Origin of the sequence: Kitasatospora sp. NPDC089797 (genome assembly GCF_040684795.1) — a bacterium.
Lineage (GTDB): Bacteria > Actinomycetota > Actinomycetes > Streptomycetales > Streptomycetaceae > Kitasatospora.
The window spans coordinates 1-55225 of the sequence record NZ_JBFBGS010000030.1 but is presented as its reverse complement, the minus strand read 5'-3'; the positions used below and the strand labels follow the sequence as shown (position 1 = coordinate 55225).

Here is a 55225-nt window from a genome sequence, read left to right as displayed (position 1 = left end):
CGGCTCGTAGGGCCGGCGGTACACCCCGGCCGGCAGCAGCGGCTCGGCCGCGACGGCGACGCCCTCCTCGCCCGCCGCCGCCATGCCGCGGACGTGCGACAGGTAGGCCTCGTCGGCGGCCTCCCGGCCCTCGGCCGCCGCCCGGCGGAACGGCTCCATGGCCGCCACCAACTGCGCCTCCACGGCGTCCGCCCGGCGGTCGTCGAGGCCCGCCAGGCGCAGCCGCAGATGAGGGCCGGCCTGCCAGTAGCGGATGAAGAACCAGCCGTCGGCGGCGGCCCGCCGGGCGACCGGCGCGACGACCCGGACCACCAGGTCGTCCTGGAGGTCGCTGCGGTCGCTGGGCAGGTGGAGGTGCCAGGAGGTCCACGCCTTCTGCTGCACGCTGGTCATCACTCGTTCACACCCTCAGGTCGAGCGCCGGTTCGGTGTACCGCTCGGTGCCGCAGACCACGCTCAGCAGAGTGGTCTCCCCCGGGGCGGTGGAGAGCACCGGTTGGGTCAGGATGTCCTCGAAGGCCCGCGAGGGGCGCGCGTACAGCCCGTGCCGGGCGGCGGCGAGCGAGACGCCGTGGGCGGCCCAGCCCGCGCAGTGCTGGGCGGTGGTCCAGGCCCCCGCCCCCAGGTCGGCGAGGAGTGCGGGCAGGTCGACCGAGACGAACCACAGCATGGACGCGTGCCGGATCGCGTTGCCGTTGCGGGCCGTGAGCGGGGTCCCGTAACAGGCCTCCAGCCGGGCGCAGACGGCGGCGTCCTCGGTCAGCAGGGACGCGCCGTCCGGTGTCACCCGGTACACCCCGGCCGGGTGGCCCTCGATGTTCTGGACCGCGACGGTGGTCCTCAAGTACTGCTGGACCGACCGGAGTTCGGGCGATGGCGGCGGCACCCGGCACCAGGCGAGGGCGTCGGTCAGCGCCTCCGCCGGGAGCCGCCGGGGGCGTCCGGTGATGCCCGGCAGCCCCCTGGGCATCCGCCCGGAGCTGCGCCGGTACAGCACCTCCGCCCAGGACCGCTCCCCGGCGGCGGCCGACGGGGAGGCGGGGACGGCCCGGCGGACCTCCGGGACCTGCCGGGGCGCGGGCCCGCCCGGCTGCGGGACGGCCTGGGCGCGGTTGTGCCGGACGATCTCCCCGAGCCACGGGTCCGGCAGTCCGCCGGTGGTCGCGGGCACCGAGGCAGCGGTCTCCCCGGCCCCGGCCCCGGGCGGCGGCCCCGCTTCTGCCTCCGCCTCGGCGAGCTCCACCGTCAGCGGCAGGGACCACTCGCCGTCCGGGACCAGCCCCAGGCGGTGCAGGAGTCCGGGCCCGGCGGCGTCGGGCACCCGGACGGTCGAGGGCACGCCGAACAGTTCCAGGGCCACGCACAGGCTGCGGAGGTTGATCCCCACCTCCAGGTCCACCAGCGAGCCGCGCAACAGCTCGTAGTAGTACGGGAGATGGGTGTAGCGGCCGGTGAGGGCGATGCCGTCGGCCGGTGCGGTACCGCCGGCCCCGGTCCCGTCCCGGCCGACCAGCCGGTGCCCGTACGGGTCGGCGAACCAGTCCTCCCCGTCACGGACCACGAAGGCGTGCACGGGGTAGCGGCTCCGCACCGAGGCGTAGCCCCGGTGGTCCGGGTACTCGTTCCAGGGCTCACGGCGCTGGTAGCCGAACGCGGCCGTCACGACCCGGCCGAGGACCTCGTCGCGGTCCATGGCGGTGGTGTCGACCCGCCCGGTCCAGAACGGGGCCCGCTCCAGCAGGTCCACGGTCCGGAGCGGGAGCGGGACGGCGCGGCGGCCGGAACGGCCCGGCGGCAGCTGGTCGAAGGTGGTGGGGGGCACCTCCCGGACGACGATGGGCGCGGTGACGATGGTCTTGCCCGGGCCCTGGGCGAAGGCGTGGCGAAGCACCGGCGCGATGTCCACCGGGTGTCCTCCTGAGTGTGCGGTGCCGGTCACGGGAACGGGTGCGGGTGGGGCGGGAGTTCGTCCTCGCCGAGCGGAACGCCGGCGGCCGCCATGGCCCGGCTCAGCCTGGGCAGCCCGGCGACCCGCTGCTGCGCGTAGCCGAAGCACATCGGGATGATGCCGGGCACGACCGCCTTCGCCGCCCGCAGCCCCAGGTCCCGGTGGTCCCGGGTCGACTGGTCGACCAGCACCACCTCGTCCAGGCCCGCCTGCCGGAAGCAGGACAGCAGGTGGTCGAGCGTCCCGCGGACGTCCCCGCCGGCGTGCGCGACCAACTGTCCGGGCCAGCCCGGGAAGGCCTCGCCCAGCGGGGTCACCGGGCCGGTCAGGAAGCGCTCCAGCAGGGGCAGGCTCTCCGGCAGGGCGTGGAGCTCCAGGTGGTCCTCCAGGGTCTCCACCTTCCACGGGTCGGTGAGCATCGGGCGCAGCCGCTCGGTGTCGAGCGCGAAGGGCTGGGCGACGATCTGGCCGAGCTCCCAGAGTGCGGCGCGCACGGCGGCCGCCGGCTCCACGCTGGAGCCGGCCGCCGAGAAGCCGGCCGGCATCGGCCGTTCGCGGTTGACCGCACAGCCCCACACCACCGGAACGCCCAGGTCGTTGCTCGCGACGAGCAGGTGCGCCTCGAACCCCTTGCTCGCGATGAGGTCGAGCAGCTGCCGGCTCACCGGGTCCGACACGGTCGCCGGGTCGATCCGCGGGAGCGGGCGGCCGCAGTGCCAGGCCATCAGGAAGGCGTCGCGCTCGGCGAGTTCCAGCAGCGAGTGGACGGCCGCCTCCTCCAGGCTGCCGCCCAGGGCGCAGCCGCTGGAGGACTCGTCGAAGTGGTTGCGCGGCGCGGTGCCGGCCCCGGCCCTGCGGGAGCCGTGGTAGTCGAGGCGGTGCTCGTACTCGTACAGGTAGAAGCCGACGTCGGCCGGGACGAGCCGCGGCCGCCCGGTGGCGAGGTCGTGCCCCCAGACCCAGTCGGTCGGGGCGTTCTCGCTCCACGGCAGCACCCGGCTGCTGGGGTGGGTGAGCTGGGCCCGGGTGTAGTGCCCGAGGCCGGTCACGTCGATGGCGTCCTCGCCCAGCGAGCGGCGGGACCGGCCCTTGACCACCCGGCCGTGGTGCGGGAAGCCGGCGAGGCGCTCGTAGGCCTCCAGGATGGCGACCGGCTCGGCCTGACCGACCGTCAGGCCGCGTCCGTAGCCCATGTTCCGGGACTCGGGGAGCAGCGCGTCGCACATCGCGAAGGGCGCCTGGGTGTCGCGGAAGACGTGCAGGACCGGGCCGAACCGGGGGTCCACCAGCCGGGCCCGCAGGGTCGTGCGGTCGAGGGCGATGCCGTCCCGGTGGCCGCGCAGCGGGATCCGGTCCGGGCTCGGCCGGGCCGCGAGGCGCAGCGGTTCCGGGCGGGGGACGGCCGTCTCCGGGTGAGGCACGGCCGTCTCCGGGCGGGTCACCGGCGTCTCCCGGGAGGCGGCCGTCGCCGGGCGCGCGGTCTCGCCGCAGATCGGGCACGAGAACGCGCGACGGACGTGGTGCCGGCGGATCGAGCGGGCGCTGACCGCGATCAGCCCGTCGGGGTCGAGCGGGTGGTCGACCCCGTTCCCGACCACCACGGACACCAGGTCGGCGAGACCGGTCGGCAGCGGCCCGCCCCCGTAGCGCTGCTCGGGCCGGCCCAGCAGCGGGTGGTCGACCGCCACCAGCCCGCGCACCTCGGCGCAGCCGGCGCAGCCCGTGGCGCCGTCCCGCAGCCAGAGCGGGCCGATCAGCACCTCGTCCCAGATCCGGCGCACCGACAGCAGCCCGTGCGGGGCCCGGTCCCGGCAGCCGCGCTCCCAGGCGAGGTCCCAGCCCTCGCCGAAGGACACGTCCACGCTCGCCCCGGCGGTGCCGCCGGCCGCGGCGAGCAGTCCGGCCGGAGTGAACCGGGCCGCCCGCTGCCCGCCGTCGGCCAGCGCGGCGGCGAGCCAGTCGGCCAGTTCCAGCCCGTCAGCAGTCATGGTCGTCCTCCAGCCGGACCGGGCCGGACCACGGGCCGAGAGCGCCCAGGAGGCGGTCGGCGGTCCGGGCCGTACCGCGGAACCGCGCCCCCCGCTCGGCCGCCAGCTCGCCCACCTGTTCGCGGAGCAGCGCGAGTTCGGCCGCCTCCACGTCGTTGATCGCCGAGGTCTCGACCTGCGGCCCGACCAGGTCGGCCGCCATGGTGCGCCGCACCTGGACCCTGGCCAGCGCGGTGCCGAGCGCGGCGAGCGCGGCGTGCTCGCCGTCCCGCCCCCAGCCGGCCGCCAGCACCAGGTCGGTGCTCCGGTCGACCACCTCCGCGAGCCGCCAGTCCAGGCCCGCCACGGTCCGCACGACGACCCGGACCGCAACGCCCTCGTAGTCCTCCAGGGCCCGCCACAGCCGACGGCCCTCCGGGCTCGGCAGGCTCCCGTACGGCAGTTCGGCGGCGTCCCCGGCCGAGCGGGCCAGGATCCGCAGCGCACCGTCGAGCAGCCAGCGGCCCTCGGTGAGACCGGCCGCGCCGACCGCGTCCGCCGGTCCGGCGGCGGCGGAGCGAAGACCCGCCAGACCGGCCTCGACCGCCGCGGCGGCCTGGTCCCCGGCCCAGCCCACCACCATCGGCCGGCCCGGCACCGCGCTCTCCGCGGCGGCGAGGGCCAGCGGGAGCTGCGGGAGGTCGTCGGGCGTGGACAGCCGGATCAGGCCCTGCCATCCGACGGCCACGGCCTGCACCGCGGCCAGCGACTCGTCGAGCGACGGAGCGGAGTCCTCGCCGTCGGGGCCGAGCGCCGAGTCCGCGGTGGTGTCGTCCGAGCGCAGGTCGACCGTCAGCGGCTCGGCCGCGAGGGCGGGCCCGTGCACCACGTAGGCGTTCTCCGGGCGATCGATGCCGCCGAACCGGCGGAACAGCAACTGGCCCGCGAGGGCGGCGGCCAGGGCCTCACCGGTCGCGCGGGAGAGCGGCCCGCCGTCCCGCGCCCAGAACGCGGCCCGGGCGTGCAGCTCGCTCGCCCGCGCCCACTCCGGTGCGCGCCCGCCGACGGGGCCGACGACCGCCGCCCGGTCGTCCAGCAGCACCGGCACCACGGTGTCCGCCAGCACCGGGGGCACGCCCGCCGGGCCGTCGGCGTCCGCGGCCGCCAGCACCACGGCGGCGTCGACCCGGAGGGCCGAGGCCTCGGCGCCGTGCTGCTCCAGCACGGTCACCGCGGGGTGGAGCGCGGCCGTCGCAGCGGCGGCGGGGACGTCCTCGGCGGACAGCAGCAGGACGACCTCGGCGAAGCCGCACCGCACCAGCGTCCGGGCCGCGGGCAGCAGCGGGCGGACCGGACCGCACAGGGCGACCCGGGCCGCCCGGACCCGCGCGAAGGCGGCGTGGGGATCGGCCGACTCCGCCTCCAACTGGCAGAGCGCGTCGGCGAAGCGGTCGCGGTCGGCGGTGGCGGGCTCGGGCCCGCCGAGCTGCTCCGGCGTCAGCAGCAGCCCGTGCGAGCGGAACGCCGTCAGGACGTGGGTCATCGCCGCCCGGCCGGGCCCGGAAGCACCGACCAGGGCCATGACGTCGTCCTCGGTGCAGCCGGCCTCCAGCCGCGGGACGCAGGCGTCGAGCAGCCGGAGCAGGGCCGGCGGCCCGGTCAGCACGAACCTGGCGCCCGCCGCACCGATGAAGACGCCCTTGTCCACCGGGGCGTAGTGCACACCCGGTCGCAGTCGGATCAACGTCACAGCCACTCCTCGTACTCGAAGCACCCACCGTCCGGTCGGGCCAGCCCCACCACCCACTCGGCGGCGTGCGCCGACTCCTCCACCGCCGGGAGCGCCTCCTCGATCCAGCCGGATCCGCGCCGGGCGAGCATCCGCGGCAGCGCCCTGCCGAACAGGACGCTGGCGCAGTCCACGTACTGCGGCTTGTCCCGCCCGCGCCCGGGTGCGCCCGGATCGCCCGGGTCGGACGCCGGGGCCGGCCGGCGGCCGAAGCGCAGCAGCTCGGACTTGAGCAGGACCTGGTCGGGGACGCCGTGCCGGCCGCGCCAGCGGGCCAGCCCGAGCAGCTGGTCCTCGGTGTCGACGCCCGGCCCGAACAGCTCCCCGGTGTCGTCCCCCGGATACCAGCGGCGGCGGCTGAGCACCACCGAGCCCGCGACCAGCCGGGGCGAGCCGGAGGTCGGGCCCGTGGGGTCGGCGTGCCGGCGGTGCCACTCGGCGCCCAGGTCCCGGACCAGCCGGCCGCCGGTGACCAGCCAGTTGGCCAGGCGGAGCGGGTACGGGTAGCGCTCGGGCATGCCGGCGCCGAGGGTCATCACCTGCACCCGTTCCCCGTCCCCGGTGGTCAGGTGGAGGGTGTCCGTCTCCTCGTCGTGCACCAGGCGCAGCCGCGCCCAGTCGTCCGGTCCGAGGCGGTCGGGCAGGACCGGCAGGTGCCGGTTGACGTTCAGCCGGTGCAGGCCGGCGTCCTCGACCACGCGCGCGCCGTCGCCGTACCAGTCGTGCAGCACGGCGGACAGCCGGCGGCCGGCGTCGCCGCCGAGCCGTTCGTCCGCCTCCAGGAAGCGTCCGTAGAGCATGCCGTGGCCCGCGTAGGCGTCGTTGACCACCAGCCGGTCGCCGGCGCTCTGGACCAGGACGCCGTACGAGAGCGTCCCCCGCCTGGTCCGGGCCGGGGCGCCGGCGGCCAGTTCGGCCAGCCGCTCCGAGGGCCAGACCACCTCGGGCAGGTGCGGCGGGCCCTGCTCGCGGGACGTCCCGATCCGCCGGTCGATGTCCGCGCAGAGCTCGTCGAGGGCCTGCCGCCGGACGGCGTGCAGGGCCTTCAACGAGCCGTCCGCCGGGCCCAGATCGGCCGCGTTCCCCTCGTCCAGGACGCCTTCCCGGATGTACACCTTGGTGACCAGGTACTCCGCGCAGTCGAGCAGGCCCACGGCGCCGCCGCTGCCGTAGCGCTCGACGAAGGCCGCGCTCAGCAGCGCCCGGACGTCGTGCATCCGGTCGAACAGCGACAGGAACTCGACCGAGTTCGCCAGGTCGGCGAGCTGCCGGGTGTGCCCGGCGAGCGAGACCCGCCGGGGCGGCAGCACGAAGTCCTCGTTGACCTGGAGCCGGGCGGGGCGACCGACCCGCTGGGAGAGCGCCAGGCCCGCGGCCCGCAGGCGCTCCAGCGCAGCGGTCCGCTCCGCCGCGTCCGCCGAGGCGAGGCGGTCGGTCTCGCGCTGCACCGCCGCCAGTTCGGCCGCGGCCCCCTCCGGCGCCCGGTCCAGCGCGCCGCCGAACAGCAGGCCGCCGCTCTCCCGGCCCGCGGGCGCCCGGCAGAGCAGTCCGATGGACAGCGTGCCGGCGACCAGCCGCGCGGCCTCCGGACGGCCGGTGCCCAGCCGCTCCCCGACCTCGGCCGCCACGGCGCTGAACCGGCGGGGCCCCATCGTGGTCGCGCGGAGCACGGCGTGCACGGAGTCGGTGTGCGGCACGCTCAGCCGGCGGGTGGTGCGGTCCTTGGTGTGGACGAAGGTCACGCGGCCCGAGTCGGCCTCCTCGGACACGGTCGGCGACTGCTGGACCCACGGGTCGGCCTGCTCGTCCGCGACGCCCCCGAGCACGTAGTTGAGCAGCGGCAGGTCGAGGGAGACGAACGGGACGGCGCCGGAGGCGTCGGCCGTGCCGAGCCCCTCCCCGGCGCGGTCGAGCGCGGCCAGGCCGACCGCGGTGAACCGGCTCAGGGGGCTCGTGCGCACCATCGACCGCGCGACGAACTGGAGCAGGCCGCGCTCCGACTTGCGGTCGCCCTTGGACAGGCCGCCCTGCTCCCACGCACCGGAGTACCGGACGGCGGCCTGGAGGACCTCGGGGGCGCTCAGCGCGAGCGCCCGCCGGAAGTCCTCGTCCTCGACGAGGCCGGCGAGCCGCGCCCGCTCGGACTCCAGTGCGGCCGGTCGCCGCTCGGCCAGCTCCCGTTCCAACTCCCGGGTGCGGTCCGCCAGGCGCAGCCACGCCACGGTCGCGGGCGGCAGGTCCAGCCCGGTGACGTCGGGACGCCGGCCGTTGTGGACGTCCCGGCGGACCCGGAGCAGGCGCGACCGCAGCGGCCCCTCGGCGGCGCCGACGGCGGCGTGCAACTCGGCGGAGCAGAGCGGCTCCCACCGCGCCGACTCGGCCTGCGCCTCGCCGTACTCGGCCAGGAGCGCGGCGAACTCGCCGTCCGCGAGCCGTTGTCGCTTCATCGGGTTGACCCGGAGCATCAGGGTGTCCGCGACCCGCGGGAACCGCCGCTGCTCGCCCGTGGCCCGAACAGGCGCTGTCTCAACCGTCACCGACACTCCCAAGACGTACGTTTGCGCTGCAAGGTGGACCGCGTCCGGCGGTCCGGACGGCCGGCGGGGTGGACCCGCCCGACCGTCATCACTCTCATCCGTGGCCGGTCAGGGCCCCCGCGACGGCTCGGGACGCCGGTCGGCGTCGAGGTCGCGGGCCCGGTAGTCCGGCTTCAGGGGCTCCAGGCGGTCCCGCCAGCTCCGCCCGGTGAGGCGGTCCACGGAGTCGCTGACCGCGAGGCAGAGGTAGAGCCGCGTCAACGGCGAGACGTCCAGCACCGGGAGCTGCTGGTAGAAGAGGTTCACCAGGACCCGGTAGGTCGTGAACCAGGCACCGGGATCGCTGGTCACCCCGGTCGCCTCGGTCTCCTGGTGGAACTCGCTCAGGGTCGCCGGCCGCTGGAAGGAGTCGTGCGCGAAGACCGCCTCGATGCGTGGTGCCGCGGGGTCCGCACCGGACAGCCGCTGGACGTCGCGGTAGTCCAGGGCGCCGGTCGCGACCGCCGCGTCGAACAGTCCGGTGACGTAGTGGGCCGCGGCCGTCCACCGGGTCGCCACCGCGTCGCCCGTACCGGCGAGCGCGGACGCCACCGAGGCGTCGATCGCGGCCCGTTCGGTGTCGAGCCGCTGCTCCAGGGCGGCGCGGATCCGGCCGCCCCGGCTGTTCCAGTGCAGGAAGGACTCGACGTGGGAGCGGAAGGAGATGCACCCGTGGCCGGTTCCGGCCGGGTGGGTCGCCGCCACCGCGGCGAAGGCACCGACCAGGTGGTGGAGCAGGGCACCCTCGCCGTCGGCGGCCGCCGTGGCGAGGAGGGCGTCGGTCATCCGGGCGAGCGCACTGCGGCGCAGCCGCTCGGTCTCCTGGCCCCAGCCGCGGATCGCCCCGGCGGTCAGGACCTCGACCGAGCCGTGCGGGTGCAGCGGGAGGTAGGGGCCGGCCACGCCCTCGAGGGCGCCCAGCCGCTCGGCGTTGCGCAGGTACGACTCCTCGTCCACGGCCGTCACCTCGACGTCCCGGCAGCCGTCCCGCAGTCGGGCCACCACCGGTCCGAGCGGGATGTCGCGCCCCTGCGCGTCGTGCACCAGCAGGTCCAGGTGCGACCCGTGCAGCCACCCCCGGCGGAGCGACTGGACGAGGAAGCCGTGTTCCTCCCGCAGCCAGGTCACCGCGGGGCCCAGGTGCCCGGCCACCCACGGACGGGTGTCCCGGCTGTGCAGGTACGTCCGGAGGCCGACGGCACCGGCGGGGCCCGCGTCGACTCCGTCGTGCGGAACTCCTGTTGCCAAGGACTCCATCGTCTCTCCTCGCGTTCGGGGGCGCCCTGGCGGCGGTGACGGGCGGGCTGGCACCGCCGCCAGGGTCAGTTCAGCCGCGCTGGATCAGCAGCACGAGGACGAGCTGGAGGACGAGCAGCACCACCAGTGCGGCGAGTCGGAGGCGCCGAGCTCCGGAAGGGCGACGGCGTCGTTGACGTCGAGGACGGACAGCTCCTCGACACCGAAGGCCGCGAGGTCCGCGTCGTTCAGCAGAGTCTGAAGCTCCATGAGTGAACTTCCCTTCAACCGATGTTGATCGGCCGTCGGCCGGACGGCCGACGGGTGGTACGCCGCCACGGCCCGGGGAAGGCCCCGGACACCGTGGACGGTTCTCTACTGACCGAGGGTCAGCAGCACGAGGAGGAGCTCGACGAGGAGCAGCACAGCCAGTTGCTGTGGGACGCACCGAGCTCCGGAAGGGCGACGGCGTCATTGACGTCGAGGACGGAAAGCTCCTCGACACCGAATGCGGCGAAGTCGTCGCCGCTGATCACGATGGTGGCCTCCATGAGAGACCCCTTTCTCTTTCAGGGATTCGATAGATCCGGCCCCTGAAGCCATGAACTCCCGCCCTGCGAGAGGCCGGCTGACTCGAACGTAGCACCGGTGGAGATCACCGATCAACCAAAAAGACGAGCCCTTCCGGGCCGTTCCGGAATTCGCCGGAAAGCCTGTTTCCGGGCAGCACTGACGGGCCGACAGATGAATCCGTCAGCCTGTTCGTGGCTACCTTCGGAATTGCGCGCGCAGGCGCCCGAGGAAACCCGTCAGCGGTCGCGGAGAACCCGCCGTCGGACGCTCCAGAAACACATTGGGATCAGGACGGCGATCCACGCCGAAAGCACGAGTGCGGTGCGCCCGGACTCCCATGAACCGGCCACCTCGGCGGCCGTGTAGGAATTCGGCAGCAAAGCCGAACGCATGCCCTGCGCCATCCACTTCAACGGGAACAGCGCACCCAATTGCTGGAGGCCTGCGGGCAGGCCGCCGAAGGCGTAGTACACGCCCGACACGAACTGCAGGAAGATGTACGGGAGCTGCACCAGCCCGCCGGACTTCTTCGGGTCCGTCACGAGCGAGCCGACCAGGACGCCGAGCAGGCAGGTCGCCCCCAGCCCCAGGAGGAACACCCACCCGAAGGTCGCCCACCGCGCCGGATCGGTCGGCAGGCGGAACCCGAACCGCAGCACCGCGGCGGCCAGGACGGCACCGACGCCGAGGACGGCCAGGACACCGGCCAGCAGCAGCTTGCCGATGACGTACGAGGCGAGCGGGAACGGGGTGGACATCAACCGCCGGACGGTCCCGTCGGCCAGGTCCGCGGCGATCATCACGCCGAGCGACCCGAAGGCCACCGACATGACGGCCGAGGCGCACACCCCGGCCACGATGACGTCGCGCACCTGGACGGACGTGCCGTCCACCTCGCCCTTGAACAGCGTCCCGAACAGCAGCATCAGGCCCACCGGCAGGACCAGGCCGAACCCGACGGCCTGGAGGTCGCGCAGGTAGACCCGGATCTCCCCGGCGCCCCGGACGAGGCCCAGCACCAGCGGGGACGCAAGGGCCCGGCGCCCGGGCCCGGCAGCGGTCGCGGCGGTCACCGGTCCTCCCCGATCATGGCCAGGTAGCGGTCTTCCAGGGACGGCCGGCGGATCTCCAAGTCCGGTGGGCTGCCACCGAGTTCCTCCTCCAGCCGGCGCAGGGTGGCGGCGACGTCGAGGGCCCGCTCCGAGCGCGTCCCCCCGGGGGTCCGCCAGCTCACCACCGCCGCACCGTGCTCCCGGCCGAGCTCCCCGGGCGTGGAGATCTGCAGCACGCGGCCCTCCTTGACCACGCACAACCGGTCGGCGAGGGTGCTCGCCTCGTCCAGGTAGTGGGTGGTGAGCACGATGGTGGTGCCCTGCCGGGCGAGGCCGCGGACGATCTCCCAGAAGTCCCGGCGGGCCTCGGGGTCGAACCCGGTGGTCGGCTCGTCCAGGAAGAGGAGTTCGGGGCGTCCGACGATGCCGAGGGCGACGTCCAGCTTGCGGCGCTGGCCGCCGGACAGCCGGTCCGCGCGGGTGCCGCGCTGCGCCGTGAGCCCGACCAGTTCGATCACCTGCTCCGCGGCAGCGGCGGCGGCCCCGTGGTAGCGGGCGAACTGGGCCACCAACTCGCCCACCCGCCAGTCACCGTGGTCCGCGCCGCCCTGGGCCACCACGCCCACCCGGGCACGCCAGGCCCGGTCGGCCGTCGCCGGGTCGACGCCCAGGACCTCGACCCGGCCGCCGGTCGCGGTCCGGATGCCCTCCAGGATCTCGACCGTGGTCGTCTTGCCGGCCCCGTTCGGCCCCAGTAAGCCGAAGACCTCACCGGCCTCGACCCGGAAGGAGACGTGGTCGACGACGGTCCGCTCGCCGTAGCGCTTGACGAGGTCGGACACCGCGATGACGGCCACCGGACTCACGCCCCGGCTCTGCGACACCGCCGGCCGCGGTGCGCACACGCACCGGCGCCGTACTTCGGATTGAACACCTGATCCCCCGTGACCGACCGACCTGTTCCGGCCGGGACGCTCCCGTCCCGGCCGTGCGAGTGTGCCACGCCGAACGGGCCGGGTCGGCGGTCGCGCACTGCATCTTGGTGCACGGACCACTTGCAACATGCTGCACCGGAACAATCCTCCCGGCCTGCCGCCGGATCGGCATATTCGTGGTCGCTCGGAAATGCGGCGACAACGCGGGGAGAAGCAACGATGTGTACGACGGTCCGGCCCCGGCACGCCCGGGTCCGCGCGCTGCGGATGAACGTGAACGCGAGTGCGGACGGAACGCATGCGTGGGACTGAGGCGCCCTGACGCCCGGAACTCCACGCAGTGCCCGGAACCCGGAAGTACCGGGTTCCGGGCAGTTCTCCGGAAAGGCTCACCGAATACCGGACGCGAGCGGCCCGGACATCCCGGCCCCGAAACGCTCCGCGAGTTCCGCGTTCAGATCCAGCCCCGGTCGCGGGCCGCCAGCACCCCCTGGGTGCGGTGGGTGGCGTTGAGCCGACGCAGCAGGTGGGCGATGTGGCCGCGGTAGGTGCGCACGGAGATGCCGAGTTCGCGGGCCCCCGCCTCGTCCTTCTCGACCCGGACCATGGTCTTCAGCACCTGGTGCTCGATCTCCGTCAGCCGCTCCCGGCCGAAGTCCTCGGCGACCGCCCAGCACCGTTCGAAGAGGGCGGTGAGGCTCGCGATCAGGCCGGGTTGACGGATGATCAACGCGCCCCGGCTGGTCTCCCGGGGATCCACCGGGACCATGGCGATCCGCCGGTCGAAGATCAGCACGCGTTCGAGCGGACCGTTGAGGTTCCTGATCCGCGCCCCCCTCGCGCACAACTCGGTGAGGTAGTCGGTCGTCCGCCGGTCGTAGAGCGCGTCCGTCCCCAGGATGGTGCGCATGACCGTGCCGCGACGCAGCGCCCGCAGGTCGGCCTCCTTCGCCCCCTCGATGGCGGCCGCGGACAACGCGCCGTTCGGCTGGACGGAGAGGACCTCCTGGTGCGCGAAGAAGGCCAGTTCGTCGATCCGGGCCCGGATGCGATCGGGCCCGTCGATCCGTTCGACACCGTCCGACACCGACTGGTGCCGGCCCTCCCGCTGGTCGTCGAGCAGGGTGTTCACCAGGTGCCGGGACGATATGACGCGCTGGAACTCCGTCTGGAGTTCCGCGAGCCTGCCCTCGACCAATCGCTCCAGCACCACGAACGGGTCGACCGCCTCGAATCCCTGGGCCCCGACCACGGCCACCATGCCGGCGTGCTCGAGTCGGCACAGAATCCTTCTGAGGCTCTCGGCCCCCATTCCGACAATCGGGGCGAGCGCCTCGACGTCCAATCCCGGAGACCGCAGAACAGACCGGTAAACGGTCTCCTCGTCCTCCGTGACCCCGAGATGTGAAAGCTCGGCCCTTCCCATCCCTGCCACCCCCCGACGTCAATGAGCCCCGTAACAGGATCGTTCGCTGCCAGTTAGCCCTGGGAAACCGATCGTAACGTCGGGTGCGGACGACTGCCCTCCGGATGGAGCCGAACCTCCTGCCCCGAAGCGGCCGCGACCGGGGGGCACGACGTGCCCGTACCGCCGAACCACAACCCGGGGCCCGCCCACCGCATCCAGCCGATGCCCTCATGGGCGTGACGGACATCACATCCCGCCGTCGCCGCCCGGCGATTGGCGGGAGGCGTGAACCCCCCTCGCACGGAGGCGATTACGGCCCTCGGCACACGGGTCGACGGCCGCCTCCGAAGTGCCGTCAGATTCCCCACCGGCCGTGAAACGGACCGGAATTCAAAAGCCCGCGCGAGCGCCCTGCGCCGCACCCGCGAGCACCGGCCCACCGGGCCCGCCGACGATTCCACGGAATACCCCGACCGGTGCCGGCGGGACGCCTTCCCGGGGAAATCCGGGCCGGGCGGCCCCACCGTTGCGCGCGAACACCGTGACGCGTCCCGTCCGTGCTCCGCCGCCGATTTCCCCCGGTGCGCGAAATACCGCCCGGGCGTTTCCCGTACGGCGTTCCCCGTACCGTGTTTCCCGTCCGGCGTTTCCCGTCCGGCCGCGGCCGCTGCCGGGCCCCGTCGCCGCGGGGAGGCCCCGAACACCAGAAGAGCCAGGCCGGTTGGTCTCCGGCCTGGCTCTGTCGTCGGTGGGCCACCAGGGGCTCGAACCCTGAACCTACGGATTAAAAGTCCGCAGCTCTGCCAATTGAGCTAGTGGCCCGCGGCCCGCCCTGCCGGGACACCCGGGTGGGAAGGACCACGGCGATCCTACCCGGTGGGCCCCAGGGCTCCGCCAGTGGATTGGCCGGGCGCGCCGGGGTCCGGGAGCGCGTCTCGAGGCGGGCTGTAGTGGGCGGCGCGGACGCGGCGCAGCCAGGCCTCGGCGGGGCGGGGGTCGGGGGCCGCGGGCAGGACGCCGGGGCGGGCGAGGCGGTCGGCGGCGTCGGCGAGCAGGCGTTCGGCTTCGGCGGGGCGGTCGGCGATGCGTTCGCCGAGGTCGCGGACGCGTTCGGGGTCGGGCAGCCGGATCAGGTTGCGGCCGGTGCGGTGCAGCCGGACGGCCTGCTCGACCAGCCGGACCAGGTGGCGGGCGTGCTTGGCGGCCCGGGCCCGGGTGGCCGGGTCGGTGGTGTCGCGGGTCGTCAGTTTGCGGAACTGCTGGTCCGCGTAACCGAGATAGGCGTTGCGGACGCCGGGGGCGCTGAGGAAGCTCGACCGGATCCCGACCAGGTCCCGGCCGAGCGGGGTGGTCGTCTCGTACAGCTCCTCGGGCAGCCAGACCAGTTCGGAGGCGGTCGGGTTGCAGGACAGCGCCAGCCGGCACCACTTGGCGGCCTCGTGCAGGGTGACGTCCGGTGCGGTGCTGACCTGCGACTCGGCCGGGCGGTGCAGGCCGTGCAACTCCTCGGTGGGAACGGCGTACAGGCCGAGCCGGTCGACGTCGGAGCCGGCGTGGGCGAAGCCGTAGGCGGTGGAGCCGACGACGCCGGAGAGGAGCACGGCGCCGGGGAGCGGTTCGGCGCCGGCGGGCGGCTCGGGACCGGGGAGCGGTTCGGGGCCGGGGGCGGACATGCGTTCCCCTCTCGATCGCAGGTGGCAGCGGGTACCGCATCCTCTCCGGAACGGGCCGCGCCGGGCGAACGAATTCCGGTCGGGGGGCCGCCCGGCCGCCGATACTGGGCGCATGGAGCACAGCCGTGGGATCGACATCGGGAAGCTGCGGGCGTGGTGGTCGCACCGGCAGTGGCTGGACCGTCCGCACCCCGGGGCGTCCGCCGCCGAGGTGCTGGCCGCCACCGGCTGGGCCCGGTCGGTCGGCGGCGCGGCCCCGTACCTGGGCCTGTTCGCCCGGGCCGGGCTCGGCCGGGCGGCGGTGGACACGGCGGTGGCCGCGCTGGAGGTGCACGAGCTGCCGTCGGCGCGCGGCTGCACCTATCTGCTGCCGGCCGCCGACTTCGCGCTCGGCCTGGCGGTCGGCGCGGCCGCCCCGGAGGGCGAACTGACCGCTGCGGCGAAGCACCTGGAGGTCGGCCGGGACGAGGTGGAGCAGCTCTGCCTGGCCATCGAACGGGTGCTGGCCGACGGCGGGACGCTGGACCCGACCACCATCCGGGAGGCGGTCGGCGACGCCGTCCGCCCGCTCGGCGAGGCGGGCCGCAAGCGCGGCCTGTCGACCACCCTGCCGCTGGCCCTCGGACTGCTGCAGTCGCGCGGCCGGATCCGCCGGGTGCCGGTCAACGGCCGCCTGGACCAACAGCGTTACGGCTACGCCGGCTGGGACCAGCCGGTCACCGGGGACGCCGTCGACCTCGCCCGCCGCTACTTCTCCTGGGCCGGCCCGGCCACCCTCGGGCACTTCCGCTGGTTCTCCGGCTTCTCCGCGGCCACCGCCCGCCGGGCCGTCGCGGAGGCCGGCCCGGTCCCCGTCGAGCCCGGTTCGGACCTGCTGCTGCTGCCCGAACTCGCCGAGGAGTTCGCCGAGTTCACGCCGCCGACCGAGCCGCACTACACCCTGCTGGCCGGCATCGACGGCATCCACCTGCTGCACCGCGAGCTGCCCCGGCTGCTCGACCCGGCCGATGCCGCCCGCCCGCTGCCCGCCGGCCGGGCCGGGCGCACCTTCGGCGCCGAGGCCGACCCGCAGACCCACCTGGTGCTGGACCGCGGCCGGATCGTCGGCCTGTGGGAGTACGACACCGAGCGCGGCGAGATCGTCCACCAGTCGTTCGTCCCGCCGGACGACGCGCTGCGCGCCGCGGTGGCCCGCACCGAGGCGTTCGTCCGGGACGAGCTCGGCGACGCCCGCGGCTTCAGCCTCGACTCGCCGAAGAGCCGCGCCCCGAAGATCGCCGCCCTGCGGGAGTCCGCCGCGGCGCGGCGGCGGGCGGGGTAGCCCGGCGCCACGGCAACGGGCCGGGTGGGGCGCGGCCGCGGGCCCGGCGACACGGCGGCCGGCGGGACGGAGTGGCGCGGCGGCGGGCCGGGTAGCGTACCGGCCATGTCGACCACCACCACCGACGACGTCCTCCTGATCACCGGCGCCGGCCGCGGCATCGGCGCCGCCACCGCCCTGCTGGCCGCCCGCCGGGGCCACCGGGTCTGCGTCAACTACCGCACGGACGAAGCCTCGGCCACGGCCGTCGTGGACGCCGTCCGGGCCGACGGCGGCACCGCGATCGCCGTCCGGGCCGACGTCAGCCGCAGCGCCGAGGTGGAGCGGCTGTTCGCCACCGTGGACGCCGAACTCGGGCCGCTCACCGGCCTGGTGAACAACGCGGGCACGCTGGAGCGGCAGTGCCGGCTGGAGGACCTCGACGAGGACCGGCTGACCCGGATCTGGGCCGCCAACATCACCGGCCCGTTCCTGTGCGCCGCCCAGGCCGTCCGCCGGATGTCCACCCGGCACGGCGGCCGCGGCGGCGCCATCGTCAACGTCGGCTCGGCCGCCTCCCGGATCGGCTCGCCGAACGAGTACGTCGACTACGCGGCCGCCAAGGGCGCGCTGGACTCGATGACCCGCGGGCTCTCCCTGGAGGTCGCCGCCGAGGGCATCCGGGTCAACTGCGTGCGCCCGGGCCTGATCCACACCGGCATCCACGCGCTCGGCGGCGAGCCCGGCCGGGTCGACCGGGTCGCGCCCCAGCTGCCGATGCGCCGCGGCGGGGAGCCCGAGGAGGTCGCCGAGGCGATCCTGTTCCTGCTCTCCCCGGCCGCCTCGTACACCACCGGCGCCTTCCTGGAGGTCTCCGGCGGCCGCTGAGCCCCGGCCGGCCCGGCGGTCGAGCCCCGGCCGGCCCGGCGATCCCTTCAACGAACCGCCCCCTCCGGTTTCCTTCCCCCGTTCCCGTCCGCGCCCGTACGGTGGGGCCATGACCGATGCCTTCATCGAGATCCCCGGCGTGCGCAACTTCCGTGACGCGGGCGGGATCGGCGCGCTGCGCCGGGGCGTGCTCTACCGCTCCGGCTCCCTCCACACGCTCACCGAGGAGGGCGCCCGCAAGCTCAAGGACCTCGGCCTGCGGACGGTGATCGACCTGCGCAGCCGGGAGGAGCTGGACGTCTGGCCGGACCAGCGGCACGGCCTCGACCACGAGTCCCTCCACCTGCCGACCCTGCCCGCCGACCGCGACGACCTCGACCGGCCCTGGCCCGAGGACCAGGCGGACCTCTACACCTTCATGCCCGAGTACGCCGGCCCCTCGCTCGCCGCGGTCGTCCGCAGGCTCGCCGCCCCGGAGGCCCTGCCGGTGGTCGTGCACTGCGCGGTCGGCAAGGACCGCACCGGCCTCACCGTCGCCGTGCTGCAGTCCCTGCTCGGTGCCTCGGACGCCGACCTCACCGCCGACTTCCTGCGCTCCAACACCGGTCTCGGCCTGGACGACGGCCCGACCCCCTACGTCGACGAGACCGGCACCGAGCGCGTCTCCCGCCCGATCGACGCGGCCCTCATCGCTTCCTCCCTCGCCTGGATCCGCGCCCACCACGGCGACATCCCCGGCTACCTGCGCTCCCACGGCGTCACCGACCCCGAACTCGCCGCCCTCCGCGCCAACCTCTCGGCCTGACCGCCGTCCGGCCCCGGCCCCGGTCGGCCCCGGCCGGGGCCGGCCGGGGCCGACCGCCGGCGTTGCCGCTGCCGCTACCGCTGCGGCTCGAAGCGCCACCACTGGGTGGGCGCGTCGACGTCCTCCCACTGGTGGACCGGGGTGTCCGGGGTGTCCGGGGTCTCCGGGGCGGTCAGCGGCTTGCCGCTGATGAAGCTGGTGACGGTGTAGGTGCCCGGGGCGTCGACATGGGCCTCCAGGAGCCACTCCTGGGCGCCGAAGGCGTTGGCCGACCACTGCTGGATCGGGACGCCGTCCTCCGGGGAGGCGCCCGTGACGTCCAGGCGCTTGCCGCTGCCCGCGTTCTCGATGTGGAAGAGGGCGCCGCCCGGGTGCACGGCGGAGAGCTGCCAGAGCTGGGCGTCGGAGCCGTCGTCCGTGCCCAGCCGGATCCGGGCGCCGCTGCGGCGGGAGGCCTCGGCGACCTCCAGCAACAGGCCGCTGCCGACGTTGCGGATCCGGTAGCGGCCGTCGGTGATCGCCGTGGTCGCGGCGCGCGCGTCGTCAGTCACGCTCGGAGTCTGCCATCCGGGACCGACAACCGGCCGCCGCGGCGAAGGCGACGCCGGGCCCGGGCCCCCGGCGGGCCGGGCCGTTCGCCGGGTTAGGGTCGGAAGCCGGAACGCGAACCCCTACGAGTGGAGTCGACGATGGCGAAGGTCCCGAACGCGCTCGCGGCCGCCGCGCCCGCCGCGCTGACCGCGGCGAGCGGTCTGGTCGGCGGTTACGGCGTCGCGCGCTGGACCGAGCGGCGCGAACTGGGCGGCGCGGTGCTGGCGCTGGCTGGCGCCGGAGCGGCCGTGCAGTGGCGCCGCAGCTCGGGCACGGCCACGGCGGCCGCGCTGACCGGCCTGTACGTGGCGGCCTTCGGCGGCTCGCACCCGCTGGCGAAGCGGATCGGCGCCTGGCCGTCCGTCTTCGCGGTCACCGGCGTGGTGGCCGCGGCCTCCACCGCGGCGACCGCGCTGGCCGCCCGCAAGCGCTGAACGACCGGTCCCCGCAAACACCGGACGGCCGGTCTCAGTACCGCACCGGACGGCCGGTCTCAGTACCGCACCGCCGGGCCGAACCGCGCCTCGAAGGCGGCCCGGTTCGCCGAGACCGGCTGGCGGTCCCAGACCGCGAACACCACCTGCTCGAACGCGCTCCCGTAGCGGGCCAGCGCACCCTCGAAGGCCTCGGCGACCTGGGCCGGGTCGTTGCGGAACACCCCGCAGCCCCAGGCGCCGAGCACCAGGGCCCGCACCTCGTGCCGGGCCGCCGCGGCGAGCACCCGCAGGGCCCGCTCGGCGAGCACGCCCCGGACGTCCGTACCGGCCGAACGCCGTTCCAGCTGACCGGCGTTGGGCGCGGGCGAGGTCAGGAAGGTGACCGGGTACGGCCGGGCGAGCAGGGCCCCGCCCCCGCCCCGGATCACCGGGACGCCCGGCGAGACGATCACCCGGTGGCTGTACCGGAGGTCCGTCGAGGCCCGGTGCGCCTCGTAGTAGTCCGGCGCCTCGACCAGGCAGCTGTACAGCAGGGCGCTGCGGCACAGGTCCTCCTCCTGGGCCCGGGCACCGCGCAGATAGCCGCCGCCGGGGTTGCGCGCGGAGGCGAAGTTGAGCACCCCGACCGGCCCGGCCCCGGCCGCGACCAGCCGCCCGGCGGCCTCCACGCTCCCCTCGGCCGTCACCTCGATCCGCCCGGTCGGCGCCCCCGGCGCCCCGGCGGCCAGCAGCGCGTCCAGGTCCGCCGGCGCGTACGACACCGTGCCGGCCCGCGCCGCCGCCAACTCCACCCCCACCTGCACGAGTTCGCCACCGTCCGTCCGGTAGCTCCCCCGCTCGGCGATCTCCTCGTTCACCCGTGCCACGTCGTGCAGTCTGCTGCTCATGTCCGTGACGCTACGGGACTACCCCGATCGCCCGCCACAGGTTATTCTCACTCCCAGAACAACACCCCGGGGGGAGCGTGGTGCCGGGGTGTCAGGGGGGTATCGGGGGAACGCGAAGGGCCCGCTCCGGAGACGGAGCGGGCCCTTCGCGTGCTGTCGTTCAGTCGGCCGGCCGGCGGTCACCCGCCGGCCTCACGACGTCAGTTCTTCCAGCGCGGCTTGCGGTCGTCGCGGCCGCCGCCGTTGAAGCCGCCGCGGTCGCGGTCGAAGCCGCCGCGGTCACGGTTGAAGCCACCGCGGTCGGACTGCGGACGGCCGCCGGAGCGGTGGTCGTCGCGGCGCGCGAACGGACGGCTGCTGCCGCCGCGCTCGTCGCGGTCCCGGCCGAAGGACGGACGGTCGCCGAAGGAGCGGGCCGGACGGTCGCCGAAGGAGCGGCCGCCGCGGTCGTCGCGGTCACGGTTGAAACCGCCGCGCTCGCCACCGCGGTCGTCACGGTTGAAACCACCGGAACGACGGTCGTCACGGTCACGGCCGCCACCGAAGCCGCCGCGGTCACGGTTGAAACCGCCGCGCTCGCCACCGCGGTCGTCACGGTTGAAACCACCGGAACGACGGTCATCGCGGTCACGGCCGCCACCGAAGCCGCCGCGGTCACGGTTGAAGCCACCGCGCTCGCCACCACGGTCGTCACGGTTGAAACCACCGGAACGACGGTCATCGCGGTCACGGCCGCCACCGAAGCCACCGGAACGGCGGTCGTCACGGTCGCGCCCGCCACCGAAGCCACCGGAACGGCGGTCGTCACGGTCCCGGCCGCCGTCACGGTCACGGCTGAAGGCCGGACGCTCGCTGCGCGCCTCGCGGTACGCCGGAACGCGCTCCTCCGACTGCGGCGCGGCGGCCGGGGCCTCGACCGCGGTCTCGGCCTGGGCGGCCTCGCCCTCGGCGGCCTCGGCGGCCGGCTCCTCGTCCTCGATGCCCAGCTCGGCCCGCTCGCGCGCCGCACGGGCGGAGAGGCGGTCGGCCTCCTCGCGCAGCTCGGTGGCGCGGCGCTGCGCGCGCTCCAGCTGGCGGGTCATGTCGGCGAGCTCGCGCTCGGCGGCACCGGCGATGTTGGCGGCGCTCTCGGCCTGGACCTCGGTCAGCGAGCGGGCGCCGGTGATCCGGGCGACCTCGGCGTCGAAGGCGTGGTCCAGGATGTGGCGGCTGGCGTCGACGCCCGCGTCCTCCATCAGGCGGAAGACACCGCGGCGCTGGTGCGGCAGCACCAGGGTGACGACGGCGCCGGAGCGGCCGGCCCGGGCGGTGCGGCCGGAGCGGTGCAGGTAGTCCTTGTGGTCGCCGGCCGGGTCCACGTTGAGGACCAGGTCGATGCCGTCGACGTGGATGCCGCGGGCGGCGACGTCGGTGGCGACGACGACGTTGACGTAGCCGTCCTTGAAGTCGCCGAGGACGCGGGTGCGGGCGCCCTGGGTCATGCCGCCGTGCAGCGCGTCGGCCTTCACACCGGCCTCGATGAGCTGCTCGGCGACGCGGTCGGCGCCCATCTGGGTGCGGACGAAGATGATCGTGCGGCCCTTGCGGGCGGCGATCGCGTTGGTGATCGGCGCCTTGTCCTTGGGCTTCACCACGAGGATGTGGTGGGTCATGGTGGTGACCGCGCCGGCCGACGGGTCGACCTCGTGGGTGACCGGGTTCTTCAGGTAGCGCTTGACCAGGGTGTCGATCTCGTTCTCCAGGGTGGCGGAGAACAGCAGGCGCTGGCCGCCGGCCGGCACCTGGTCGAGGATCTCGGTGACCTCGGGCAGGAAGCCCATGTCGGCCATCTGGTCGGCCTCGTCGAGGACGACGGTCTTGACGTCGTCCAGCTTGGCGGAGCCGCGGTTCAGCAGGTCGCGCAGACGGCCGGGGGTGGCGACGAGGACGTCGACGCCGCGCTCCAGCGCGTAGATCTGGTTCGACATCGAGGTGCCGCCGCAGACGACCTTGAGGCGCAGGCCGAGCACCGAGCCGAAGGGCTCCAGGGCGTCGGCCACCTGCATGGCCAGCTCACGGGTCGGGACCAGGATCAGGCCGCGCGGGTGCTTCGGCCGGGTGCGCTCGCCGTCGGCCAGGCGGGTCAGCAGCGGCAGGCCGAAGCTGAGGGTCTTGCCGGAGCCGGTGCGGCCGCGGCCCAGCACGTCCTTGCCGGCCAGGGCGTCCGGGATGGTCGCGGCCTGGATCGGGAACGGGGTGGTGACACCGCGCTTGGCGAGGGCGCGCACGACGTCGTCGTGCAGGCCCAGGTCGCCGAAGGTGATGGTGGGCTCGGCGGCCTCCGCCGGCTCCTCGGTGGCCTCGACCTCGACGGTCTCGGCGGCGATCTCCGCGGCCTCGACGGCCAGTTCGGCGGTGTCGGTCGGGTCGGTGACATCGGCGGCGGCCTCGTTCGCGGGCATGGCGAAGCGGGCGTCGTCAACGAGAGACATGCAAAACCTTCCGGAAGTGGCACGCGCCAAAGTCCGGGGTTCTGTTTCACAACCGCCTCTATGCGGTCAGCCACGGATCGCCGGAACGCGCCAAGGGCGCCGGGGAATAGGGCGCCAATCAAATGAATCAAACGAACGATCTACCACCATAGACGAACCTCGGGATCGGAGGCAAATGCCCTGGCCAGCCCCCTAATGCGTACCTGCGTGCGGGCTCGGGGCCGAGGAACCGGAGCTGCCGGAGGAGGGCTCCGGGCCCGGCGGGACGGTCGCGGCGGGCGAGCCGTGCTCGGGCTCCGGGGAGCCGGACGGGCGGCTGCTGGGGGTGGCCGACGGGGTCCCGGCCGAACCGCCGCCGGAGCGGCCCTCGCCGGTGCCGCCGGTGCCGGCCGCACCGCCGGCCGAGGCCCCGGGGTGGGGTGCGGGACTGCTGTTCGCGCCCCCGGACGCACCGCTGCCGCCCGGCACCCCCTCGGGGGCGGCCGCCCCCGGCACCGGGACCACCCCGGCCAGCACGGCGTCCGTGCCGGGGGCCGGCGCACCCGGTGCGGCGGTCGTGGCCCCGGCCGGCGCGTTCTCGGCCTGCAAGCCCCCCTGGTGCTCCGCGCGCCCCGACGCACCCCCGGGGTGCCCGGCACCCGGCTGCGCCGAAGGGCCGCCCGTCGCCCCGGGCCGGCCCGCCGGACCGGCCTGCCCGACCGGCGCGACCCCGCCGTGCTTCTCCTCCGCCGCCGGACCGACCGACATGCACCCGGTCAGCCCCAGCCCGGCCACCGCCAGCACCGCCGCCGCCCGTACCACCGCTCCCGAACGCACCGAAGCCACCGAGCTCCCTCTCCACCGCCCCACCCGGGCCGCCCCCTGGTGCGCGGCCGCTTTCGGTGCCCAACGCGCGCCGGGCGCGGCGGGACACGGGTCGACGGCGCAGTTCGCGGTCGGCGAAACGTTCCCGCCGAACCCGCAGCGGCCGGGCCCGCTCAGCCCCAGAGCACCGAGGCCAGCTCCGCCCCCGCGTACACCGCGACCAGCCCGGCCGCCAGGCTCCCCGCCACGTTCGCCAGCGCGTACCGCCCCGCCCCGGACTCGGCCAGCCGCAGCGTCTCGTACGAGAAGGTCGAGTAGGTGGTCAGCGCCCCGCAGAAGCCCGTCCCCACCAGCAGCTGGACGTGCGAGGAGGCCGCCCCGGCCGCCACCGCCCCGGTCAGCAGCCCCAGCACCAGGCAGCCGACCACGTTCACCGTGAAGGTGCCCCACGGGAACACCGAGTCGTGCCGGGACTGCACCGCCCGGTCGGTCAGGTAGCGCAGCGGCGCGCCGACCACCGCCCCCGCCACCACCAGCAGCCAGTTCACTCCGTGCCCCCGTCCGCGCGCCGTCCCCCGGCGCCGCCGTCCCGGCCCGCGTACCGGACCACCTCGCAGCGGTCCAGCAGCACCAGCCCCTCCGCGACCAGTTCCTCCAGCTGCGGCAGGAACCCCCGCACCCGCTCCTCCTCGTCCACGATCACCACCGCCACCGGCAGGTCCTCGCTCAGCGACAGCAGCCGCGCGGTGTGCACCAGCGAGGAGGCGCCGAACCCCTCGATCCCCCGGAACACGCTCGCCCCGGCCAGCCCGGCCGCCCGCGCCCGGTGCACCACCTCGCTGTACAGCGGCCGGTGGTGCCAGGTGTCGCTCTCCCCCACCAGGACGGTCAGCCGCAGCGCCGGCCCGCTCAGCCGGCTCACCGGGCACCGCCCCGGTGGATCACCCGGCGGGTCAGCGCCGCCGCCGCCCAGACCGCGCCGAGCGCCCCCAGCAGGGTCAGCCCCAGGTACGCCAGCCCGGGCCCGGGCCGCCCGGCCTCCAGCAGCCGGCGGACGTCCACCGCGTACGTCGAGAAGGTGGTGAACCCGCCCAGCACCCCGGTCCCGAAGAACGGCCGCAGCAGCGGATGCGCCGGACGCCCCTCGGTGACCACCACCAGGAACGCCCCGATCACCGCGCAGCCGACCACGTTGACCAGCAGCGTCGTCCACGGGAAGGCCGACGGCCCGGTCGCCCAGCCGAGCCCGGCCGCGTACCGCGCCACCGCCCCGACCGCCCCGCCCAGCGCGATCACCGCCACCACGGGCCCCTGCCCGCGCAGCACCGGCGGACGCCCGGTCACCGCCGCAGGCCCCGTCGCGGTGTCGTCCAACGCGTCCTCCGAGGTCGTCATAGGCCCATCAAACACCGGCGTCCACCGCCTGGCACACCGTCATCCCAGACCCGACAATGATCCGGTGGAGATGACCCGGGAAGAGTTCGAGACGTTGGTCAGTGACGCGCTGGACCAGATCCCCCCGCAGCTCGCCGCCATGATGGACAACGTCGCGATCTTCGTCGAGGACGAACCCGACCCGAGCGACCCGGAGCTCCTCGGCCTCTACGAGGGCACCCCGCTCACCGAACGCGGCGAGTGGTACGCGGGCGTCCTGCCCGACCGCATCCTGATCTACCGCGGCCCCACCCTGCGGCACTGCGAGACCCGCGAACAGGTGGTCGAGGAGGTCCGCACCACCGTCATCCACGAGGTCGCCCACCACTTCGGCTTCGACGACCACGAGCTCGACGAGCTCGGCTGGTCCTGACCCTCCCGCCCCACCCGGCCCAAACCCGTTTTGGCGATCGGCCCCGCATCCCATATGCTTCTCGACGTCCCCGGGAACGCTGGAAACAGCCGAACGGACCACAAGCCCTCATCGTCTAGTGGCCCAGGACGCCGCCCTTTCAAGGCGGTAGCACGGGTTCGAATCCCGTTGGGGGCACGCAGTACCGTAGTAAAGTGCAGTGCGACAAGACCTTCAGTGGTTCGCCACTACCAGGTCCCGTGGAGCAGTTGGTTAGCTCGCCACCCTGTCAAGGTGGAGGTCGCGGGTTCAAGTCCCGTCGGGATCGCTCGTCTCGCAAGAGGCGGTGCAGTACGGCCAGGTAGCTCAGTTGGTACGAGCGTCCGCCTGAAAAGCGGAAGGTCGCCGGTTCGACCCCGGCCCTGGCCACAGGCGCCTGAAAAGGCAAAAAGGCCCCGGAGAGATCATCTCCGGGGCCTTTTGCGTTGCCACCTACACCAACCGCTACGCCAACGGCTCAGGCGAGCTTGTCACTGAGCGACCCGAGGGCCTTCCGCTGCTCGTCCAGGGACGCATGAGCGTAGACCTTCATGGTCACCCCGATGTCGCTGTGCCCGGCGATCTGCCGGACGATGTGCGGCGGGACCCCCAGATCCAGCAGCAGGGTCACGCAGGTGTGCCGGAGGTCGTGGAACCGGAGCGAGAGCCCGAGCCGATCCCGGAGCGGGTACCAGCTCCGGCGGAGGTTGTCCGGCTCGATCGGCGTCCCGACCCGGCTGGTGAACACCAGCCCTGTGTCCTTCCACCGCTCGCTAGCCGCCACCCGCTCCTGGGCCTGCCGCTCCTGGTGGGCACGCAGAGCCTCCAGGACGACCGGCGGGAGCGGCAGCGTCCGGAGGGAGGAGGCCGTCTTGGTCGGGCCGAGCCGGAGGGCGCCGTCCACCCGCTGGAGGTTGCTGGAGACGATAAGCGTCCCGCGCTCCAGGTCGACCGCCCCCCAGTGCAGGCCCAGCAGCTCACCGCGCCGCAGTCCCAGGGCGAGGGCGAGGACGTATAGGGCGTGCAGGCGGTCCGTGCTGGCCGACTTGAGGAGGAGTCGGGCCTGCGGGACTGTGAGTCCCTTCCCGGTGCCGTAGTCGGGTGTGGGCACCTGCACCAGCTTGGCGACGTTCCGCAGGATCAGTTCCTCCCGGACGGCGTTCTCCAGGGCATTCCGCAGGACGGCGTGGATCGACTGGACCATGCGGCGCGACAGCTTGGCCTCGCAGCACTCCCCCGCCGCGCAGCACTCCGGCTTCGGCCGGGCCGCGTCCCACCCGTTCTTGCAGCACTGGCAGGCGGCGGTGACGCCGACCAGCCACTTCCGAACGTCGGCGGCCCGGAGGGTCCGGAGCTTCTTGGTGCCCAGCCCGGGCGCCAAGTGCACCCGGACCACACTCTCGTACCCCTGATAGGTCTTCGGCCGGCGGTTCACCTTCACGACCGCAGCCAGCCAGTACGTCAGGTACTCGGCCACCCTCACGTTCGTGTCCGGCGTCGGGATGCCCTGGTTGTCCTGGGCCTTGAGCGCAGTGATCTTCTCCAAGACCTCCTCACGAGTCTTGCCGTAGACGGAGATTCGCTTGGTGATGCCAGAGGTCGTGGTCACGTAGACCCGACCGTGGTACAGCCCGTCCTTGCGACGGGAGATGCTGCCTTCGCCGTTGGCGCGCTTGGCCATCAGTTGTTCTCCTCAATTCGCGTGCGCATGAAAGCCGCGACGTCTGCGGCGTCGAAGCGTCGGCGGTTGCCGACGGTGAAGCTCGGAAGCGCCTTCGAGCGGATGAGGTCGTAGACCGTGCTCCGGCCGACCTTGAGCGCGGCCATGACCTCAGGGACCGTCATGGCGGTCGGGACGACGGTGGCCAAGGTGGTCCTTCCTGGTGCCGGGCGGGGGGTGGAAAGGGTGGAAAGGGGTGCTAAGCCCGGTGACCTGGGCTTTTGTGCTTGGGGGTGGGGGTGGAAAGGGGGGTGGAAAGGGGGTGGAAAGGGTCGGGCGTCCGGCCTGGGCGGGAGGGGTGGGGGGCTTTCCACCCCCCTTTCCACCCCCTTTCCACCCCCTCCGTACCTGGCGTTTTCGCAGGTGGGAGGGCTTAGCACCCCTTTCCACCCTTTCCACCCCTCAGGTGGCGGGCGGGGCGTAGAGCAGGACGGTGGCGTGGCGGCCTGCGCCGGGGACCTGGGCGCTGCCGAAGCCGTCGATCTGGAGGAGGGCGGCGACCAGGCGGTCTCGTTCGTCCTTGCCGGTCTTCTTGAAGAGGCGGTAGACCTCGTCGCCGGTGAGGCCGCGGGGGCCGACCGCTTGGACGGCGGCGGCGAGCTTGTCGAGCTTGGGGTCGCCGGTGGTGTTCGCGGCCAGGCCCAGGACGTGGGCGGCGGAGGCCCGGGAGTAGTTGACGAGGGCGTGGGCGGCCCGCAGGTGGTCCTCTTCGATCTCGCGGCGGCGGTCGAGGAGGGCGTAGACCATGGCCAGGCGCAGGGTGTAGGGGGCGGCGCGGGCGGTGAACTCCGCGAGCGGGCCGTCTCCGTCCTCGTCCCCGCACAGGGCCGGGTAGATGTCGTCGCGCCAGAGCTTGCGGGCGGGTTCGGCGAGGGTGACCTCTCCGGCCTGCTGGGCGTCCGCGAGGGCGGCACGCCAGGACGCGGCGAGGCTGTCCACAAGCTCCGGGTCGGCGCCCCGGGACTCGGCGAGGATCAGGTTGCGGTGGACGAAGACCGGCAGGTAACGGTTGTAGGTGCCGCCGGCCATCTCGGAGTCCTGCATCTTGGCGCGCAGTTCGCGGGGGCTGATGTGGCCGATGATCGCGATGTGCGGGGCGGTGGCCTTGAGCGCTTCGCGGTTCATGACGCCGAGGTCTTCGCCGTTCCAGGCCTGGCGCAGGACGCCGCCGAGCGAGGAGCCCTCGCGGCGGGCGCGGGCCATCGTGATGCCGTACTCGGACTCCACGATCCAGCGGCGCTTGTCGATGTGGCCGGGGTCGTCCTTCTTTGTCGGGTCGCCGTCGCGCACCGCCTCGATCAGGCCCTCGCCGGAGGACAGCCCGGACAGGCAGCAGTCCTTGACGAAGCCGGGGGCGGCTGCGGACAGGACGAGGCGGGCGGTGTTGGTGGCGGCGCCCTTGCGGCCGGCGGCGGTCGCACCGATCGTCAGGCCCCAGATCAGCGCGGGGTGGCGGTCGTTGCCGATGCGCAGGTGCGGGCAGCAGTCGGCCCGCCCGGCACCGCTGGGGCCGAGCAGCGCCCCCGCGCCGGAGAGCAGGTTGACCAGCACGCCGACCGGGTCGGCTTCCGTGGTCGGGTCCAGAGCCCGGACGGTGTGCCCGGCCAGGCCCTGGAAGACGGCCATGTCCGGGACCGGCCCGGGACGGGCGGGCCGATCCACGCCGTCGACGTCGTCGTAGAACGGGTTCTTCGCCGCGGCCTGGCGGGGTTCGGCGGTCATCAGGGCTGGGGCGGTCACTCGGCCCCCTGCCTGTGCCGCCCCCTGCCGGAGAAGCGCTGATCCTGACGGGGCGAGGGGTGACGGTTGCTCATGCGGCCCGCCCGACGCCGCTCGCGCCGCGGGCCAGGCCCTTGGCGATGGTGCGGCGGCACTCCGCCTCACCCAGTCCGGCCTTGCTCCCGGCGTCGAGCAGGGCGTCTGCGGCGTCCTGTTCGGGCAGGGTGCCGGCGGCGACCAGGCGGCCGAGCGCGGCGCTGCTGGCGAAGAGGGTGTGGTTCCGGGTGCCCTCTCCGGCGGTGGCGACCTTCTCGCTCTCGCCGCGCACGGCGGCCCGCACGTAGGCCTGGAGGCGCCCGATCCTCGCCCGCACCGCGGCCGTGTCGAGCTGGGCGACGGGCGGGGCCTTGGGGGTGAGCAGGGTGGCGAGCCAGGCGGGCAAGGGCATCGGCGGTACGCCGAGGGCGAGGTTGTAGGGGCGTCCGGCGACGGTGCTGCCGGCGGCGACGACGTAGCCGCCGTGGGCGCGGGTGTCGACGCGCCAGCCCAGGCCCTGCCCCTTGTCGCCGCAGGTGTTGCGCAGGAGGAGCCCGGGCGGGGCGGTGAAGTACAGGTGGGTGCCGCCGCGGCCGGTGCGCACGGTGTACGTGTCGTAGTGGCCGTAGGCGTCGTGCTCCTCGCACAGGGCGGCGAAGGTGTCGTGGCCGTCGGTGATGCCCCGCCCGGCCCACCGCTTCGGGGGGAGGTCACCGGGGTGCTTGGGAGGGTCGAGGTCGACGACCACCAGGCTGGAGGGGCCGCAGGCGATGCCGACGTTGTAGCGGCCGTGGGTCCAGGCACGGCGGATGACGTCGGGGTCGGTGGTGGCCCGGCGCTCCCAGCCGAGGTGCCCGGCGGTGCAGGGGCCGGTGCGCGGGCAGTCCTCCTCGCCGTGGAGGGCGGGGGGCTTGGCGTTCGGGGCGAGCGGGAAGACGTGCCAGCCGCGGGCGGCGGCGGCCAACGCGGCGCGGAGCAGGTCCGGGGACGGCCTACCGGTCATGCGGGGTCCTCTCGGGCAGGGCAGGCCCCGGGGCCCGAGAGCGCGGGCCCCGGGGCCCGCGAAGGGTCAGAGGTCGAGGAGGGGGAGCTGGTCGTCGCAGACGGCGGCCGGGGCGGGCGGCATCAGGGTGTCGAGGGCGGCCTGGTGGTCCGGGTCGTCGGTGTCGAGGCAGATGACGCGGCCGTCGGTGGTGACCAACCAGTCGGGGTCGGCGTGGACGGCCTCGACGGCGGCCTCGCGGGTGGTGAAGTAGGCGGCGCACTCGAAGACGGGGGCGGAGCCGTAGGCGGTGCCGCAGACCTCGCAGACGGCGACGTGGCAGGTCACGGGCTGGATGGGCACGGGATTCTCCCTGCGGGTCAGAGGTCGAAGAGGGAGTCCGGCTCGGCGGCCGGGTATGCGGCCTGCGCGGCCTTGGCGGCGGTGCGGCGGGTGGCGTCGTGGCAGGTCGGGCACCATGCGGCCAGCCGGGCCTTGGGCAGGGCGGCGGCCTTGTGTGCGGGCAGCAGCAGGTCGGCCGGTTCGGCGGGGGCGGCGAGGAGTCGGACGGGGCCGGTGCCGTGTCGGCGGCCGTGGCCGCCGTGGGCGGTCTTGCAGCGGCCGCCGTCGCGTTCGTGGTTGGTGCCGCAGGTGCCGCGGCACTGGCAGCGTCCGGCGGCGGCGGAGATGACGGCCTGCCACAGGCCCTGGTTGTCGCCGAGCGGCGGGGTCCGGCTCACGCTGCCACCCCCGACCCGCCGCCGGTGGTGGCGCCGGGGACGATCCCGGCGCCCTTGCCGGCCAGGCTGACGGACTGGCAGGGGAACCCGGCGGTCAGCACGTCCACCGGCCTGACCTCGGCCCAGTTCACGGCGGTGATGTCGCCGAGGTTGGGCGTGTGCGGGTGGTGGTGGGCGAGGATCGCCGCCGCCCCGGGGTCAGGGTCGGCCACCCACGCCAACTCTCCGCCCAGGACGGACTGGACGGCCATGTCCAGGCCGCCGTACCCGCTGCACAGCGATCCGATGACCGGCCCGGTCACGACGCCTCGCCGAGCAGGTCGGTGACCAGGTGGGCGTGGGCGTTGGCCCAGACGACCAACTCGTTGACGACGGACTTGGCTTCGATCGTCATGCTCCAGCCGGGCTTGGCGGTGCCGGGCTCGATGAGCAGGTGGTCGGGGACGGGCAGGAGCAGGGTGGCGGTGGTCAGGAGGTAGGTCTTGCCGGGGTTGGGCCCGTAGGGCTCCCAGAGGCTCCGGTAGGGGTCGCGGCCGGTGCCCCACGGGTCGGGCTGCCAGTCGCCCAGGCGCCGGTCCGGGCGGTGGGCAAGGGCGGCGTGCCGCAGGGGGATGTCGATGCGCAGGGCCACGTCGCGGGTGTCGCCGGTGGTGGAGACGACGGTGATGCCGTGCAGGTCGGGGCGGATGTGCACGTAGCCGGGGGACATGATCGGGCTGGTGGCGATCTGCCAGGCGGCGCGCGCGAACTCGGCGGCGGTGAGCGGCTGTCCGTCGTCGTGGAGCAGGCTGGCCTTGCGGGCGAGGTAGGAGCCGTAGCGGGAGTAGCCGTCCGAGGCGTCCCGCCGGTCGTGGAAGTCGTCGGCAACGGCGAGCGTGCCGTCGGTGAACTGGGGCATGCTTGGTCCCGTCTCTGATGGGATGCACGGCCCCGCGGCAACCGGCTCTCTGCCAAGATCAGGCGGTTGGTGCGGGGTCTCGTGCTGTGGTGGGGCGGTTTGTCCGTCCCCCGCACCGTCCGGGCCCCGCCGCTTGCTACGGCGGGGACCGGCTGGCACGGCCGGTCGGACAGGCCGTCAGCCCTGCTCGGCGGCGGCCAAGGGGAGGCCGTACTCGCCGGAGTTCGCGGTCCGGCGGACGAGGGTGCCCTTCTTGGCGAGTCGGCTGAGGGTGTTCTCGACGGTCTTGGGGTTGACGCCGGTCATGTCGGTGATCTGGTCGCGGTGCAGGTACATGACCTCGGCGCCGATCGGGTCGCGGCGCTCCTCCAGGACCGCCACGATCTTCTCCTCGGCGGTGGGCTCCTTGACCAGGGACGGCACGGTGAAGGACGGCGTCCACCCCGGGCTGCCGCCGTCGCCGGCCTGGTCTGCGGCGGGGCCGACGGGGACGGCGGCGATGGCGTCGCGGTCGTCCCAGCCGGGGAAGTCCGTGGGGGCGGTGATGTGGGCGGGGTCGAAGAGGCCGGCGGCGGATTCGAGGATCCAGGCGCGCATCATTTCGGCGCGCCCGCCGGAGCCGACGACGTAGCCGACGCCGAACGTCCTGCGGGGGTCGTCCTCGGGGATGGTCGGGTCGTAGATCAGGCTCTCGTCGTCGCTCTCCCAGTAGGCGGGGAGCTGGGAGGGGTCGATGCCGTCGAACGCGCGGGGGAGGTCGACGCGGCCTGCCTGGGCGCTGTCGCTCCTGAGCAGGACGAGCGCTCCGCCGTGGAAGACGTTGTCCCGGATGCTGGTGTCCGAGCCCATCTGGTCGAGGTTCATGATCTGCCCGCACAGCACCACCGGCATGCCCATGGACCGGCCCTGGGCGGCGAGGGTGGAGATGATCCAGGCGGCTTCGGCCCGGTAGGGGGACTTGTCGCCGAGGAGCTGGACCATCTCGTCCAGGATCGTGACGACGTAGGGCCGCTCCGGGGTGGCCACGAAGTTCTTGGCCCGCAGCTCCTGGCTCTCGGCGACCCGGTGGCGGAAGACCGCGTAGGCGACGCGCAGGGCTCCGATCGCCCCCTCCGGTCCGCAGCCGGCGTAGGCGGCCATGTCCTCCACGTCCGGGTTGGAGCTGCCCTTGGGGTCGCCGTAGATCATCGCCACGTTGTTGACGTGGTAGGACAGCGCGATGATCTGGAGGACTCCGCCCTTGCCGGAGCCGGTGACGCCCACCACGATCACGTGCCGGGCACCGCCCTCGGGGTCGTAGAGCTGGACACGGGAGGGCTTGCCGCTGACCCCGGTGCCGAGCTGGATGTAGCCGTTAACGTTGGCCGCGAGGGCCTGGGGGCCGGGCAGGGGGCAGCCGTCCTCCAGCGGGGAGCGGTCCATCATCCGGAAGATCGCCTTGCGCGGGTTGGACGTGCGCTCGACCGTGACCAGCAGCGGGGTCGTGCGAAGCGCCCCGGCGATCGTGTACAGGTCCGGGACGGTGAGGGCGTCGGTGTCCTCGTCCGCCATGACCCACGCGGCGACCCCGCCGGTGGCCGGGTCCGGGACCACGCCTTCGAGGTGGGTGCCGGGCATGCACCCGCCCTTGCGGGCGACCCGCTGGAGCCAGAGGGCTTCCAGGGCGGAGTAGTGGGGGCCGTCCGGCTGCTCGGGCTCGGTCAGGCGCACGTGGATGCGCTTGGAGCTGTCGTGGGGGCCTTCGGTGATGGCCACCCAGGCGGCGGGGACGCGGTAGACGCCGGAGACGGTGCTGGGGGTGACGGTGACGGGGCGGCCGGGGTCGGCCTGGACGACGCCCTCCCAGGCCTCGGGGCCGTGGCCGGTGAGGATGAGGTGCTGGCCGGGGTGGGCCCCGTACTCGCCGCTGATGTGTGCGTGCCACAGCTGGAGCACCTTGGCGACCGCCGGCGGCAGTTCGGGTTCGGCCGGCCCGGCCGGGGCGGCGGCGGTGTTCTTGGCCCGGGGCTTGCTGGAGCCGAGGACGCGTCGCAGGGAGAACGCGGCCAGGCCGACGGCGCCCCACCAGGCGGTGGAGACGAGCCCGGCGAGGGAGGGCATGGTCATCCATCCGGCGAGCAGGCCGTCGATGCCGGGCAGGCCCTGCACGGTGGCGGTGGCGGCGGCGGTCGCGGTGGTGATCGCGGACAGGGCGAAGGGGCGGCGGTGGGCGCGCAGGATGTCGCCGCCGGGGACGTCGTCCAGCAGCCGGTCGGACAGCAGCCCGGCGGCGTTGGCTCCGGCGACCAGCACGGGGGCGGCGAGGAAGGTGGCGAGGGTGCCGGCGGCCTGGCTGTCCAGGAACGGGGTGATCCCGGCGGCCAGCAGCGGGGCGGCGACCTGGGCGACGGCGAACCGCCGCTCCGTGGCGGGGTTGGGGGCCGGGGCGGTGCGGGCGGTGTGAGGGGTGGTCATCTCGTCTACTCCTGGGTGTACCACGTGCGGTCGGCCATGGGGACGCGGGAGGAGGTGACGGCCTGCTGGATGCCGTCGTGGTCGGTGTGGGCCTGCTGCTCGGCGGCGGCCGCCGCACGGCCGGCCTCCTCGGCCGAGGTCGCGTAGGCGATGGCCGCGTTGGACAGGCCCTGCATGATCCGGGCGACTTCGTGGGTCTCGGCGACCGTGGCCGCGTCGACCTTGAGGGCGGCGATCTGCTCGGCGATCCGCCCGGTCTCCTTGGCGGCGGTGTCCTGCGCGGTGGCGAGGGTCTTGAACGTGGCGGTGTCGCGCCGCAGGTCGCGGGACAACTTCCTCACTTCCCGCTTGAGTTCGCGGTAGGTCAGATCGGAGGGCATGTCAGCCTCCCTGCTGGTCGGAGTAGAACCCGCGCTCGGCGGGTGTGGTGAGCGGGCTGTCGACCACGGCCTGGTAGATCGGGCCGTGGCGGGTCTCGGCGTTGGCGGCCAGCACGGTGACGGCCTCGGCTCCGCTTGCCGCGAGCTGCTCGGCGCTGCTGGCCCGGCCCTTCAGCTCGCGGGCGCTCTCGGCGAGCCGGTGCAGCTTCCGGAGCAGGGCGTCACCGCCCTTGACGGTCTTGGCCTGCTCGGCGAGGTACTGGGCGCGGTCGGCGTGCTGCTCGGCGTACTTGCGGGCGGTCTTGCTGTCCTCGGCGACCCGGGTCAGCACGTCCCGCTTCTCGGCGAGGCGGTTCTCGAAGGCGCGCAGGGTGCGGACCTCGCCGCGGCTCATGGTGCGCGGGTCCCCGTAGTCGTACGCGCCGGTCGGGGTGAACGTGACGTCATTCGCGCCGACCGCGATGTCCATCGGCGGGGTACCCGAGCGCTCGTGCGGGGGCATCCCCGGCGGAACATTCGGCTCGTACGGCTCCGGCGGGGTCCTCGGGCGGCGCGGAGCCGGCACCGGGCCCGGAGCACCCACGGTGGCGTCGGTGGCCGGGGTCTTGGCCAGGTCGGCGGTCGAGGCGTGGACCGGCTCCATCCCCTGCGGCTTCGGCTTGTCGGGCCCGGGGGTCTTCGGATCGGGCATGGGCTTCTTCCTCTCGGGCGCGGACTCGGGCTTGGGCGCGCTGTCCGTGCCGGGCGGGTTCTTGGTGAGCGCCACCGGCGAGGCGGTGTCCTGCCCGGCGGCCTCAGGTGCGGCCGCCGGCGGGGCCGGGGTCTTCTCCGGGGCCGGGGGCTTGGCGTCCCTGCCCGCCCCGTCGGACTCGGCGGGCCGGGTGGGCTGGGTGGGCTTCGTCTCCGGCTTCGCGCCGCCGGCCTGGTCCTCGAATGCCTTCGCGGCGGCGAACTTGCTGTCCAGCCCCTTGGCGGACGCGTTCGGTGCCGTCCCGGGCGGCTTCGGTCCGGACGTGCCGGGCTTCCCGCCGCTCCCGGCGCCCGGCCCGGCAGCGGGGGCTCCCTCGGGGCGCTTCGGCTTGCCGGTCCCGCCGTCGGCGGGCTTCGGGCCGGGGGTCTTCGGGGTCTTCCCGTCCTTGCCGGTGCCGCCGGCCGCGGGCGGGGGCTTGGGGCCGCTGGTGTCGGTGGCCTTGGCCGGGGCGGCGTCCTTGGGGGCCTCGGTCTTCGTGGAGCGGGTGTCGCGGTGGTTCTTGTCGTCGCCGCTGGTCTTGGCCGAGGTGTCCGTCTTGGCGGCCTTGGTGTCGGAGCGGGTGTCGGCCGTCTTGGTGTCGGCGGCGGACTTGGTGTCGCGGTTGGTTTTCGACGCGGCGGAGGTGTCGGCCTTCGCCGTCTTGGTGTCGGCGGTCTTGGCGTCGGTGTCGGCCTTGGTGCGGTGGTCGCGGTTGGCGTGGTTCTTCGCGTCGGTGGTGTCGGTCTTCTTGTGGTCGCGCTGGTCGCGGCCCTGGTGTTGGTGCTGGTGGGTCTTGTTGTTCAGGTCGGCGGTCTTGGCGTCGCGCTGGGTGCGGTGCTGGCCGCTGTTCTCGTGCTTGGCGAGCCGGTCCGACTTGTTGGTGCTGGTGATGGTCGCCGTCCTGCCGGAGACGCGGGTCTCCTTGACGTCGTGCTGGCGCTTGATGCTGGTCGTGGTGCCGGTGCGGCGCCACCGTTCGGCCAGCGCCCGCACCAGTGCCGACATCGCGCCCTCGCGGGTGCCGTCGGCACCGGGTCCGGCGGTCCCGTCCTTGCTGCCGGCCGACGCCCGGCCGGTCGGGTCGGCGGGGGTCTGGGCGAGGGCGGTGGTGGTGCCGATCGGCTCGGCCGCTCGGGCCGGGCGCACGGGGGTGAGGATCTGCCGCAGCGTGCCCGGCGGGGTGCTGGCGGCGGTGCCCGACCCCGTGATGTCCCCCTCCGGAGAAGCCTGGGCGGGGTCCACGGCGGGCGGCGCGGGCGGGTGCGGCGGGGGGAGCGGGATGCCGGAGTCGGCGGGAGCGGTCATCGCGATTCCTCACTCTCTGCGATCTCCCACTCACCCCCCACCCGAGCGGAAACAGCTCCCCCCACGCCTCTGAGCGGGAGGGGGAAGACGCTTCTCCGGATGGGGGGTGGGTGGGGGGAGATCACACACGGTTACGGGCGGGAGAACTTTCGCTTCATCCAGCCGGCCGCCACCGCGGTCCCGGCGACGCCGAGGACGACCAGGCCCACGGTCGGCGTCGAGTCGCCGGTGTCTCCGTCGGCGACGGTGCGGGAGGTGTTGACCATCCCGGGCCCGTCCACGGCGGGGAAGACCTTGCCGCAGTCCGCGACGGCGTTGTAGGTGTTGCCGGCCTTGGCGACGCAGGCCTGGACCGCCTCCCGGCGGGCCTTCTGCGCGGGCGTCTCCTGATCGGCCGCCTTCGCCAGGTCGGCGGCCTGCTTCTGCTTCTCCAGCTCCACCTTGGAGGCGTCCAAAGCGATCTGAGCCTTGCGGACGTCAGCGTCGGCCTGGGCCGAGGCGTAGGTCGAGTAGGCGACCATTCCGGCCGCGGCCAGCACGATCGCGCCGGCGCCGATACCGGCCTTGGCGCGGGCGGACAGGCGGGCGTTCGGGGCGTAGGCGCCGTGCAGCGGCGGCGTCTTCCAGGACGGGACGGACGTGATGTCGTAGGCGGGGTCGTTGTAGACCGAGTCACGGTCGGCCACGGTCGTGCTCCTTTTCGTGAACCAGGCGGGGAAAAGCGGGAGTTGAGGGGTCAGAGCCGGTAGGGCTCCAGGGAGAAAAACAGGACGTCCGCGCCGCCGAGCTGGGGCTCGCGCCGCTCCAGCCACTCCCGGATGCCGGCGTAGGCGTCCGGGCGGGGGAATCCGGGCGGGAAGGTCGAGGTGCCGGAGCGCGTCGCGACCGCGAAGCCGCTCCCGGTCGGGCGCTGGAGGGTGATCAGCCAGGCGTGGGTGGGCTCGAACTCCGGCCCGGGGGCGGGGATGTCGTCGGTGCTCATGGCGGGTTCTCCCGGTTCTACGCGGTGGCGGCGAGGGTGTGGGGGGTGTAGCCGGAGGCGATCAGCTCGGCGGCCTCGGCACGGCGCCCGGAGGCGGTGGCGAGGGAGACCCCGAGCGCGTCGGCGATGGTCTGGAGATCGACGGCCTCGGCGGGAACACCGGCAGCGAGGATCATGCGGGCGACGCGGCGGGTGGCACGGGCGGCGGGCGTCATCTTCGCCGCGTCCTCCGCTTCAACCGCGCGCAGCTCCGTTTCAGCCGCACGGGCGCGCGCTTCAGCAGCGCGCAGCCGGGCCGCATCGGTGGCCTCCTCAGCGTCCGCCTGGGCGAGCTTGGCAGCGGCCGAGTCCCGCTCGGCTTCAGCCGCGCGGCGGCCCGCTTCAGCAGCGGCCTCCTCCGTTTCAGCGGCAGCCTTGGCCGTTTCAGCCACGCTCAGGCGAGCGGCCTGGATGGCCTCCTCATCCTCGGCCCGGGCCCGCTCGACGGCCGCCGCCTCACGGTCCGTTTCAGCGGCACGGCGCCGCGTTTCAGCAGCGACCTGCTCCGTTTCAGCGGCAGTGCGGTCCGTTTCAGCAGCACGCCGACGGGCCTCGGCGGCGTCCTGCTCGGCAGCCGCGGCGGCCAGTTCTTCCGTCGCCTGGTCGAACCGCTCGGCCGCGAGGGCTTCGCGGCCGGCGGCGACGGTACGGGCCTCCGCGTGGGCCTTGGCGGCGGCGGTCTCGGCACCGACCTCGTACCCGGCCGCCTCGATGCGGCCCGCCGTGCGCAGGCTGGAGATCTGGGCGTCAGCGGTCCGGGCCTCGGACCGGGCGGTGACCTCGGCCTCGAAAGCGGCCGTACGCTCGGCCCGCAGCCGGGCGCGCTCCTCGGCCTCGATCGGCTGCGCCAGGGCCTCGTCCACGCTCAGCCCGAACTCCTCCATGGTCAGAGGAAGCAGCAGGTCAGAGGGCACGTCCTTCAGCTTCTTGCCGTACTCGCGCTCCAGCATCACCCGGTAGACGACCCGCTCCTGCTCCAGCTCGACCGCGCGGGCGTAGGACGGGATGCGGTAGAGGCGCATCCGCCGGTACATCCTGAAGGACGGCCAGGGGGCGAGGACCCAGCGGTGCAGCGGCACGCCGTCGTGCTGGTGCCCAGCCTCGATGCGGGTGATCCGGATGACCAGGCGTCGCCCGGCGTCCACGACCGCGACGAACATGATCGGAATGACGGCGTGCATCGCGGTGCCGGTCGGGTCCTTCAGCAGCGGCCCGGCGGAGGCGGCGTTGAAGTAGATCGTCGCGGCGGTGAAACCGTGGGCCAGCAGCCGCAGCCACGGTGTCGGGGCGCCCTTGCGGATCAGGTGCAGATCCATGGCATACAGGGCCACGATCCCGGCGTCCACGCCGATCGGGAACGCGTAGCTGAAGTCCCCGAAGTTGTGGTTGAAACCGAGGTTCTTCACCGCGTTGTAGGAGCCGCTGAAGCCGATGACGGCGAGGGCGGCGCCGCCGACCGCGGCGAGGATCGCGATGCCCAGCATGAGCCGGTCCGAGGCCGCCGCCCGTGTGGCTGAAGCGGCCCACCGCGGGGTTGAAGCGGTGGCGGCCGGGGTTGAAACGCCCGTCGGGGCGGTCACCGTCGTCACGCGGCACCGCCAAGGGCGCGGCGCGCACGGGCGGCGGTCCGCAGGCGACGCTGGTGGAGCGCGTCCCGCTCGGCGGCGGTCATCCCGCCGAAGATGCCGTACTTCTCGTGGCGCTCCAGCGCCCGCGCGAGGCACATCAGCCGGACCGGGCATCCGGCGCAGATCATCTTGGCGCGCCGCTCGGCCCACCAGGCCGCCGCGGCGACCTCCTCGGTGATCTCGTCGTCCTCGTCGGGCTCCGGGTAGAACAGGTCGCCTTCGGCTCCGGTGCAGGCAGCGCCGGGGAGGGCGCCGTCCGGGGCGGGGTGGTAGTCGGCGAGCCGGGCGGCCAGCGGCCGGCTGGGCCGGTGCGGGGTGCGGGTGCCGGTGAGGAGCAGGATGCGGCGAGCGCTCATCAGGCGGCCGCCTTCCAGGTCAGCACCCGGCGGCGCTCGGCCGTGCGCATCAACCCGGACGCGAAGCGCGCTGCCGGCCCGTCCAGGTCCCGCAGGACCTCCCGCGCGACGTCGAGCCGGGCCATCCGGTCCTCGGCGCTCTCGTCCTCGGTGCCGGTGAACAGCTCGGCGTCGATGCCGTAGCCGAAGGCGAGTTCCACGAGCTCGCGGGCCGTCAAGACCCGTTGGGCTCCGACGTACAGTTTCATGGGGTCACCTCGTCGAATCGGTGGGTGAGCCCGGCGGGGGCGGCTCCTCTTCCGGCCAAGGACACGGGAGCCGCCACCGCGCAGGGCAGTAGATGGGTTGAGCTGGGCTAGTTCCGCGGGACCGGGCCGCCAGGCCGAGAGGCAGTAGCCCTGGTGCGCGGGGTGTGGCGAGGGCCCTTGCCGAACGGGTCCCACTTCTCGGCAGTCTTGTGCCTGGCGGGTCGCCGGACCGGACCCGGTACGTTCCTGCTGACCTCTGCCGGTGCGGTCGGCTCGACCTCGGACAGGGAGGTCGGCGCCCCGCCTGTCTCGGCTTCGAACCGCTCCTCGGGGGTGTGGTCGACCGGGAGGTAGACCGTCGGTGCGGCGGCGTCCTTGACGAACTCCCGAGCCGTGCCCTCCCACCAGTAAGGAAGGCCCAGGGGCGTCCCGTCCTTGGCCGCCGCGAGCAGCGCCTGAGCGCCGAGCGTGAGGACCAACTGCCAGTCCTCGTCGCTGATCTCCCCGCTCCACCGCAGGCACTGGGTACCCGTCAGCTGGGCGATCCGCCGCACTGCGGCCCGGCGCCGACGCTCCAGGCCCGTCACCTCCATCACCCACGCGCCCGCCGACATGCCGCGGGACTCGCCGGTCGGCGACGCCACATGGCGGGCGGAGGAACGGCCGATCACAGTCCGACTCACGGCGGTGGTGCAGGGCATGGCGGGCATGGCGAAGCCTCCTGAGTGGACAGGTGGAGCATCACGAGAGAGTCACGCGTTCGCGCAGGTCAAAGCAGCGAGGTGCCATTCCCCAAGTTGCTTAGGGGGGCTTTCCGTCGTGCTTGATACCCAAGGTAGGCAGACGCCGCCTAGGCGTCAAGTCCCCCTCGCGATATCCTTGCTTCGCCCCCCTAGGCAGCGAAGGGATCACGATGAACGAGGAGCTTGAGCGGGTGGCCAACGTGGCTGTCCCGATCGATCGGGCCAAGGCGGCGATTGCCCTGATGGCGGACTACCAGAACCGGGTGGTAGAGCTGTCCCGCGTCCGCCGGGAGGCCATTGAAGAGGCTTCGGCATCGGGAATGTCACAGGCCGAGATCGCGACTCTGCTCGGCGTAAGCCGCGGGCGTGTCGGGCAGCTCGCGTCGGCTGGCCCCCCGCCGGAAAGGGCGTTCTTCGGCCTGGGACCGATGACCGTGGCGGTTGGCGGTAAGTACGAGGCAGGGAAGGCCCTGGACGAGAACCCGAGCCAGGTCGTGACCAGGGAAGACCTGAACAACTACGAGCACCTGCGAAAGCTGTTCGCCGGCCTCAAGCTCGACTCCGAGTACGAGGTCATCCCGCCATCCGGCATCGTGAACCTCAACCGCGAGCACCTCGTCGTCATCTGCGGGCCGCGACTGTCCCCGATCGTCGCCCAGGTACTCGAGGGCGACGACAATCTGCGCTTCCGCAAGGACACGGCCTGGCACCTGGTAGATCTGCGCGCCGAGACCGAGTACAGATCCCCCCTCGACGTCGACGGCACGGCCGGAGACGTTGGCTACCTCGCTCGGCTCCCGCGCCTTGATGGCAAGGGCACCTTCCTCTACATCGCGGGTATTCACGCGATCGGCGCGAACGGCGTCGTGCACTACCTGGAGAACCACCTGGCGGAGCTCTACCGCGAGGTGCGGACGAAGCGTTTCTCCACGCTCATCTCATGCCGTTACGACCCGCAGACTCTGGAGGTTCTGGAGAGCAGCAGGGTCACTCCGATCTACCGACACGAGGCCTGACAGATGCGCGTCTCCATCGCCACCGCTCCAGGTGGCGCGAACCCCAACGAGGACTGGGTAGCGGCCACACCCACGCTCGCCGTGGTCCTGGACGGTCTAAGCACAGCCGGACTCGACACTGGCTGTCGGCATGGCGTCCCGTGGTACGTCGCCCAGCTTGGTGGCCACCTGGTGGCCGCGCTGGCAGCTCCCGGCCAGCCGCTGGCTGACGGGCTGGCACAGGCGCTCGAAGAGGTCGCCGCGCTCCACCCCGGGTGCGACCTAGGCAACCCCGGCACGCCGTCGGCAACGGTCTCGGTCGTGCGGGCCGGGGCCGACAGCTTCGACTACCTGGTTCTCGCCGATTCGCCGATCGTCTTCGAGCGTGCTGACGACTACCGGGTGATTACCGACCTGCGGGTGGACACCGTGGTGCCCGAACTCCGCGCTGAGACAGAACGCTTCGCAACCGGGACGCCTGAGCACGCCGAAAGCGTGCGCCGAATGGTCGAAGCGCAGCGGCTCACCCGGAACACCCCGGACGGCTACTGGGTGGCCGCTTCCACGGGCGAAGCGGCACACCATGCGCTTTCGGGCGCGGTGCCGCTGGCCAGCGTCCGGGCGGTGGCCGTCGTGTCGGATGGTGTCTCACGGCTCGTCACCGAGTACAAGGTCGCATCGTGGGCGGACGCCTTCGCGACGCTCCGGGAGGCTGGCGCGGACGGGCTCATTTCCTCTGTCCGGAAGGTCGAGGCCACGGACCCGAACGGACTCCGCTGGCCGCGCTTCAAGTCGGGCGACGATGCGACCGTCGCGTTCTGCCAGCTCCCGTGATGAGGCTCAAGCTAGTACGGGTTGGCGTACACCAACCCGTACGCCAACAGCGGCGTACAGCATCGGACTGTGTCGTACTCCCCGGCACTCCTTGCCGAGCGGCTCCCGCGTAGTAGGCGCCCCTCACGCGGCCTGAAAAGCGGAAGGTCGCCGGTTCGACCCCGGCCCTGGCCACAGTCGGTGAAGCCCCGGAGAGATCACTCTCCGGGGCTTTCGCGTGTCCGCCCGCCGATGGCGTGACCCGGCGTCAGGCGAGCCGGGCGGCGGCGGGCCAGTCCGGCAGCGAGGTCAGCGGGGCGGTCGCCCGGTCGTACGCGGGCAGTTGGTCGGGGGGACACGGTGGATGGCTCCTTTCCCGGTCAGGCGACGGTCAGTACGGCCTTGCCGCGGATCCGGCGCTCGCGCAGGTCGGTGAGGGTGGTCGCGGTCCGCTCCCAGGGCTCGACCCGGCCGATCTCCGGGGTCAGCCGGCCGGCCGCGGCCAGCCGCACCAGGACGGCCAGGTCCGCGCCGTCCGGGACGTCCGAGTCGGCGTAGTGGAAGTGCCGCAGGGTGGCCGACTCGGGCCCCTGGAAGAAGTCGAAGAAGTCCAGCTCGGCGGGGGTGCGGGAGGCCTGGCCGAACCAGACCAGGGTGCCGCGGCGGGCCAGCCGGGCCAGCGCCAGTGCCAGGTTCGCGCCGCCGGTGGACTCCAGCACCACGTCGTACGGGCCGCGCGCCGCCCCCACCTCGTGCACCACCTCGGCCGCGCCCAGTTCGACGAGCCGACGGCCGCGCTCGGGCGAGGCGGTGACCACGGTCAGCTCGGCCCCGGCCGCGGCGGCCAGCTCGGTGACGTAGTGCCCGACCCCGCCGGACGCCCCGGTCAGCAGCACCCGCCGCCCGACCACCGATCCCACCGTGCGCAGCAGCCGCAGTGCGGTCAGACCGGCCAACGGCAGCGTGGCGGCCCGCACCGCGTCCAGGCTGTCCGGCAGCTCGGCGAGCGAGGAGACCGGCACGCACACGTACTCCGCCCACCCGCCCGCCGGCGGATGCCCGACCACCCGCCGGCACACCCCCGGCCCCGACCCGTCCCCGGCGGCCTGCACGACCAGCCCGGCCACATCCTTCCCCGGCCGCCACCCGTCCCTCGGCGCCTCCAGCTGAAAGGTCTCGCCCCGGTTCACCGAGAAGGCCTCCACCTTCACCAGCACCTCCCCCGGCCCCGGCCGCGGCTGCTCCACCTCCGCGAACCGCACCGGCTCCGCCACCTCACCCGTCGCCACCAGCGCCTTCATCCCCGTACTCCCTCCACTCGGCTCCCCCCACCCCACCGCCCCCGACACCCCCCGGTCCAACAACCACCACCCCCCGACGACAACCACCAGCTGTCACCCCGGCCCCAGCAACCCACCCACCCACCCCCCTCCCCCAGCAACCCACCCCCCACCTCCCCCCTCCCCCTCACCCACCCAGGCGAGAGGGACGCGCTGCGGGAGGGGGCGGTGGAGGGGGTGGGTGCGGAGAGGGGCGTGACGGGTGATTTTCAGACTGCCAACGGCGACCGACCATGCACCGACAGGGTCGGCAGTCCGAAAATCACCCAGCCCCCGGAGCACCCACCCCCGGAACCGCCCCCGGCGTCACCCACCCTCCCGAAAGCCCCCACCCCCACAGAAGCCCCGCGCAGCGGCCCCCCTCAGCGCCCCCCTCAATCCGTCCGCGTGATCAACAACAACAACGCATCGTCCCGCAACTCCCCACCCGTATGCGCCAGCAGATCCGCATACACCCGCCCCACCGCCGCCTCCAACTCCCCCGCCGACCGCGCCGCCCCCTGCACCAACGGCCCGACCCGCTCCGCCAGCGGATAGAACGCCCCGCTCCTGCGGTGCCGCGCCTCGATCACCCCGTCCGTGCAGAGCACCAGCACGTCCTCGGGCCCGAACGGCTGCCCCCAGGTGGCCGGTTCCCCCGTCGCCAGCCGCCCGAGGCCCAGCGGCACCCACGGGTCGGGCGCCTCCAGCACGTGCACCCGCCCGTCCCGGTCGACCCGGATCGGCGCCACGTGCCCGTACTGCAGCAGTTCCATCTGCCCGGGCGCACGGAACTCCGCGAACAGCGCGGTGGTGAACTCCCCGTCCGGCACGTGCCGTTCGACGCTGGCCTCGATCCGGGCCGCGACCCCCCGCAGTCCGGCCTCGTCGTACGCGGCCTCCCGGAAGGCCCCGAGCACCACGGCCGCGGTCTGGACGGCGGCCAGCCCCTTGCCCCGGACGTCCCCGACCGCGACCCGGGTGCCGTGCGGGGTCTCCAGCACCGAGTAGAGGTCCCCGCCGATCCGCGAGGCGTCCGCGGCGGACACGTAGCGCACGGCGAGCCGCAGCGGCCCGACGGCCGGTCCGGGCAGTCGCAGCAGGGCCCGCTGCGCGGCCTCGGCGACCGAGCTGACCGCCGCGAAGGCGGCCGCCCGCCGCATCCGGACCCTGGCCACCCAGGCCGAGAAGAGCGTCAACACCAGATAGCTGACCATCGCACCGTAAAGGAAGCGGGCGTCGTTGATGTTGTCGACCTGGTCGTAGTGGCTGAGGCCGAAGACCGCGAGCAGCCCGACCGCACAGACGGCGAGCAGCTCACCGGGCTTGAGGGTGAGCGCGGCGACGGCCGGGACCACGGTCATCAACGGTGCGAGGTACCGGTCCTTGCCGGAGAGGAGGTCGGCGAGCGCGACCAGCAGGACGGCGAGCAGCGCCGGCGCGGCCCGCCGCCAGAACGGCACGTTCTGGAGGTCGATGGCCTGGAGGGCCGGCGTGGTGGGCGACTGGGCGCGGTGCATCCGGAACACAGAGCGAACACTACCTAAATGCCTGATTTGTCATAAAGTTCGACCAAAGCGGTCACACAGAGGAGGCCCTGCCCGGTGTCCGGATCCCGATCCACTCCGCGCATCATCACACCCCCCGTCCGGGCGACCGCCCGGCCCCGTCACTGGGTCAAGTTCTTCCTGACCGGCCTGCTGCTCTGGGCCTGCACCGTCCTGGTGACCTTCTTCACCGACAACAGCAACCTGGTCCCGACGATCGTGCTGCTCGGCAGCTTCCTCGTCCCGGCGTCGGTGGTGATCTGGGCGTACGAGCGGTACGCGGCCGACCTCGGCCCGGGCCTGATCTTCACCTGCTTCGGCATCGGCGGGGTGATCGGCGTCCTGGGCGCCTCGGTGCTGGAGTCCTACCTGCTCTCCCCGTCGGCGTGGATGTACGTCGGCGTCGGCCTGATCGAGGAGGCCGTGAAGCTGGCCGCACTGGTGCTGGTCTGCCGCCGGCTGCGGGTGGGCGGCCAGCTGGGCGGCCTGCGCTACGGGCTGGTGCTGGGCGCCACGGTCGGCGCGGGGTTCGCGGCGTTCGAGAGCGCCGGATACGCGTTCAACGCCGTGCTGAGCATCCAGGGACTCTCGCTCGACGACCTGGTGGAGACCGAGATCCTGCGCGGGGTGCTGGCGCCGGTCGGCCACATCCTGTGGACGGCGATCATCGGCGGGGTGCTGTTCCGGGAGCGGCGCGGCGGCCGCTTCCGCTGCACGGCCCCGGTGCTGCTCACCTACCTGGGCGTATCGCTGCTGCACGCACTGTGGGACAGCACGAGCGGCATCGCGGTCTGGCTGGTCGCCCGGACCACCACGAGCGACTTCCAGCGCGCCCTGTTCGACCTCGGCTACATGCCGAACCCGTCCACCGAGCAGGTCCACCTGTACACCGTCTATGACACCGCCGGCCTGCTCGTGGTCTCCTTGGGCGGGCTGCTCTGGCTGCGGCTGCTGGTCCGGCGCGAGCCGGGCGCGCCCATTCCGGCACAGTCGCCCTCCGCCCCGGCCTGACCGTCGCCGTCGCCGTCGCCGCCCACGATGCTGTCCGCCCCACCCACCCCCTTCGGGGAATACCCCTGAGGGGTATGGTGTTGACGGTAGGAGACCAAGCACGGCCCGTACCCCGCACCGACCTCCCGGAGGCCCCGATGTCCAGCACCATCACCTACACCGTGTCCGGCATGAGCTGCGGCCACTGCGAGAAGGCGATCAGCGAGGAGCTCTCCACCCTCGCCGGTGTCACCGAGGTCGCCGCCGACTCCCAGGCCGGCACCGTCACGGTCTCCTCCGCCGCCCCGCTCGCCGAGGACGAGGTCCGCGCCGCGATCGACGAGGCCGGCTACGAACTGGTCGGCCGCGCCGCCTGAGCCGCCCCGGTACGGCGGGGGCCCGGCACCGGCCCCCGCCGTACACCCCCACCTAGGGAGTGTCACCGCATGACCACCTCCGCCCCCGGCCTCGGGGCACGGGACCGGGTCGAGCTGTCGATCGGCGGGATGACCTGCGCCTCCTGCGCCGCCCGGATCGAGAAGAAGCTCAACCGGATGGACGGCGTCGAGGCGGCCGTCAACTTCGCCACCGAGAAGGCCCGGGTCGACTACGGCCCCGGGGTCACCGTCGACGACCTGATCGCCACCGTCGAGCGGACCGGCTACACCGCCGAACTCCCGCCGCCCCCGGCCCCCGCCCCCATCGAGCAGCCCACCGAGCAGCCCACCGAGCGCCCCACCGCGCCCGCCGGCCCGGACGACCCGCTGCGCGAGCGGCTGCGGACCAGCGCCCTGCTCAGCCTCCCGGTGGTGCTGCTCTCGATGGTCCCGGCGCTGCAGTTCACCAACTGGCAGTGGCTGGCCTTCGCCCTCACCGGCCCGGTCGTCGTCTACGGCGGCCTGCCCTTCCACCGCGCCGCCTGGACCAACCTCAAGCACGGCGCCGCGACCATGGACACCCTGGTCTCGCTCGGCACCCTGGCCGCCTTCGGCTGGTCCTGCTGGGCGCTGTTCCTGGGCCACGCCGGAATGCCCGGGATGCGGCACGACTTCTCGTTCACGGTCGGCCACACCGACCCCTCGGCCACGCTCTACCTGGAGACCGCGGCCGCCGTCACCGTGCTGATCCTGTTCGGCCGCCACCTGGAGGCCCGTGCCAAGCGCCGGGCCGGCGCCGCCCTGCGCGCCCTGCTCGACCTCGGCGCCAAGGACGTCACCGTCCTGCGCGGCGGACGCGAGGTCCGGCTGCCGGTGGAGCACCTGGCCGTCGGCACGCGCTTCGTGGTGCGCCCCGGCGAGAAGATCGGCACCGACGGCATCGTGGTCGAGGGCAGCTCGGCGGTGGACGCCTCGATGCTGACCGGCGAGTCCGTGCCGGTCGAGGTCACGGTCGGGGACGCCGTCACGGGTGCGACCGTGAACGCGGGCGGCCGGCTGGTGGTCGAGGCGACCCGGGTCGGCGCGGACACCCAGCTGGCCCGGATGGCCCGGCTGGTGGAGGACGCCCAGAACGGCAAGGCCGCCGCCCAGCGCCTGGCCGACCGGATCTCCGCGGTCTTCGTCCCGGTGGTCATCCTGATCGCCCTGGCCACCCTGGTCGGCCGACTGCTGGCGACCAGCAGCCCCACTGCGGCGTTCACCGCCGCGGTGGCCGTGCTGATCATCGCTTGCCCGTGCGCCCTCGGCCTGGCCACCCCGACCGCGCTGCTGGTCGGCACCGGCCGCGGCGCCCAGCTCGGCATCCTGATCAGGGGCCCGGAGGTGCTGGAGTCCACCCGCAGGGTCGACACCGTCGTGCTCGACAAGACCGGCACCGTCACCACCGGCCGGATGACCCTGCTCGCCGTGCACACCGCCGGTGCGACCACCGAGGCCGAGGTGCTGCGGCTGGCCGGAGCCGTGGAACACGCCTCCGAGCACCCGATCGCCCGCGCCGTCGCCGACGCCGCCGAGGAACGGACCGGACCGCTGCCGCCGGTCCGGGACTTCCGCAACGTCCCCGGCCGGGGCGTGCAGGGCATCGTCGACGGCCGCACGGTCACGGCCGGGCGGGAGGCCCTGCTCGCCGATCGCGCGCAGCACCTGCCGCCCGTCCTGGCCCGCGCCAAGGCCACCGCCGAGGCGGCGGGCCGCACCGCGGTCGCGGTCGGCTGGGACGGCGAGGCGCGGGCCGTCCTGGAGGTCGCCGACGCGGTCAAGCCGACCAGCGCCGAGGCCGTCGCCCGGCTGCGCACCCTGGGCCTGCACCCGCTGCTGCTCACCGGCGACAACCGGGCGGTGGCCGAGGCGGTCGCCGCCGAGGTCGGCATCGCCCCGCAGGACGTCATCGCCGAGGTGCTGCCCGAGGACAAGGTCGCCACCGTCCGACGCCTCCAGGCCGAGGGCCGGGTCGTGGCGGTGGTCGGCGACGGCGTCAACGACGCGGCCGCGCTCGCCCAGGCCGACCTCGGCCTGGCCATGGGCACCGGCACCGACGCCGCGATCGAGGCCGCCGACCTCACCCTGGTCCGCGGCGACCTGCGCGCCGCCGCCGACGCCGTCCGGCTCTCCCGCCGGACCCTCGGCACCATCAAGGGCAACCTCTGCTGGGCCTTCGGCTACAACGTGGCGGCGATCCCGCTGGCCGCCGCCGGACTGCTCAACCCGATGATCGCCGGGGCCGCGATGGCCTTCTCCTCGGTCTTCGTGCTCGGCAACAGCCTCCGGCTGCGCCGCTTCCGGCCCTCCTGAACCGCCCGAGGGGCCCGGACCGCACCGGTCCGGGCCCCTCGTCACGCCTCAACGCCCCAGCAGCTCCCCGCCGTTGCAGTGCAGGATCTCACCGGTGATGAACCCGGCCTCGGCCGAGGCGAGGAAGTGCACCGCCGCGGCGACCTCGCCGGTCTCGCCGATCCGGCCGAGCAGGGTGCGCGCCGCCCGGCGGGCCACCTCGGCCTCGTCCAGCCGCGGCCCGAAGAACTCCGTGCCGGCCACCGTGCCGGGCGCGACGATGTTGGCGGTGATCCCCGAAGTGCCCAACTGGGCGGCCAGGAAGTTGTTCCAGGCGTGCAGCGAGGCCTTCGCCGCGCCGTAGGAGCCGGCCCCGCGCAGGGCCGCGATGGAGCTGATGGTGACGACCCGCCCAGAGCCCGGGGTGAGCCGGTCCCGGATCGACTCGGTGAGCAGCACGACGGTCAGCACATTGCGCTCGAAGTCGCCGCGCCAGCGGGCCAACAGGGCGTGCGGTCCGCCGCCGACCACGGTCTCCCGGCTGCCGGCGTTGTTCACCAGCACGTCGATCCGCTCGGGCAGTTCCCGCAGCGCGGCCTCCACCGCGTCCGGGTCGGCCAGGTCGCACACCAGCGGGGTGACGTTCGGCCCGAGGTCGGCCGCGGCCTTCTCCAGGACCTCACGACGGCGGGCGACGATCACCACGTGCTCGCCCGCCTCGGCGAACCGCCGCGCGACTTCGTACCCGATTCCCGTGCCACCGCCGGTGACGACGACGTTCCTGGCCATCTGCGCACTCCCTCCCCAGTTCCGCCGTCGCGCGACGAGGGGGCGCGACGGTCCGTACCGGAATGCCACGATTCCTATCACGCTCGGTTGCCGTGACTGCGGGGAGGGTGACGTCGTGCGCGAGGGAAGGTGTGATATGAGCGCGGTACGAAGCGCCTACGGAGCGTGGCGAGAGGCAGCTCACACCCCCCGGGCGTAACTTCTCGCACCCTGATACGTCTTAGGTTGGTAGTGCGGCAGTTTTTCCGCTGGGCGGGACACGGCTAACGGCAACGTGTCCCGTGCTTCCGGCAGCTGCCGACGACGGGGCTCCGGCGGGCCCCGGGAACGGTCGTCGTGCTTTCGACGGCCTTCGCGCACGGCGCCGGGGTGTGGCGGGCCAGGGACGCTTTGAGCGGCCGTCCCCGGTCGCAGTCGGCCCCGGAGTCGTGCGCCGTACGGTTCCGTCCCCGCGCCCCGGGCCCCTCCGGCCCGGGGCGCGGGGACGCGAAGGGGCCCGGCCGCTCGACAGCGGCCGGGCCCCTTTCGGTGCGGTGCTACGTCAGCGCTGGTCGAGCTCGACGTAGTCGCGGATCTCGACGCCGGTGTAGATCTGGCGCGGGCGGCCGATCCGGCTGGTCGGGTCGTTGATCATCTCGTGCCAGTGGGCGATCCAGCCCGGCAGCCGGCCCAGGGCGAACAGCACGGTGAACATGCTGGTCGGGAAGCCCATGGCGCGGTAGATCAGGCCGGTGTAGAAGTCCACGTTCGGGTACAGCTTGCGCGAGATGAAGAAGTCGTCCTTGAGGGCGTGCTCCTCCAGCTTGAGCGCGATCTCCAGCAGCTCGTCGTTCTTGCCGAGCTGACCGAGGACCTCGTGCGCCAGCAGCTTGACCTGCGCGGCGCGCGGGTCGAAGGCCTTGTAGACGCGGTGGCCGAAGCCCATCAGCTTGACGCCGGCTTCCTTGTTCTTCACCTTCGTGATGAACGCGTCGACGTCACCGCCGTCCTGCTGGATGCTCTCCAGCATCTCCAGCACGGCCTGGTTGGCGCCGCCGTGCAGCGGGCCCCACAGCGCCGAGATGCCGGCCGAGATGGAGGCGAACAGGTTGGCGTGGCTCGAGCCGACCAGGCGCACGGTGGAGGTCGAGCAGTTCTGCTCGTGGTCCGCGTGCAGGATCAGCAGCTTGTCCAGCGCGTTGACGATGACCGGGTTGAGCTCGTAGTCCTCGGCCGGGACCGCGAAGGTCATCCGCAGGAGGTTCTCGACGTAGCTCAGGTCGTTGCGCGGGTAGACGAAGGGCTGGCCCATCGCCTTCTTGTACGCGTACGCGGCGATCGTCGGCAGCTTGGCCAGCAGGCGGACGGTCGACAGGTGGCGCTGGTCCGCGTCGAACGGGTTGTGGCTCTCCGGGTAGAACGTGGAGAGCGCGCCGACCACCGAGGACAGCATGGCCATCGGGTGGGCGTCCCGCGGGAAGCCCTGGAAGAAGCGCTTGACGTCCTCGTGCAGCAGCGTGTGCTGGGTGATCTCGCGGTTGAACTCCGCCAGCTGGTCCGCGTTGGGCAGCTCACCGTTGATCAGGAGGTACGCGGTCTCGATGAAGCCGCCCTGTGCTGCGAGCTGCTCGATCGGGTAGCCGCGGTACCGCAGGATGCCGTTGTCGCCGTCCACGAAGGTGATCGCGGACTTGTACGCGGCGGTGTTACCGAAGCCGTTGTCCAGGGTGACCAGGCCGGTCTGCGGGAGCAGCTTCGAGATGTCGAAGCCGGAGTTGCCCGCAGTGCTCTCGACGACGGGGTACTCGTACTCGCCGTCCTGGTACCGCAGTACTACCGAGTTGTCGCTCACGTCTTCCTCACCGACGAAATGAATCCTCTTCCAAGGTGCCCTGACTGTCTCCACGATCCCCCATCCGGAGGACAGCCGCGCACCCGGGGTGGCCCGGAAGGGCCCGCCCCTACAAAACCTGCCGCCGCAGCCGGTACGAACCGGACAAGATCGGCACCACCCTAGGCTCTGCCGTAAATCTCTTCACGTCAAGAGAACATTAGAGGCAACCATCCTGCTGGATAATCATCCAGTTGCAAGTCGATGATCGAGCGCAGCATGCCGCCGACCTGCGCTGACGGCCCGCACGGCCTGTGCGATCGCCTTCCGTGACCCGACCAGCACCACGAGTTTCCGAGCCCTGGTCACAGCGGTGTAGAGCAGATTTCGCTGGAGCATCGTCCAAGCGGACATGGTGACCGGAATCACCACCACTGGGTACTCGCTGCCCTGCGAGCGGTGGATCGTCACCGCGTACGCGTGGGCCAGCTCGTCCAGTTCGTCGAAGTCGTACGACACCTCCTCGTCCTCGTCGGTGACCACCGTCAGCCGCTGGTCGTCCACGCTGAGGGCCGTCACCACTCCCACTGTGCCGTTGAAGACGCCGTTCCGCCCCTTGTCGTAGTTGTTGCGGATCTGGGTGACCTTGTCCCCCACCCGGAAGGTCCGCCCGCCGAAGCGCCGCTCCGCCAACCCCTCCCGGGCCGGCGTCACCGCCGCCTGCAACAGCGTGTTCAGGTTCCCCGCACCGGCCGGCCCCCGGTGCATCGGCGCCAGCACCTGGACGTCCCGGCGCGGGTCGAAGCCGAACTTCTGCGGGATCCGGCGCGCCACCACGTCCACCGTCAGACCGGCCGCCCGCTCCGTGTCGTCCTCCACGAACAGGAAGAAGTCCGACAGACCCTCCGTCAGCGGCGGCTTCCCCTCGTTGATCCGGTGCGCGTTGGTCACCACGCCCGACTGCTGCGCCTGCCGGAAGATCCTGGTCAGCCGCACCGACGGGATCGGCCCGTGCTGCGCCAGCAGGTCCCGCAGCACCTCGCCCGCCCCCACCGAGGGCAGCTGGTCCACGTCCCCCACGAACAGCAGGTGCGCACCCGGCGGCACCGCCTTGACCAGCTTGTTCGCCAGGATCAGGTCCAGCATCGAGGCCTCGTCCACCACCACCAGGTCGGCGTCCAGCGGCCGGTCCCGGTCGTACGCGGCGTCACCGCCCGGCTTCAGCTCCAGCAGCCGGTGCACCGTCGAGGCCTCCGCGCCGGTCAGCTCGGCCAGCCGCTTCGCCGCCCGCCCGGTCGGCGCCGCCAGCACCACCTTCGCCTTCTTGGCCAGCGCCATCAGCACGATCGACTTGACCGTGAACGACTTCCCGCAGCCCGGACCGCCCGTCAGCACCGCGACCTTCTCGGTCAGCGCCAGCCGCACCGACTGCTCCTGCTCCGGCGCCAGCTCCGCCCCGGTCCGCCGCGCCAGCCACTCCAGCGCCACCGGCCAGTCCACGTCGGCCGACCACGGCAACCGGTCGGAGTCCGAACGCAGCAGCCGCAGCAGCTGGTTGGCGAGCGAGATCTCCGCCCGGTGGAACGGCACCAGGTACACGGCGGTGATCGGCTCCCCCGCCTCCCCCGGCACCGTCTCGCGCACCACCCCCTCGGCCGCGACCAGCTCCGCCAGGCAGTCGATCACCAGCCCGACGTCCACCTGCAACAGCTTCACGCCGTCCGCGATCAACCGCTCCTCCGGCAGGTAGCAGTGGCCCTGGTCGCTGCTCTGCGACAGCGCGTACTGCAAGCCGGCCTTGACCCGCTCCGGGCTGTCGTGCGGGATTCCCACCGCCTGGGCGATCCGGTCCGCCGTCAGGAAGCCGATGCCCCAGACGTCCGCCGCCAGCTTGTAGGGCTCGTTCCTCACCACCCCGATCGAGGCGTCGCCGTACTGCTTGTAGATCCGCACCGCCAGCGAGGTCGACACCCCGACCCCCTGGAGGAAGACCATCACCTCCTTGATGGCCTTCTGCTCCTCCCAGGCCGCGGCGATCTTCCCGGTGCGCTTCGGCCCCAGCCCCGGCACCTCGATCAGCCGGCCCGGCTCGTTCTCGATCACCTCCAGGGTGTCCACCCCGAAGCGCTCCACGATCCGCTCCGCGAACCGCGGACCGATGCCCTTGATCAGCCCGGAGCCCAGGTACCGCTGGATGCCCTGGATCGTCGCGGGCAGCACCGTCGTGTAGTTCTCCACCGTGAACTGCCGCCCGTACTGCGGGTGCGAACCCCACCGGCCGTGCAGCCGCAGCGACTCCCCGACCTGCGCCCCCAGCAGCGCGCCCACCACCGTCAGCAGGTCGTTCGCGCCCCGGCCGGTGTCCACCCGGGCCACCGTGTAGCCGGTCTCCTCGTTGGCGTAGGTGATCCGCTCCAGCACGCCCTCGACCTGCGCGAGCTGCCGGGCTACCTGCTGCGCCTGCTGCCCCGACTGCGCCTGCTCGCCCACCGGCGCCCCCCTTCGACCGGTACGGGTGGACCATTCCGTTACGCACCGTACCGTCCGGCGCGGACAGCCCCGGGTGCCCCTTGACTCCTGCCGTGCACCGCCCCCCGCAAGGTGCCAGGCTGGAAGGTCCCAGGGGGTCGACGACCGTGCCCGTACGGGCCCGCCCGAGGAGCAGTGCCGCCATGCTCAACACCGCCTTCCGCCCCGGTTCACCGGTCTGGCTCGACCTGAGCAGCCCCGACACCCGGGCCTCCGTCGACTTCTACTCCGCCCTGTTCGGCTGGACCTTCGACCCGGCCGGCCAGGAAGCCGGCGGCTACGGCTTCTTCCAGCTCGACGGCCGGATCGCGGCCGCCCTCGGCCCGCTCACCGAGGAGGGCGCCCTGCCCGGCTGGACGCTGTACTTCGCGACGGACGACGCCGACCGCACCACCGAACTGGTCCAACAGGCGGGCGGCCGGGTCCGGTTCGCCCCCTTCGACGTCTTCGCCGCGGGCCGGACGGCCGGCTGCACCGACCCCACCGGCGCCGACTTCGCGCTCTGGCAGCCGCACGACACCCGCGGCCTGGACGTCGTCAACGCCCCGATCAGCCTCTGCTGGGCCGAGTGCTACAGCGTCGATGCCGAACGGGCCAAGGCCTTCTACCGCACGGTCTTCGACTGGCAGGAACAGGACGTCCCGCTCGGCGAGGTGCGCTACACCGTGCTCACCCCGGCCGGCGGCGGCACCGACGACGCCCACGGCGGCATCCTCCAGCTCGGCCCCGAACACACCGCGCGCGGCACCTCGTCGCACTGGCTCCCCTACTTCGAGGTCCCCAACGTGGACGCCTCCCTCGCCATCGCCGACCAGTTCGGCGCGAAGGTCCGGATCCCGGCGACCGATGTGCACGGCGTCGGCCGCCTCGCCCAGTTGGTCGATCCGCACGGAGCCGTCTTCGCCGTCATCACCAGTGCCGCGCCCGGGGAGTGACCGGGCGTCCGTCCGCAAGGGGCCGTAGCGGGGCGCTACGGGCGTAGACAGGGACTTTGGACCCGGTGGACGACCAAGGAGGCTCCCTATCCTCTGATCATGACTGAAACGGCTGTTCTGACGATCCGACCGGCTACCGAGGCCGATCTGCCGGCGATCGTGGCGCTGCTCGCCGACGACCCCCTGGGTGCCACCCGCGAAACGCCCGACGACCTCACCCCGTACCGCACCGCGTTCGCCCGCATCGACGGCGACCCGCACCAGCACCTGGTCGTCGCCGACCGTGCCGGCCGCACCGTCGGCACCCTGCAACTCACCCTCGTCCCGGGCCTCTCCCGCACCGGCGCCACCCGCGCGATCATCGAAGCCGTCCGCATCCACGCCGACGAGCGCGGCAGCGGACTCGGCACCGAACTGATCCAGTGGGCCGTCGAGCGCTCCCGCGCACTCGGCGCCGACCTCGTCCAGCTCACCTCGGACGCGACCCGAACGGACGCGCACCGCTTCTACCAGCGCCTGGGCTTCACCGGGTCGCACCTCGGGTTCAAGCTCGTGCTCCCCGGCCGTTAGCCGGAAACGCGAAAAGGCCCACCCGGTAACCCGGGTGGGCCTTTTCTGAATGATTGTTCGGCGGCGTCCTACTCTCCCACAGGGTCCCCCCTGCA

The 55225-nt window shown here is 73.5% G+C and carries 53 protein-coding genes and 5 tRNA genes (1 of these 58 cut by a window edge); 16 read left to right on the top strand and 42 right to left on the bottom strand.

All coding sequences use genetic code 11. The annotated features are described in order from the left end of the window. The 13 genes from AB0O91_RS24335 to AB0O91_RS24275 all read right to left on the bottom strand — a co-directional run. Window positions 1–393: the beginning of a thiopeptide-type bacteriocin biosynthesis protein gene (locus AB0O91_RS24335; RefSeq protein WP_363436621.1), read on the bottom strand. 546 nt of this gene lie to the left of the window's left edge; 393 of the gene's 939 nt are visible here — the first part of the coding sequence; its start codon is at window positions 391–393; its stop codon lies off the left edge, out of view. 7 nt (window positions 394–400) lie between these two features. Continuing rightward, window positions 401–1906 (bottom strand): hypothetical protein, encoded by a 1506-nt coding sequence (locus AB0O91_RS24330; protein ID WP_363436618.1) that lies wholly within the window; start codon window positions 1904–1906, stop codon window positions 401–403. A gap of 29 nt (window positions 1907–1935) precedes the next feature. Then, a complete protein-coding gene (locus AB0O91_RS24325; RefSeq protein WP_363436615.1) occupies window positions 1936–3936 on the bottom strand; it encodes a YcaO-like family protein in 2001 nt (666 codons plus the stop codon). Further along, window positions 3926–5665, bottom strand: a complete 1740-nt coding sequence (locus AB0O91_RS24320) for a hypothetical protein (protein WP_363436612.1) — start codon at window positions 5663–5665, stop codon at window positions 3926–3928. The genes AB0O91_RS24325 and AB0O91_RS24320 overlap by 11 nt, the downstream gene beginning before the upstream one ends. Continuing rightward, window positions 5662–8241, bottom strand: a complete 2580-nt coding sequence (locus AB0O91_RS24315; protein ID WP_363436610.1) for a hypothetical protein — start codon at window positions 8239–8241, stop codon at window positions 5662–5664. The genes AB0O91_RS24320 and AB0O91_RS24315 overlap by 4 nt, the downstream gene beginning before the upstream one ends. Window positions 8242–8349: 108 nt before the next feature. After that, window positions 8350–9528 carry a hypothetical protein gene (locus AB0O91_RS24310; RefSeq protein ID WP_363436607.1) on the bottom strand — a complete coding sequence of 393 codons (1179 nt, stop codon included), beginning with the start codon at window positions 9526–9528 and terminating at the stop codon, window positions 8350–8352. 93 nt (window positions 9529–9621) lie between these two features. After that, window positions 9622–9786 (bottom strand): thiopeptide-type bacteriocin, encoded by a 165-nt coding sequence (locus tag AB0O91_RS24305; protein ID WP_196949976.1) that lies wholly within the window; start codon window positions 9784–9786, stop codon window positions 9622–9624. Between the two features lie 119 nt (window positions 9787–9905). Continuing rightward, window positions 9906–10067: a thiazolylpeptide-type bacteriocin gene (locus AB0O91_RS24300; RefSeq protein WP_196949975.1), complete on the bottom strand. Its 162-nt coding sequence runs from the start codon at window positions 10065–10067 to the stop codon at window positions 9906–9908. A gap of 258 nt (window positions 10068–10325) precedes the next feature. Then, window positions 10326–11162 carry an ABC transporter permease gene (locus AB0O91_RS24295; RefSeq protein WP_363436603.1) on the bottom strand — a complete coding sequence of 279 codons (837 nt, stop codon included), beginning with the start codon at window positions 11160–11162 and terminating at the stop codon, window positions 10326–10328. After that, a complete protein-coding gene (locus AB0O91_RS24290; protein WP_363436600.1) occupies window positions 11159–12007 on the bottom strand; it encodes an ABC transporter ATP-binding protein in 849 nt (282 codons plus the stop codon). Before AB0O91_RS24290 ends, AB0O91_RS24295 begins: the two co-directional genes overlap by 4 nt. 523 nt (window positions 12008–12530) lie before the next feature. Further along, window positions 12531–13337: a LuxR C-terminal-related transcriptional regulator gene (locus tag AB0O91_RS24285; protein WP_363436597.1), complete on the bottom strand. Its 807-nt coding sequence runs from the start codon at window positions 13335–13337 to the stop codon at window positions 12531–12533. An 896-nt stretch (window positions 13338–14233) separates the two neighbouring features. Then, window positions 14234–14306, bottom strand: a tRNA-Lys gene (locus AB0O91_RS24280). A gap of 47 nt (window positions 14307–14353) precedes the next feature. Further along, entirely contained in the window at window positions 14354–15157 is an 804-nt protein-coding gene (locus AB0O91_RS24275) for a nucleotidyltransferase domain-containing protein (RefSeq protein WP_363436594.1), read from the bottom strand. A gap of 112 nt (window positions 15158–15269) precedes the next feature. On the opposite strand from AB0O91_RS24275, the gene AB0O91_RS24270 reads away from it, so the two are divergent. From AB0O91_RS24270 to AB0O91_RS24260, 3 genes are all read left to right on the top strand, one after another. After that, entirely contained in the window at window positions 15270–16478 is a 1209-nt protein-coding gene (locus tag AB0O91_RS24270) for a crosslink repair DNA glycosylase YcaQ family protein (RefSeq protein WP_363436591.1), read from the top strand. A 105-nt stretch (window positions 16479–16583) separates the two neighbouring features. After that, window positions 16584–17345, top strand: coding sequence for an SDR family oxidoreductase (locus tag AB0O91_RS24265; protein ID WP_363436588.1), 762 nt, complete (start codon window positions 16584–16586; stop codon window positions 17343–17345). 109 nt (window positions 17346–17454) lie between these two features. Next, a complete protein-coding gene (locus tag AB0O91_RS24260) occupies window positions 17455–18150 on the top strand; it encodes a tyrosine-protein phosphatase (RefSeq protein WP_363436585.1) in 696 nt (231 codons plus the stop codon). Window positions 18151–18224: 74 nt separating this feature from the next. Here the strand turns inward: AB0O91_RS24260 and AB0O91_RS24255 are convergent, their stop codons facing one another. Then, window positions 18225–18701, bottom strand: a complete 477-nt coding sequence (locus AB0O91_RS24255; protein ID WP_363436582.1) for an RICIN domain-containing protein — start codon at window positions 18699–18701, stop codon at window positions 18225–18227. Between the two features lie 138 nt (window positions 18702–18839). Between AB0O91_RS24255 and AB0O91_RS24250 the strand changes: the two genes are divergently transcribed. Next, window positions 18840–19175, top strand: a complete 336-nt coding sequence (locus AB0O91_RS24250) for a hypothetical protein (RefSeq protein WP_363436579.1) — start codon at window positions 18840–18842, stop codon at window positions 19173–19175. Window positions 19176–19234: 59 nt separating this feature from the next. On the opposite strand, the gene AB0O91_RS24245 is transcribed toward AB0O91_RS24250, so the two are convergent. The 6 genes from AB0O91_RS24245 to crcB (AB0O91_RS24220) all read right to left on the bottom strand — a co-directional run bounded on the left by AB0O91_RS24245 (window position 19235) and on the right by crcB (AB0O91_RS24220) (window position 24735). Then, window positions 19235–20065: a TIGR02452 family protein gene (locus tag AB0O91_RS24245; protein ID WP_363436576.1), complete on the bottom strand. Its 831-nt coding sequence runs from the start codon at window positions 20063–20065 to the stop codon at window positions 19235–19237. Window positions 20066–20265: 200 nt separating this feature from the next. After that, a complete protein-coding gene (locus tag AB0O91_RS24240; protein ID WP_363436573.1) occupies window positions 20266–22536 on the bottom strand; it encodes a DEAD/DEAH box helicase in 2271 nt (756 codons plus the stop codon). A gap of 192 nt (window positions 22537–22728) precedes the next feature. After that, window positions 22729–23361: a hypothetical protein gene (locus AB0O91_RS24235; RefSeq protein ID WP_363436571.1), complete on the bottom strand. Its 633-nt coding sequence runs from the start codon at window positions 23359–23361 to the stop codon at window positions 22729–22731. Between the two features lie 152 nt (window positions 23362–23513). Next, window positions 23514–23888, bottom strand: a complete 375-nt coding sequence (crcB, locus tag AB0O91_RS24230; protein ID WP_363436569.1) for a fluoride efflux transporter CrcB — start codon at window positions 23886–23888, stop codon at window positions 23514–23516. Next, entirely contained in the window at window positions 23885–24262 is a 378-nt protein-coding gene (locus tag AB0O91_RS24225) for a DUF190 domain-containing protein (protein WP_363436566.1), read from the bottom strand. The genes crcB (AB0O91_RS24230) and AB0O91_RS24225 overlap by 4 nt, the downstream gene beginning before the upstream one ends. Next, window positions 24259–24735 (bottom strand): fluoride efflux transporter CrcB, encoded by a 477-nt coding sequence (gene crcB / locus AB0O91_RS24220; protein ID WP_363436563.1) that lies wholly within the window; start codon window positions 24733–24735, stop codon window positions 24259–24261. The genes AB0O91_RS24225 and crcB (AB0O91_RS24220) overlap by 4 nt, the downstream gene beginning before the upstream one ends. A gap of 70 nt (window positions 24736–24805) precedes the next feature. Between crcB (AB0O91_RS24220) and AB0O91_RS24215 the strand changes: the two genes are divergently transcribed. The 4 genes from AB0O91_RS24215 (at window position 24806) to AB0O91_RS24200 (ending at window position 25555) form a co-directional block, all read left to right on the top strand. Next, a complete protein-coding gene (locus AB0O91_RS24215; protein WP_316523923.1) occupies window positions 24806–25147 on the top strand; it encodes a metallopeptidase family protein in 342 nt (113 codons plus the stop codon). Window positions 25148–25251: 104 nt separating this feature from the next. Further along, window positions 25252–25324 (top strand) — tRNA-Glu (locus tag AB0O91_RS24210). Window positions 25325–25380: 56 nt separating this feature from the next. Then, a tRNA-Asp gene (locus tag AB0O91_RS24205) sits at window positions 25381–25454 on the top strand. A 27-nt stretch (window positions 25455–25481) separates the two neighbouring features. Further along, window positions 25482–25555 (top strand) — tRNA-Phe (locus AB0O91_RS24200). Between the two features lie 88 nt (window positions 25556–25643). On the opposite strand, the gene AB0O91_RS24195 is transcribed toward AB0O91_RS24200, so the two are convergent. The 17 genes from AB0O91_RS24195 to AB0O91_RS24115 all read right to left on the bottom strand — a co-directional run bounded on the left by AB0O91_RS24195 (window position 25644) and on the right by AB0O91_RS24115 (window position 40092). Then, window positions 25644–26846, bottom strand: coding sequence for a site-specific integrase (locus AB0O91_RS24195; RefSeq protein WP_363436560.1), 1203 nt, complete (start codon window positions 26844–26846; stop codon window positions 25644–25646). After that, complete coding sequence (locus AB0O91_RS24190; RefSeq protein WP_363436557.1) at window positions 26846–27034, bottom strand: helix-turn-helix domain-containing protein; 189 nt, start codon at window positions 27032–27034, stop codon at window positions 26846–26848. Before AB0O91_RS24190 ends, AB0O91_RS24195 begins: the two co-directional genes overlap by 1 nt. 253 nt (window positions 27035–27287) lie before the next feature. Then, a complete protein-coding gene (locus tag AB0O91_RS24185) occupies window positions 27288–28625 on the bottom strand; it encodes a DUF3987 domain-containing protein (RefSeq protein WP_363436554.1) in 1338 nt (445 codons plus the stop codon). Window positions 28626–28695: 70 nt separating this feature from the next. Then, a complete protein-coding gene (locus AB0O91_RS24180; RefSeq protein ID WP_363436551.1) occupies window positions 28696–29643 on the bottom strand; it encodes a bifunctional DNA primase/polymerase in 948 nt (315 codons plus the stop codon). A gap of 66 nt (window positions 29644–29709) precedes the next feature. After that, window positions 29710–29985 (bottom strand): hypothetical protein, encoded by a 276-nt coding sequence (locus tag AB0O91_RS24175; protein ID WP_363436548.1) that lies wholly within the window; start codon window positions 29983–29985, stop codon window positions 29710–29712. Between the two features lie 17 nt (window positions 29986–30002). After that, window positions 30003–30362, bottom strand: a complete 360-nt coding sequence (locus AB0O91_RS24170) for a hypothetical protein (RefSeq protein WP_363436546.1) — start codon at window positions 30360–30362, stop codon at window positions 30003–30005. After that, a complete protein-coding gene (locus AB0O91_RS24165; RefSeq protein ID WP_363436544.1) occupies window positions 30359–30664 on the bottom strand; it encodes a DNA cytosine methyltransferase in 306 nt (101 codons plus the stop codon). The genes AB0O91_RS24170 and AB0O91_RS24165 overlap by 4 nt, the downstream gene beginning before the upstream one ends. Next, entirely contained in the window at window positions 30661–31260 is a 600-nt protein-coding gene (locus tag AB0O91_RS24160) for a hypothetical protein (RefSeq protein WP_363436541.1), read from the bottom strand. Before AB0O91_RS24160 ends, AB0O91_RS24165 begins: the two co-directional genes overlap by 4 nt. A 177-nt stretch (window positions 31261–31437) precedes the next feature. Further along, a complete protein-coding gene (locus AB0O91_RS24155) occupies window positions 31438–33714 on the bottom strand; it encodes a hypothetical protein (protein ID WP_363436538.1) in 2277 nt (758 codons plus the stop codon). A gap of 5 nt (window positions 33715–33719) precedes the next feature. Then, window positions 33720–34094: a hypothetical protein gene (locus tag AB0O91_RS24150; protein WP_363436535.1), complete on the bottom strand. Its 375-nt coding sequence runs from the start codon at window positions 34092–34094 to the stop codon at window positions 33720–33722. A gap of 1 nt (window position 34095) precedes the next feature. Further along, on the bottom strand, window positions 34096–36129 hold the full coding sequence (locus AB0O91_RS24145; protein WP_363436533.1) for a hypothetical protein: 2034 nt from the start codon (window positions 36127–36129) through the stop codon (window positions 34096–34098). Window positions 36130–36260: 131 nt separating this feature from the next. Then, window positions 36261–36815 (bottom strand): hypothetical protein, encoded by a 555-nt coding sequence (locus AB0O91_RS24140; RefSeq protein WP_363436530.1) that lies wholly within the window; start codon window positions 36813–36815, stop codon window positions 36261–36263. Between the two features lie 50 nt (window positions 36816–36865). Further along, a complete protein-coding gene (locus tag AB0O91_RS24135) occupies window positions 36866–37111 on the bottom strand; it encodes a hypothetical protein (RefSeq protein WP_363436527.1) in 246 nt (81 codons plus the stop codon). Between the two features lie 17 nt (window positions 37112–37128). Continuing rightward, entirely contained in the window at window positions 37129–38739 is a 1611-nt protein-coding gene (locus AB0O91_RS24130; RefSeq protein WP_363436524.1) for a DUF2637 domain-containing protein, read from the bottom strand. After that, window positions 38736–39134 carry a WhiB family transcriptional regulator gene (locus tag AB0O91_RS24125; protein WP_363436522.1) on the bottom strand — a complete coding sequence of 133 codons (399 nt, stop codon included), beginning with the start codon at window positions 39132–39134 and terminating at the stop codon, window positions 38736–38738. The genes AB0O91_RS24130 and AB0O91_RS24125 overlap by 4 nt, the downstream gene beginning before the upstream one ends. Then, window positions 39134–39382: a hypothetical protein gene (locus AB0O91_RS24120; protein ID WP_363436519.1), complete on the bottom strand. Its 249-nt coding sequence runs from the start codon at window positions 39380–39382 to the stop codon at window positions 39134–39136. Before AB0O91_RS24120 ends, AB0O91_RS24125 begins: the two co-directional genes overlap by 1 nt. 107 nt (window positions 39383–39489) lie before the next feature. Then, window positions 39490–40092 (bottom strand): hypothetical protein, encoded by a 603-nt coding sequence (locus tag AB0O91_RS24115; protein ID WP_363436516.1) that lies wholly within the window; start codon window positions 40090–40092, stop codon window positions 39490–39492. 203 nt (window positions 40093–40295) lie between these two features. Between AB0O91_RS24115 and AB0O91_RS24110 the strand changes: the two genes are divergently transcribed. The 3 genes from AB0O91_RS24110 (at window position 40296) to AB0O91_RS24100 (ending at window position 42128) form a co-directional block, all read left to right on the top strand. Continuing rightward, a complete protein-coding gene (locus tag AB0O91_RS24110; protein ID WP_363436513.1) occupies window positions 40296–41141 on the top strand; it encodes a sigma factor-like helix-turn-helix DNA-binding protein in 846 nt (281 codons plus the stop codon). Window positions 41142–41144: 3 nt separating this feature from the next. Further along, complete coding sequence (locus tag AB0O91_RS24105; protein ID WP_363436510.1) at window positions 41145–41954, top strand: protein phosphatase 2C domain-containing protein; 810 nt, start codon at window positions 41145–41147, stop codon at window positions 41952–41954. Window positions 41955–42046: 92 nt separating this feature from the next. Further along, window positions 42047–42128: transfer RNA gene (locus tag AB0O91_RS24100), tRNA-Phe, on the top strand. 185 nt (window positions 42129–42313) lie between these two features. On the opposite strand, the gene AB0O91_RS24095 is transcribed toward AB0O91_RS24100, so the two are convergent. Next, window positions 42314–43234, bottom strand: coding sequence for a zinc-binding dehydrogenase (locus AB0O91_RS24095; protein WP_363436508.1), 921 nt, complete (start codon window positions 43232–43234; stop codon window positions 42314–42316). Window positions 43235–43647: 413 nt separating this feature from the next. Then, entirely contained in the window at window positions 43648–44772 is a 1125-nt protein-coding gene (locus tag AB0O91_RS24090; RefSeq protein ID WP_363436792.1) for a PP2C family protein-serine/threonine phosphatase, read from the bottom strand. Between the two features lie 84 nt (window positions 44773–44856). Here AB0O91_RS24090 and AB0O91_RS24085 point away from each other — a divergent pair, with 84 nt between their 5' ends. From AB0O91_RS24085 to AB0O91_RS24075, 3 genes are all read left to right on the top strand, one after another. Then, complete coding sequence (locus AB0O91_RS24085) at window positions 44857–45810, top strand: PrsW family glutamic-type intramembrane protease (protein WP_363436505.1); 954 nt, start codon at window positions 44857–44859, stop codon at window positions 45808–45810. 137 nt (window positions 45811–45947) lie between these two features. After that, entirely contained in the window at window positions 45948–46166 is a 219-nt protein-coding gene (locus AB0O91_RS24080; protein ID WP_363436502.1) for a cation transporter, read from the top strand. 69 nt (window positions 46167–46235) lie between these two features. After that, window positions 46236–48518 (top strand): heavy metal translocating P-type ATPase, encoded by a 2283-nt coding sequence (locus AB0O91_RS24075; protein ID WP_363436499.1) that lies wholly within the window; start codon window positions 46236–46238, stop codon window positions 48516–48518. Window positions 48519–48566: 48 nt separating this feature from the next. Here AB0O91_RS24075 and AB0O91_RS24070 read toward each other — a convergent pair whose 3' ends face one another. The 3 genes from AB0O91_RS24070 to AB0O91_RS24060 all read right to left on the bottom strand — a co-directional run bounded on the left by AB0O91_RS24070 (window position 48567) and on the right by AB0O91_RS24060 (window position 53586). Next, window positions 48567–49286 (bottom strand): SDR family oxidoreductase, encoded by a 720-nt coding sequence (locus AB0O91_RS24070; RefSeq protein ID WP_363436496.1) that lies wholly within the window; start codon window positions 49284–49286, stop codon window positions 48567–48569. Between the two features lie 541 nt (window positions 49287–49827). Beyond that, window positions 49828–51117: a citrate synthase gene (locus AB0O91_RS24065; protein WP_363436494.1), complete on the bottom strand. Its 1290-nt coding sequence runs from the start codon at window positions 51115–51117 to the stop codon at window positions 49828–49830. Between the two features lie 225 nt (window positions 51118–51342). Further along, on the bottom strand, window positions 51343–53586 hold the full coding sequence (locus tag AB0O91_RS24060; RefSeq protein ID WP_363436491.1) for an ATP-dependent RecD-like DNA helicase: 2244 nt from the start codon (window positions 53584–53586) through the stop codon (window positions 51343–51345). 182 nt (window positions 53587–53768) lie between these two features. On the opposite strand from AB0O91_RS24060, the gene AB0O91_RS24055 reads away from it, so the two are divergent. Further along, a complete protein-coding gene (locus AB0O91_RS24055; protein WP_363436488.1) occupies window positions 53769–54560 on the top strand; it encodes a VOC family protein in 792 nt (263 codons plus the stop codon). A 99-nt stretch (window positions 54561–54659) separates the two neighbouring features. Then, complete coding sequence (locus AB0O91_RS24050; RefSeq protein ID WP_363436485.1) at window positions 54660–55130, top strand: GNAT family N-acetyltransferase; 471 nt, start codon at window positions 54660–54662, stop codon at window positions 55128–55130. The last annotated feature ends 95 nt before the right edge of the window (window positions 55131–55225 follow it).

Excerpts from the sequence above, each read along its gene's own strand:
- AB0O91_RS24325 (WP_363436615.1), bottom strand. The coding sequence starts at position 3,936 with ATGACTGCTGACGGGCTGGAACTGGCCGACTGGCTCGCCGCCGCGCTG.
- AB0O91_RS24305 (WP_196949976.1), bottom strand. The coding sequence starts at position 9,786 with ATGGAGCTTCAGACTCTGCTGAACGACGCGGACCTCGCGGCCTTCGGT.
- AB0O91_RS24300 (WP_196949975.1), bottom strand. The coding sequence starts at position 10,067 with ATGGAGGCCACCATCGTGATCAGCGGCGACGACTTCGCCGCATTCGGT.
- AB0O91_RS24285 (WP_363436597.1), bottom strand. The coding sequence starts at position 13,337 with ATGGTGGCCGTGGTCGGGGCCCAGGGATTCGAGGCGGTCGACCCGTTC.
- AB0O91_RS24275 (WP_363436594.1), bottom strand. The coding sequence starts at position 15,157 with ATGTCCGCCCCCGGCCCCGAACCGCTCCCCGGTCCCGAGCCGCCCGCC.
- AB0O91_RS24270 (WP_363436591.1), top strand. The coding sequence starts at position 15,270 with ATGGAGCACAGCCGTGGGATCGACATCGGGAAGCTGCGGGCGTGGTGG.
- AB0O91_RS24265 (WP_363436588.1), top strand. The coding sequence starts at position 16,584 with ATGTCGACCACCACCACCGACGACGTCCTCCTGATCACCGGCGCCGGC.
- AB0O91_RS24260 (WP_363436585.1), top strand. The coding sequence starts at position 17,455 with ATGACCGATGCCTTCATCGAGATCCCCGGCGTGCGCAACTTCCGTGAC.
- AB0O91_RS24250 (WP_363436579.1), top strand. The coding sequence starts at position 18,840 with ATGGCGAAGGTCCCGAACGCGCTCGCGGCCGCCGCGCCCGCCGCGCTG.
- AB0O91_RS24245 (WP_363436576.1), bottom strand. The coding sequence starts at position 20,065 with ATGAGCAGCAGACTGCACGACGTGGCACGGGTGAACGAGGAGATCGCC.
- AB0O91_RS24240 (WP_363436573.1), bottom strand. The coding sequence starts at position 22,536 with ATGTCTCTCGTTGACGACGCCCGCTTCGCCATGCCCGCGAACGAGGCC.
- crcB (WP_363436563.1), bottom strand. The coding sequence starts at position 24,735 with ATGACGACCTCGGAGGACGCGTTGGACGACACCGCGACGGGGCCTGCG.
- AB0O91_RS24215 (WP_316523923.1), top strand. The coding sequence starts at position 24,806 with ATGACCCGGGAAGAGTTCGAGACGTTGGTCAGTGACGCGCTGGACCAG.
- AB0O91_RS24195 (WP_363436560.1), bottom strand. The coding sequence starts at position 26,846 with ATGGCCAAGCGCGCCAACGGCGAAGGCAGCATCTCCCGTCGCAAGGAC.
- AB0O91_RS24180 (WP_363436551.1), bottom strand. The coding sequence starts at position 29,643 with ATGACCGGTAGGCCGTCCCCGGACCTGCTCCGCGCCGCGTTGGCCGCC.
- AB0O91_RS24160 (WP_363436541.1), bottom strand. The coding sequence starts at position 31,260 with ATGCCCCAGTTCACCGACGGCACGCTCGCCGTTGCCGACGACTTCCAC.
- AB0O91_RS24155 (WP_363436538.1), bottom strand. The coding sequence starts at position 33,714 with ATGACCACCCCTCACACCGCCCGCACCGCCCCGGCCCCCAACCCCGCC.
- AB0O91_RS24150 (WP_363436535.1), bottom strand. The coding sequence starts at position 34,094 with ATGCCCTCCGATCTGACCTACCGCGAACTCAAGCGGGAAGTGAGGAAG.
- AB0O91_RS24145 (WP_363436533.1), bottom strand. The coding sequence starts at position 36,129 with ATGACCGCTCCCGCCGACTCCGGCATCCCGCTCCCCCCGCCGCACCCG.
- AB0O91_RS24135 (WP_363436527.1), bottom strand. The coding sequence starts at position 37,111 with ATGAGCACCGACGACATCCCCGCCCCCGGGCCGGAGTTCGAGCCCACC.
- AB0O91_RS24125 (WP_363436522.1), bottom strand. The coding sequence starts at position 39,134 with ATGAGCGCTCGCCGCATCCTGCTCCTCACCGGCACCCGCACCCCGCAC.
- AB0O91_RS24120 (WP_363436519.1), bottom strand. The coding sequence starts at position 39,382 with ATGAAACTGTACGTCGGAGCCCAACGGGTCTTGACGGCCCGCGAGCTC.
- AB0O91_RS24115 (WP_363436516.1), bottom strand. The coding sequence starts at position 40,092 with ATGCCCGCCATGCCCTGCACCACCGCCGTGAGTCGGACTGTGATCGGC.
- AB0O91_RS24110 (WP_363436513.1), top strand. The coding sequence starts at position 40,296 with ATGAACGAGGAGCTTGAGCGGGTGGCCAACGTGGCTGTCCCGATCGAT.
- AB0O91_RS24105 (WP_363436510.1), top strand. The coding sequence starts at position 41,145 with ATGCGCGTCTCCATCGCCACCGCTCCAGGTGGCGCGAACCCCAACGAG.
- AB0O91_RS24095 (WP_363436508.1), bottom strand. The coding sequence starts at position 43,234 with ATGAAGGCGCTGGTGGCGACGGGTGAGGTGGCGGAGCCGGTGCGGTTC.
- AB0O91_RS24090 (WP_363436792.1), bottom strand. The coding sequence starts at position 44,772 with ATGCACCGCGCCCAGTCGCCCACCACGCCGGCCCTCCAGGCCATCGAC.
- AB0O91_RS24080 (WP_363436502.1), top strand. The coding sequence starts at position 45,948 with ATGTCCAGCACCATCACCTACACCGTGTCCGGCATGAGCTGCGGCCAC.
- AB0O91_RS24075 (WP_363436499.1), top strand. The coding sequence starts at position 46,236 with ATGACCACCTCCGCCCCCGGCCTCGGGGCACGGGACCGGGTCGAGCTG.
- AB0O91_RS24070 (WP_363436496.1), bottom strand. The coding sequence starts at position 49,286 with ATGGCCAGGAACGTCGTCGTCACCGGCGGTGGCACGGGAATCGGGTAC.
- AB0O91_RS24055 (WP_363436488.1), top strand. The coding sequence starts at position 53,769 with ATGCTCAACACCGCCTTCCGCCCCGGTTCACCGGTCTGGCTCGACCTG.
- AB0O91_RS24050 (WP_363436485.1), top strand. The coding sequence starts at position 54,660 with ATGACTGAAACGGCTGTTCTGACGATCCGACCGGCTACCGAGGCCGAT.